This is a genomic window from Psychromonas sp. MB-3u-54, assembly GCF_002836415.1.
Taxonomy (GTDB): domain Bacteria; phylum Pseudomonadota; class Gammaproteobacteria; order Enterobacterales; family Psychromonadaceae; genus Psychromonas.
Genome location: NZ_PJBP01000127.1, coordinates 1 through 42,009 on the forward strand (window position 1 = coordinate 1; position 42,009 = coordinate 42,009).

Annotated in this window: 32 protein-coding genes; 27 read left to right on the top strand and 5 right to left on the bottom strand. The window is 40.8% G+C overall.

Annotation, left to right across the window (positions count from 1 at the left end; all coding sequences use genetic code 11):
• Window positions 1–34 precede the first annotated feature (34 nt).
• The 13 genes from CXF72_RS09340 (at window position 35) to CXF72_RS09400 (ending at window position 20,726) form a co-directional block, all read left to right on the top strand.
• On the top strand, window positions 35–193 hold the full coding sequence (locus tag CXF72_RS09340) for a DUF3012 domain-containing protein (RefSeq protein ID WP_101038701.1): 159 nt from the start codon (window positions 35–37) through the stop codon (window positions 191–193).
• Between the two features lie 55 nt (window positions 194–248).
• Window positions 249–926, top strand: coding sequence for a hypothetical protein (locus CXF72_RS09345; RefSeq protein ID WP_101038702.1), 678 nt, complete (start codon window positions 249–251; stop codon window positions 924–926).
• Between the two features lie 116 nt (window positions 927–1,042).
• A complete protein-coding gene (recC, locus tag CXF72_RS09350) occupies window positions 1,043–4,492 on the top strand; it encodes an exodeoxyribonuclease V subunit gamma (RefSeq protein WP_101038703.1) in 3,450 nt (1,149 codons plus the stop codon).
• 162 nt (window positions 4,493–4,654) lie between these two features.
• Complete coding sequence (gene recB, locus CXF72_RS09355; protein ID WP_101038704.1) at window positions 4,655–8,347, top strand: exodeoxyribonuclease V subunit beta; 3,693 nt, start codon at window positions 4,655–4,657, stop codon at window positions 8,345–8,347.
• Entirely contained in the window at window positions 8,341–10,434 is a 2,094-nt protein-coding gene (gene recD / locus CXF72_RS09360; RefSeq protein WP_101038705.1) for an exodeoxyribonuclease V subunit alpha, read from the top strand. Before recB ends, recD begins: the two co-directional genes overlap by 7 nt.
• A 46-nt stretch (window positions 10,435–10,480) precedes the next feature.
• A complete protein-coding gene (ybaK, locus tag CXF72_RS09365) occupies window positions 10,481–10,948 on the top strand; it encodes a Cys-tRNA(Pro) deacylase (RefSeq protein WP_101038706.1) in 468 nt (155 codons plus the stop codon).
• Window positions 10,949–11,153: 205 nt separating this feature from the next.
• Window positions 11,154–11,750, top strand: a complete 597-nt coding sequence (locus tag CXF72_RS09370; RefSeq protein ID WP_101038730.1) for a MarC family protein — start codon at window positions 11,154–11,156, stop codon at window positions 11,748–11,750.
• A gap of 500 nt (window positions 11,751–12,250) precedes the next feature.
• Window positions 12,251–13,558: a trigger factor gene (gene tig / locus CXF72_RS09375; protein WP_101038707.1), complete on the top strand. Its 1,308-nt coding sequence runs from the start codon at window positions 12,251–12,253 to the stop codon at window positions 13,556–13,558.
• A 171-nt stretch (window positions 13,559–13,729) separates the two neighbouring features.
• Complete coding sequence (gene clpP / locus CXF72_RS09380) at window positions 13,730–14,353, top strand: ATP-dependent Clp endopeptidase proteolytic subunit ClpP (RefSeq protein ID WP_101038708.1); 624 nt, start codon at window positions 13,730–13,732, stop codon at window positions 14,351–14,353.
• Window positions 14,354–14,367: 14 nt separating this feature from the next.
• The gene (gene clpX, locus CXF72_RS09385) at window positions 14,368–15,645 is read left to right on the top strand and encodes an ATP-dependent protease ATP-binding subunit ClpX (protein ID WP_101038709.1); all 1,278 of its coding nucleotides are present in this window, start codon (window positions 14,368–14,370) and stop codon (window positions 15,643–15,645) included.
• Window positions 15,646–15,805: 160 nt separating this feature from the next.
• Window positions 15,806–18,163, top strand: coding sequence for an endopeptidase La (gene lon / locus CXF72_RS09390; RefSeq protein WP_101038710.1), 2,358 nt, complete (start codon window positions 15,806–15,808; stop codon window positions 18,161–18,163).
• A gap of 157 nt (window positions 18,164–18,320) precedes the next feature.
• Window positions 18,321–18,596, top strand: coding sequence for an HU family DNA-binding protein (locus tag CXF72_RS09395; protein WP_011769845.1), 276 nt, complete (start codon window positions 18,321–18,323; stop codon window positions 18,594–18,596).
• A gap of 234 nt (window positions 18,597–18,830) precedes the next feature.
• Window positions 18,831–20,726, top strand: a complete 1,896-nt coding sequence (locus CXF72_RS09400) for a SurA N-terminal domain-containing protein (protein ID WP_101038711.1) — start codon at window positions 18,831–18,833, stop codon at window positions 20,724–20,726.
• 452 nt (window positions 20,727–21,178) lie between these two features.
• Here the strand turns inward: CXF72_RS09400 and efpL are convergent, their stop codons facing one another.
• The 3 genes from efpL to CXF72_RS09415 all read right to left on the bottom strand — a co-directional run bounded on the left by efpL (window position 21,179) and on the right by CXF72_RS09415 (window position 24,686).
• Window positions 21,179–21,751, bottom strand: a complete 573-nt coding sequence (gene efpL, locus CXF72_RS09405; RefSeq protein ID WP_101038712.1) for an elongation factor P-like protein EfpL — start codon at window positions 21,749–21,751, stop codon at window positions 21,179–21,181.
• A gap of 308 nt (window positions 21,752–22,059) precedes the next feature.
• Window positions 22,060–22,389 (bottom strand): TusE/DsrC/DsvC family sulfur relay protein, encoded by a 330-nt coding sequence (locus CXF72_RS09410; protein WP_198552553.1) that lies wholly within the window; start codon window positions 22,387–22,389, stop codon window positions 22,060–22,062.
• Window positions 22,390–22,487: 98 nt separating this feature from the next.
• The gene (locus CXF72_RS09415) at window positions 22,488–24,686 is read right to left on the bottom strand and encodes a YccS/YhfK family putative transporter (protein ID WP_101038714.1); all 2,199 of its coding nucleotides are present in this window, start codon (window positions 24,684–24,686) and stop codon (window positions 22,488–22,490) included.
• Window positions 24,687–24,931: 245 nt separating this feature from the next.
• On the opposite strand from CXF72_RS09415, the gene folD reads away from it, so the two are divergent.
• Together folD and CXF72_RS09425 are read left to right on the top strand one after the other, a co-directional pair.
• On the top strand, window positions 24,932–25,789 hold the full coding sequence (gene folD / locus CXF72_RS09420) for a bifunctional methylenetetrahydrofolate dehydrogenase/methenyltetrahydrofolate cyclohydrolase FolD (protein ID WP_101038715.1): 858 nt from the start codon (window positions 24,932–24,934) through the stop codon (window positions 25,787–25,789).
• 684 nt (window positions 25,790–26,473) lie between these two features.
• Window positions 26,474–27,439, top strand: coding sequence for a porin (locus tag CXF72_RS09425; RefSeq protein ID WP_101038716.1), 966 nt, complete (start codon window positions 26,474–26,476; stop codon window positions 27,437–27,439).
• A gap of 190 nt (window positions 27,440–27,629) precedes the next feature.
• On the opposite strand, the gene CXF72_RS09430 is transcribed toward CXF72_RS09425, so the two are convergent.
• On the bottom strand, window positions 27,630–28,844 hold the full coding sequence (locus tag CXF72_RS09430; RefSeq protein WP_101038717.1) for a pyridoxal phosphate-dependent aminotransferase: 1,215 nt from the start codon (window positions 28,842–28,844) through the stop codon (window positions 27,630–27,632).
• 184 nt (window positions 28,845–29,028) lie between these two features.
• Between CXF72_RS09430 and CXF72_RS09435 the strand changes: the two genes are divergently transcribed.
• The 4 genes from CXF72_RS09435 (at window position 29,029) to CXF72_RS09450 (ending at window position 34,022) form a co-directional block, all read left to right on the top strand.
• Window positions 29,029–29,970, top strand: coding sequence for a LysR family transcriptional regulator (locus CXF72_RS09435; RefSeq protein WP_101038718.1), 942 nt, complete (start codon window positions 29,029–29,031; stop codon window positions 29,968–29,970).
• A gap of 173 nt (window positions 29,971–30,143) precedes the next feature.
• Complete coding sequence (gene moeA / locus CXF72_RS09440; protein WP_101038719.1) at window positions 30,144–31,391, top strand: molybdopterin molybdotransferase MoeA; 1,248 nt, start codon at window positions 30,144–30,146, stop codon at window positions 31,389–31,391.
• Window positions 31,392–31,473: 82 nt separating this feature from the next.
• Complete coding sequence (gene aroG / locus CXF72_RS09445) at window positions 31,474–32,523, top strand: 3-deoxy-7-phosphoheptulonate synthase AroG (RefSeq protein ID WP_101038720.1); 1,050 nt, start codon at window positions 31,474–31,476, stop codon at window positions 32,521–32,523.
• A gap of 80 nt (window positions 32,524–32,603) precedes the next feature.
• Window positions 32,604–34,022, top strand: coding sequence for a cobyric acid synthase (locus CXF72_RS09450; RefSeq protein ID WP_232784932.1), 1,419 nt, complete (start codon window positions 32,604–32,606; stop codon window positions 34,020–34,022).
• Window positions 34,023–34,154: 132 nt separating this feature from the next.
• Here CXF72_RS09450 and pdxH read toward each other — a convergent pair whose 3' ends face one another.
• Entirely contained in the window at window positions 34,155–34,808 is a 654-nt protein-coding gene (gene pdxH / locus CXF72_RS09455) for a pyridoxamine 5'-phosphate oxidase (RefSeq protein WP_101038722.1), read from the bottom strand.
• A gap of 94 nt (window positions 34,809–34,902) precedes the next feature.
• On the opposite strand from pdxH, the gene CXF72_RS09460 reads away from it, so the two are divergent.
• The 8 genes from CXF72_RS09460 (at window position 34,903) to CXF72_RS09490 (ending at window position 41,537) form a co-directional block, all read left to right on the top strand.
• Window positions 34,903–35,499, top strand: coding sequence for an elongation factor P hydroxylase (locus CXF72_RS09460; protein WP_101038723.1), 597 nt, complete (start codon window positions 34,903–34,905; stop codon window positions 35,497–35,499).
• Window positions 35,492–35,893, top strand: coding sequence for an acyl-CoA thioesterase (locus CXF72_RS09465; RefSeq protein ID WP_101038724.1), 402 nt, complete (start codon window positions 35,492–35,494; stop codon window positions 35,891–35,893). The genes CXF72_RS09460 and CXF72_RS09465 overlap by 8 nt, the downstream gene beginning before the upstream one ends.
• A 256-nt stretch (window positions 35,894–36,149) precedes the next feature.
• Window positions 36,150–37,673 (top strand): malate dehydrogenase (quinone), encoded by a 1,524-nt coding sequence (gene mqo, locus CXF72_RS09470; protein WP_269801173.1) that lies wholly within the window; start codon window positions 36,150–36,152, stop codon window positions 37,671–37,673.
• Window positions 37,674–38,119: 446 nt separating this feature from the next.
• On the top strand, window positions 38,120–38,656 hold the full coding sequence (locus CXF72_RS09475) for a hypothetical protein (protein ID WP_101038726.1): 537 nt from the start codon (window positions 38,120–38,122) through the stop codon (window positions 38,654–38,656).
• A gap of 216 nt (window positions 38,657–38,872) precedes the next feature.
• Window positions 38,873–39,049: a hypothetical protein gene (locus tag CXF72_RS19575; RefSeq protein WP_198552552.1), complete on the top strand. Its 177-nt coding sequence runs from the start codon at window positions 38,873–38,875 to the stop codon at window positions 39,047–39,049.
• 390 nt (window positions 39,050–39,439) lie between these two features.
• A complete protein-coding gene (locus tag CXF72_RS09480) occupies window positions 39,440–39,892 on the top strand; it encodes a GAF domain-containing protein (RefSeq protein WP_101038727.1) in 453 nt (150 codons plus the stop codon).
• 183 nt (window positions 39,893–40,075) lie between these two features.
• Window positions 40,076–40,714 (top strand): uridine kinase, encoded by a 639-nt coding sequence (udk, locus tag CXF72_RS09485; RefSeq protein ID WP_101038728.1) that lies wholly within the window; start codon window positions 40,076–40,078, stop codon window positions 40,712–40,714.
• Window positions 40,715–40,832: 118 nt separating this feature from the next.
• On the top strand, window positions 40,833–41,537 hold the full coding sequence (locus tag CXF72_RS09490) for a DUF3581 domain-containing protein (RefSeq protein ID WP_101038729.1): 705 nt from the start codon (window positions 40,833–40,835) through the stop codon (window positions 41,535–41,537).
• Window positions 41,538–42,009: the final 472 nt, after the last annotated feature.

A 42,009-nucleotide genomic window follows, 5' to 3' on the forward strand; every position in this document is an offset into this window, starting at 1 on the left:
TCGCACCTTTAATGTAAGCAGTGGAGAGTGATTAATGAAAAAATTTATGGGTGTTGTATTACTGGGTTTATTTGTTTTGGGTTGCACGCCTGAAGTGGGCAGCGAAGAGTGGTGCCGGTATTTAGAAGAACAACCTAAAGGGGATTGGACGGCAAATGAAGTCAGAGGTTATGCCAAGTATTGTATTTTTTAAAAACGCCAGCCGGTGTTTATAAAGGGCATGTTTTTTAGAATAGGAGTTGTGAGCGATGAATGATATTTTTGAAGTGAGCTCGATTGAATTAATGGCGGGTGGGTTACTGATCTTTTTATTGTCAGTCTGGATTGGAAAAGTTTGGAATAATAAAGTATTAGGTAAAAAAAAGGCTCGGTTTGATGCTTATGTTGACCGTCTTAATGTCAAACATGGACAGAAAGTGGCATCTCTGGAAAATGAGTTGAAAGTTGATCGGCACTCCCTAAAGCTCGCTGGTACTCACCTCATTGAAAAACGTGTCGCAGTGATTGATCAATGTTACAAAACCCTTGCTGATTTTGATCAGGCGATAGGAGAAGTAAAGAGCAGTGATAACACCCTATCACCACAGGAAAGTTATGATTCAGCTCTGCTTAGATTTACTTACTTTGTCTCTTTTTTTGAACGAAATAGAGTGTATTTTTCTGCCGGAACGGCTAAAAAAGTGTCTAAATCACATGCATCCAGTGCAGCAACACTGGATTTAATTAAAGCATTAGTCCATGCAAACCCAACATTGTCAACCGCTATCAATGAACAGCTGCAAAGTCTTTTTAATAAGTTAAACAGTGACGTTAATCGCACCCGGCAGGAGATTGAATCTGAAATGCGCGCTATTTTACAGGTAGATGATGCGAGCGATGATATCGATGCGGATAACGCTCTCTCGTCACTGTCAATGTTCCGCTGAGCGGTGTTTTAATCTTTTTTGTTGCAGCTTTAAAGCTGCTTTTATCAGGGATTGTTTTGTGAAATAATTGGCAATATTTTGCTATTAAAAATATAAATTCAACAGGGAAGAGACTTGTGTTTCGAGTATATCATTCAAATCAACTGGCGCTTTTAAAAGATCTATTGGTGGCTTTAATGCAGGGTTCGAAGCAGACTGACCCTTTTGCAAGCGAAACGATTCTAGTACAAAGCCCGGGCATGGCACAGTGGTTACAATTAGAAATAGCACAATCAACGGGGATCAGTGCAAACATTGATTTTCCTTTACCTGCAAGTTTCATCTGGCAGCAATTTAAACATGTTTTAAAAGATGTCCCGGATAAAAGTCCCTTTAATAAAATGTCGATGACCTGGCAGATCATGCGACTCTTACCCGATTGTTTGAATGATCCTGATTTTGCGGCTTTATTACATTATCTCGAAGATGATCTATACCTGCGTAAGCGTTTCCAATTAAGCCAAAAAATTGCTGATATTTTTGATCAATATTTAGTTTATCGTCCGGAATGGATTGCCGCCTGGGAAAACGCTTCTGAACAGGAAATAAGCCAGTGGCATGCTGACAATAAGCAATCGATCCCTGCGTGGTTAGAGGATCAGCGCTGGCAAGCCAAGTTATGGAAAAAACTAACGCTGACTATTGCCGAGTCCTTTAAAGCGCAGGGCAAAGCCTATCACCGCGCGGGTTTATATAAAGACTTTTTAGACACACTGGCCACTAAGAAAACACTGGATCATCTGCCTAAGCGTATTTTTGTATTCGGTATCTCGGCACTGCCGGAATCTTATCTGCAGGCGTTATTAGGACTTGCTGAACATTGTGATGTACATTTTTTGTTAACTAATCCCTGCCGTTATTATTGGGCCGATATTGTTGATCCTAAATTGTTAGCCAAACGTTTTGCGCAAAGTCGTCAAAAATTAACCGTGAGTGACGGTGAAATAAAAAATTTACCCGACTCCAGCTGGCAAAAAGATGCGTCGCATTTACAGTGGTCACAAAGTAATGATCCCGACAATGAAGTGGGTAATCCTCTTCTGGCTTCTATGGGTAAAATGGGACGTGATTTTCTTTTCCAGTTGTACTCGTTGGAGCAACAGGAAGTGGATGCTTTTGTCGATATTACGCGTGATAGTTTATTGCATCATATTCAAGCGGATGTCTTAGACCTGCAGGATAGCAGTCAGGCATTAAGCAAGGATCCAAGCGAACGCATCAGCCTTGTCCCCGAAGGTAACTCTCTGACCTTACACTTATGCCACAGTGTGATGCGCGAAGTAGAAATATTACACGATAACCTGTTGGCTATGTTTGCGGACGATAATAACCTCACGCCAAAAGATATTATCGTGATGGTGCCTGATATCGATCAATATGCCCCCTACGTGCAGGCGGTTTTTGCCAGCGTTGAACAAAATCGTTATATCCCCTTTAGTATTTCTGATGTCAGCGCTCAGCAGGAAAATCCTATTCTGATCAGTTTCTTACAACTATTGAATCTCAACCAGACACGTTATACCCGGGAAGATATTTTAGCCCTGCTGGAAGTGCCTGCCATATTACAACGTTTTAACTTGAATCAGAATGAGTTTGTATTGTTACAAAAATGGATCAACGAAAGTGGTATTCGTTGGGGATTAGATGAAAAAAGTGCGGCACAATGGGATTTACCCAGACTCTCGCAGAACAGCTGGTTATTTGGTATCAGGCGCATGCTGCTCGGTTACGCCATGAGTGATTCCTTATTTGAAGGTATCTCAGCCTATGATGAAATACAGGGGTTGCAGGGGGATTTATTAGGACGTTTTATCGATTTTATTGATGCTTTATTACAACTGCAAGAGGGTTTAAAGCAGTCTTATAACGCCCATCAATGGCAGGCTTTTGTGTATCAACTGCTGGAAGATTTTTACCAGGAGGATGACGACAACACCGCGGTTTTATCTATTATCCGTAATGAACTGGATAATTTATTAGACCATACCGGGCAGGCTGATTTTACCCAACCTATCTCATTGTTTATCTTAATTGAGCACCTGGAACAGCATCTGTCGGATCAGGGAAGCAGCCCGCGTTTTTTAGCGGGACAAGTCAACTTTTGTACCCTGATGCCGATGCGTTCTATTCCCTTTAAAATTGTCTGCCTGTTAGGCATGAACGATGGTCAATACCCCCGTAATATTGTCCCCATGGGATTTGATTTGATGGCAGGGCACCGTAAGCGGGGCGATCGTTCCCGTCGGGAAGAAGATCGTTACCTCTTTTTAGAGGCACTGCTGTCGGCACAGGAAAAATTTTATATCAGTTATATTGGCCGGGATATCAATGATAACAGTGAGAAAATGCCCAGCGTATTAGTCTCGGAGCTACTCAACTATTGCCAGCAAAGTTTTGTATTAGAAGATAATCAGCAGGATAAAAGCCGTGTTGCAGAAAAAGCGCTCAAGGCATTTATTTCTTTTCACTATCCGATGCAAAGTTTTAGTGAGCGTTATTATCAGGGTGAGGTTAAAACCTACAATCCGAATTGGTGGGCGGCTTTAAGGTTTTCAAAAGATACCGGGCAAGAGAGCGAAGATCGCCCTCTGACACTGGATCAGGCCTTAATTGAAGTACCCTTAGATCAATTGAAACAATTTTTAAAACATCCCTGCAAGGTCTTTTTTAATCAGCGCTTAGATGTCTACTTTGAGTTGGACGACGATCAACAGGAAAATGATGAACCCTTCTCTTTTAATCATTTGCAGCAGTATGTTCTTAAACATGAGCAGTTTGAATACGCCCTGGAGGGTAAATCATTAGACGATCTTTTTATTGAAAAAAGGGCTGCCGGTAAATTACCTTTTGGCGAATTTGCAGCACTGATTTTCACTAAAGATCTCGCGCGAATGGAGAACTTGGCGGATTTAACCGCGAGTTATTTTATCGGTGAGATTGAAACTATTAATATCGATATTCAGTTTGCTGAAAAACGTTTATTAGGTGAGTTAAATGATCATTGTGAAAAAGGATTAGTACGGGTTAAAACTGGAAATATTAAAGGCAAAGATATTTTAACACTGTGGCTGGAGCATCTTTGTTATTGCATCGCCTCCGGCCAAAATCTGAATTCCACTCTGCTTGGCCAGAAAGAAGGGTTCTATTTTGAAGAGCTGCCGGCGGATTATGCCTATAACAGAATAAGTGAACTGCTGGCGTTATATGAAGCGGGTTTGCAGCAACCACTGCCTTTCTTTATCCAGAGCGCTTTTGCCTGGTGCACCCTAGTGCATGCACTGCAGCCCGATTGTTTTGTCTTTGATGATCTGCAGTTTGCAACTATTGCGGAAGCGCAGCAGGCTGCGTTAGCGTGTTTCTCAAATGATCGTGGTTTTTCAGAAGGACAGGATCCTTATATCAGTCGCAGCTATGAAAATCTGGAAGACCATTGGGATGCCTTTCAGCCTTTAGCATTGAAAATATTTATGCCTGTTCTCTCTAATCTCAACACAATTGAATACAGTGAATCGGATGAGGCAGAATAATGGTTATTCCAGAAATATTTATGGCACCCGATAGATTATCCAATCTCAACACAATTGAATACAGTGAATCGGATGAGGCAGAATAATGGTTATTCCAGAAATATTTATGGCGCACGATAGATTATTCAATATCAGCACAATTAAATCGGATGGCGGCGAATAATGGACAAATTAAATAAAATGAAAAGCACTCCAAAAGAACTTGTCGTCCAGCCGCTTAATGCATTAACTTTTCCCCTGTACGGGCAACGTTTAATCGAAGCCTCTGCCGGCACGGGTAAAACCTATACTATTACCAGTTTGTTTATTCGCCTGTTACTGGGTCACGGTGATCAAGCGGCCTTCGAAAACAGCACTGAACAGCATAATGCTCATCAGCGACCTTTGACCGTTGACCAAATTTTAGTGGTCACTTTTACGGAAGCGGCCACAGCCGAATTACGCACCCGTATTAGAGAGCGTATTCAAAATGTTCGTTTACTTTTTATGGAAGGCGAGGGTGATGATCCTTTTACTCGAAGTTTGCTCAAGGAAGTATTAGATCATCAGGTTGCCATTCGCTTACTACGTTTTGCTGAACTGCAAATGGACGAAGCGGCTATCTTTACTATTCATGGTTTCTGCCAGCGAATGCTGATGCAAAATGCCTTTGAGTCGGGCAGTTTATTTCAACAAAATTTATTAGAGGACGATGCGCAACTGTTACGCTTAGCCTGTAATGATTTCTGGCGTACTTTTTTCTATGGTTTATCCACCCCTTTGACCGAGCTTATTTTTAGCTATTGGGAAAATCCTGAGCAGTTACAGAAAGATTTACGGCCTTTTTTATCACGCAGTGATCTGCATTTTTTACCGGAAATTAATGATTTTGATTTTAAAGCCAAGTATGAGCGCAGCATAACTGCCATTGAAACCCTTAAAATAAACTGGCTTAATGAGGAGGCGGACTATGCAGATATTATTACCCATTCTGGGGTTTCTAAACGCAGCTATAGCAAGAAACATCTTCCCAACTGGTTGAAAGAGGTCTCTCAATGGGCGTTAACCTCCAGTGCCGATTTAAGTTTACCTAAAAGCCTAGTTAAATTTTCACAAAAAACATTAGATGAAAAAACGGCCAAGGGCGAGAGCCCAACACATTCGGTCTTTAGTGAGATTGAAGCTTTGTTAGCACTGGATCTTTCCTTAGAAAATACTATTTTGGTCAAAGCCACCCATTGGGTGCAAGCGCATCTGCAAACGAATAAAAATAAACAGATGTTATTGGGTTTTGATGACCTGTTAACACGCTTGGATGCGGCACTGCAAAACGGCAATGAAAATAGTCTCGCCTTGAATATTAGAACGGCTTATCCGATTGCCCTGATCGATGAATTTCAAGATACCGATCCTGTCCAATACCGTATTTTCACCACTGTTTATCAGTCTTTTGAAGGCGATCATTCCGAGACCTTTAATAAGAGTCTGGGTTTATTTATGATAGGCGATCCCAAGCAGGCGATTTACAGCTTTCGCGGCGCTGATATTTTTACCTATATGCAAGCGCGGCAGAATGTCAGTGCGCATTACAGCTTAGATTATAACTATCGTTCCACGCCCGAAATGATTAATGCCAGTAATACCTTTTTTGAATTTTGTCCGGCACCCTTTATTTATAATGATGATATTCCCTTTATTGCGGTGCAGGCACCCGATAAACCACGTAAAAAACTAGTGGTGGACAATAGCGATGATCCGGCTCAAAGCGCATTACAGTTTATCCATCCCGTGGGTGGCGAAAATGTTCAAGGTTTCAAAGATTCGATAACCTATGCCTGTATCAATGAAATCAAAAAAATCCTGTTATTAGCCCAGCAGGACAAAGCTTATCTGGAAGATAAAAAGGGTAACAGAAGCATTGTCAGGGCAAACCATATCGCAGTTTTAGTGCGCACCGGAAAAGAAGCGCAGTTGATCCGCAACGCTTTATTTAATGAAAATATTAACAGTGTTTATTTGTCACTTAAAGAGAGTGTTTACGCCACATCCCATGCAAAGGACTTATTGCGTATTTTACAGGCTTGTTTAAACCCTGAAGATGAGCGTTTATTACGTGCCGCCATCGCCTGTAAACTGTTCTGTCAAACCCCTTATCAGGTGCATCAAATTTTATTGGATACGCGCTTATGGGAAGAGAAAATAGGGCAGTTTATCGAGTACCGCAGACTCTGGAGCCGCGTCGGTGTGTTGGCAATGCTGCATAAATTATTTCATCAGCAGGCAATAAGCGCCTATTTACTTAAAGATACTCAGGGTGAACGTTTATTAACCGACGTATTACATTTAGCGGAATTATTACAAAAAAACAGCGTTGACCATGATGGTGAATTTGCTTTGTTGCGCTGGTTTAGCGAGCAGATAAAACAAGGCAATAGCGGTGAAAGTGAGCAGAAACAACGTTTAGAAAGTGAAAAAGATCTGGTTCAGGTAAGTACCTTACATAAAGCCAAAGGGTTGCAATACGATATTGTATTTATGCCTTTTACGGGATTATATCAAAAACCTCAAGCCTGTTTATATCATGATCCTGAGCAGAATAATGCGCTTATTTTTGATCTGCAAAATGCTAAGAATAATGCCGCCTTAGCTGAAAAAGAGCAGTTAGCCGAGGACCTGCGCTTATTGTATGTCGGTCTGACACGCAGTGTTTACCGTTGTTATATTGGCATTGGCAATTACAAAAAAGGGCGCGAAAAAAACAGCCCGCTGTGCAAAAGCGCGCTGGGTTATATCTGTCTGCAAGGAGGCGGGGACTTGTTAGCCGGTGATACCGAGCAATTAAATAAACAGTTACAAAAAATGACCGATAACAGTCCGAATATAAGCATCCGCTCGACGCCATTGTTGGATGAAACTCATTATCAGGCCAGACAAAGCGAGCAGTCTTTACAAGGGCCCTTGGTGCTCGCAAAGCAGATTGAAAGGAATTGGTGGATCAGCAGTTATTCATCACTGTCACGCTTCCATACTCAGGCAGCTGCAGTGACACCTGCCGTGACGCCTATTGATAATATCAGCAATGAACAGACTGAAGTGTCACCCGTAGTTTTAACCATCCCCGAAAAAACACCCTTTAGTTTTCCCCGCGGGGCTAAGCACGGTACCTTTTTACATGAATTATTTGAGTTAACTAACCTTGAAAATATGGAAACTGAAATGCTCAATGAACTGTTATTTGAGCAACTCTCATTACGCCATTATCCGGATCCTGAATTGTGGGCACCGGTACTCACCACCTGGATAGAGCAGATTCTAGGCCAGAACTTAACGGCTGATCTTAAATTAGGTGATTTGTCTGCAGGGCAGAAAAAAATTGAAATGCAGTTTTTTATTCCAATGCAGGAACTGCAGGCAAATGAGGTTAATAACCTATTGCAAAAATATGATCCGTTATCTGCGCGGGCAGGGGCGTTGCAGTTTCGAACGGTACAGGGGTTTTTAAAAGGTTTTATCGATTTAACATTCGAAAAAAATGGCAAATATTACGTGCTTGATTATAAATCTAATCATCTTGGTGACAGTTTGCAGGATTATAATCAAACTAAAATGGAGCAGGCCTTGATTGAACACCGCTACGATTTTCAATACCAACTTTATACCTTAGCGCTGCATCGTCTGCTTAAATCACGTTTAGCGGATTACGATTATGAAACCCATATCGGCGGGGTTTTTTACACCTTTTTACGGGGTATGCAGGGCGAACAGGACTACGGTGTGTATTTTGTCAAACCCAGTTTCAACCTGATAGACGGGCTTGATAAACTGTTTTCCGGGCAAAAAAACAGTACTAAATCAGCAGCGGAGCCGATATGTTAACACAACTAAAACAATGGAAAGAGCAGAGGCTATTACGTTCAATTGATTACCATTTTGCCGCTTTTATGGCGGAAATGGGAGCGGATAAGTTAACCCAGTTAAGTGCTGCTTTCTGCAGTGAATATCTGGGGCTTGGGCATATCTGTTTACCCGTTGAAGAAATTATTATCCGTTTAAATGATAAATGTGCGTTAAGTGAACTTGATTTGCAGGTTTTTTGCCGGGAGCATGAGCTTGAATGTTTATTGCAGAATAATTTTGAGGCGCATGCGTTATTAAGCAATTCAATCTGTGTGGGGGAGAATGCACCACTGTGTTTACAGTTTAATGCCTTGTACCTTGCCCGTTATGCCCAGTTTGAGCAGCTGATAGCGGATAAATTGTTGGATCAACCCGAGCTGTCTTTGGACGCCGATATCAAGGTGGAATTAGATGCTTTATTTGCCACCAATTATACCTATTTATGGCAGGCCTGGTGTCTTGATTCAACGCAGTCCATGCCTTTATTATGTGAAAAATATCTTGATCTTCTGCCCGGTTCGACAGTTGACTGGGCAGGGGTTGAACAGTTATTCAGTCAGGCACAAAATGCGCAGGATTTACAACCGCTTGCGTCCCTAATTCCAGAAAATAAACGCTGTAACTGGCAAAAGGTCAGTGCTGCATTGGCCTTGACGACGGCGCGCTGTGTTATCTCGGGAGGGCCCGGCACGGGTAAAACCACCACTGTGACTAAACTGCTCGCTTTGCTGCTGAAATTTCAACCAACAATGCTGATAAAACTGGTTGCCCCAACGGGAAAAGCGGCTGCGCGTTTAACCGAATCCATTACCCATGCGTTAGTGGAATTGAATATTGAGCCGGGGCTTAAAGACAAAATGCCCAAGGTGGCCACCACCATTCACCGCTTGTTAGGGGTAAAAGCCAACAGTAATCATTTTCGTTTTAACCAGGATGAAAAATTAAATGTCGATCTGCTGGTGGTGGATGAAGCTTCCATGGTCGACCTGCCGCTGATGGCAAAATTATTAATGGCGTTACCGGATCATGCCCGCCTGATATTATTGGGCGATAAAGACCAGCTGGCATCGGTTGAAGCGGGGGCTGTTTTAGGGGACATTTGCCACTTTATTGAATCGGGATACAGTACTGATAAAGCGCAGCTGCTGGCAGATTTAACCGGTTATACGTCCTTAACCAAGGCCGCTCCGCGATCACCTAATATGGCGGATAATTTATGTTTGCTGCGTAAAAGTTACCGTTTTGACCAATACTCGGGGATCGGCTATTTAGCCAAGGCGATTAATAGCGGCCGCGCAAACAGCAAACAGGTGATGGCGTTATGTCATGATTATGATGATTTGCAGCACTATCCGAATACTGAGCCGGGTAAAAAAGAGCTCGCTGCCCTGATATTGGAAGGTTATCGGCCCTATTTGCAAAACCTGTCGACCATCACCGCAGACAATCGAAATCTTGCGGGACAACTTTTAAAGCAGTTTAACCAATTTAAAATATTGTGTGCGACACGGGAAGGGGACTGGGGGGTAAAAAGCTTAAATACACTCTGCGAAACTGTTTTAGAAAAAGCGGGCCTGTTAACCACAGGACAAAGGGACAACGATCCGCAGCATGCCTATGTCTATTGGTATGTCGGTCGTCCGGTCATGATAACCCAAAACAATTATCATTTGGGTTTATATAATGGTGATATTGGCCTGTGTTTATTGGATGAATCTTTGCAGTTACGTGTTTATTTTCAGATGCCCGATGCCTCCGTTGCCGATTTTCAGCCAAGCCGTTTGCCCAACCATGAAACTGTTTTTGCCATGACGGTACATAAAAGCCAGGGATCTGAATTTGAGCATACGGTATTAGCGTTACCCGAAAATCACGTCTCAGTGGTCAGCCGGGAACTCATTTATACCGCTATTACCCGCGCAAAAAAACAGTTGACGCTGTTTGCCGATTTATCCCTAATGGCCAGTGCGATGCGCCATAAAACAAAACGTTTTAGCCGTTTAGTTGAACGCTTAAAAAGCGCGCCCGTGACACTGGCAGAAAAAGTTAAACAGAGAATAAAATAGCTTACGTGCAGATCAGCAAAAAACTTGCCTTATGAGGGGGAAAGAAATGACGCCAGCCGTTGAACTTCTTAACAAACACAACATAGAATTTAAAATTCATCAATACCCGCATGACAAAAACTGTGAGTCCTATGGGCTGGAAGCCGCGCAGAAAATGGGGGTTGATGCGCAGCAGGTGTTTAAAACGTTAGTGGTTAATGTTGATAATGAAAATCTGCTGGTGTGCATTTTACCCGTAACAAAAATGCTCAACTTGAAAAAAGTGGCTAAAATATATGGTGCTAAAAAAGTACTATTAGCAGATAAACAAGCGGTACTGCGATCAACGGGTTATGTGCTTGGTGGTGTGAGTCCCCTGGGACAGAAAAAACGTTTAAAAACCGTCTTGGATAGTAGTGCCTTAGCGTTGCAGTGCCTTTATGTGAGTGCGGGGAACAGAGGACTGGATGTAGCGTTAAACCCAACTGATTTAATCCGCCTGACCAACGCACTTAACGCTGATATTTGTCAATAACCCTTATATTATTCTTATAACCCCGCACTTTTGGAATATTCTTTAATGTTAAAATTAATCAACTGGTTTTGGAAGTGTCTCAAGGCCAGCATAAAAAATCACCAAGCATCAATTTTTTAGATTAATTAAGTTGGGCATTTTTTGCCCGAATATATTAATGGTTGTGTTAGCATTGGTTTTTTTTGAAAACTATAGTGAGATTGGCATGTTGGAAACGTTTTTTACCCTGTATTTAAAGATGTTTTTTATGATGACCCCCTTTTTTGTGTTGTCCATTTTCTTAAGCTTAAGTAAAAAGCTCAGCAAACCTGCTAAAAATACGGTTATTTTAAGGTCCTCAATCGCAATCACTGTTGCCGGTTTAACTTTTTTATTATTTGGTAAATATATTTTTAGCCTGTTTGGTATTACCTTAGATGCTTTTAAAATCGGCGCAGGAACGGTGCTCTTTTTAAGCGCGTTAGAGATGATTAAGGGCGGAGAAATACCTGAAAACACGATGAAAAAAGGCAGTGATTTTGCGATTGTGCCGCTTGCTCTCCCAAGCGCCATCGGGCCAGGTCTGATTGGTGTTTTAATGGTTATAGGTGCCGAGATGTCCGGTTTGCTGGAGATAGCTCTGGCTATTTTATCATTACTTGCTGCCGTTATTTCACTGGCTGGCATTTTACTGCTTTCAAATAAACTGCAGGATTTAATCGGCGAGCAAGGGCTGGAAATTATACCAAAAATCACCGGGTTATTTGTTTCCGCCATTGGCGCTCAAATCATTTTCTCCGGCATTCAGGGCTTCCTGTTGTAGTCATAATCCATTATCACTAGGCTGTTTAATCCGTAAAACAGAAGATAAAATGAATGGATTTGATATCAAGGGTTGATTTTTAATGTTCGCACCCATACATCCTTTATTAGTTGTCACTATTTTAGATTAGATTTATGTTTTACGAGCATTATCGATGCTCACTAAACAGAAAAATATTATTCTGTTTGTGCGGTGTTATTTAATTGAAGCAATTGTAAACTATCTGTTTTTCTACTTTGCAGATTGGTTGTTTTATAAACTATGCTGTGCTTACAATTTTTCATTTGTTGTAAAACTCGACTAAAGCATAAACAGTGTCTATAATGGTGGGTCTTAAATTTCATCATTGAAATTAAAATCAATAATTTTACTAAGGTGTTATTTTAATATATGTTGTTGTTTAAAAACGATAATTCCTTAGAAGTTTAACTCATCATCATCGACGATGAGCTGAACTGGCTAACTTAATTTATTAACGTCAAAAAGATAAAGGAAATAAAATGCAAGTTTCTGTTGAATCAACACAAGGTCTAGAGCGCAAGCTTACTGTCACTATTGCTGCTGCAGCATTTGATAAAGAGTATGATAGCCGCGTTCATCATTTAGCTAAAACACAACGTGTTGATGGTTTCCGCCCGGGTAAAGTACCAACTTCTGTTGTCACTAAACGTTTTGGCGCGGGTATTTTCCAAGAAGTTGCTGGTGAATTAATGCAGCGCAACTTTTCTGAAGCCGTTATGACTGAAAAACTTAACCTGGCAGCCCGCCCTAATTTTGAACCTCATACGCGTGAAAAAGGTCAAGACTTTACTTTTACGGCAACATTTGAAGTTTACCCAGAAGTAACACTGAGCCCATTAGAAGCATTATCCATTGAGAAAGAGACTGCGGAAGTCACGGAATCTGATCTCGATAAAATGATTGAGACGCTACGTAAACAACATGCTGAATGGAATGCGGTTGAACGCGAAGCTGCAAATGATGATCAAGTGACACTTGATTTCGAAGGGTCTATTGATGGTGAAGTATTCGAAGGCGGAAAAGCTGAAGGATTCGACATTGTATTAGGCGGCGGAAAAATGATCCCTGGTTTTGAATCGGGTATTGTTGGCCATGCAGCCGGCAGTGAGTTTACTATCGATGTAAACTTCCCAGAAGATTACCATGCAGAACAACTTAAAGGTAAAGCGGTACAGTTTGCGATTAAACTGACTAAAGTTGAAGAGCAAATTCTACCAGAAATTACGCCTGAATTTGTACAAAAATTTGGTGTGGAAAACGGTGAGTTAGAGACATTAAAGCATGATATAAAACAAAATATGGTGCGTGAACTTGGTCAGGCACTTAAAAACAGCGCTAAAGATAAAGTATTAAATGCACTTGTTGAAAACAATGAAATTGAAATACCTAAGGCGTTAGTTGAAGACGAAATAGTTGTTTTACGTAAGCAGGCGATGGAACGTTACGGTAAGGAAATGGATCCTGAAAACTTACCTGAGTTACCTGCTGAATTGTTTAAAGAACAAGCAGAAAAACGCGTTAAAGTAGGTTTTCTGTTGGGTGAAGTAATCAACGTTAATGAATTAACCGTTGATCAAGAAAAAGTGACTGCATTAATTGCATCTGCCGCATCAGCTTATGATAATCCTGCAGAAGTTATTGAGTACTACAAAAATAACAAAGAAATGATGCAAAACATGGAAAATGTTGCATTAGAAGAGCAAGCAGTTGATTTTATCATTGAAAAAGCTAAAGTAACGGAAGTGAACAAATCGTTCGACGAAGTTATGAACAAAGAAGTTGCTTAATAGAGTCCTATTACTCAATTTTTATACCCGTTATACAGCGCAGAAATGAAACTATTTTAATTTTTCAGGCGTTCGGGTATTAGCTTTCAATGGCTCGAGTGATTTCACTCGGGCCATTTTACATTCAGTGTATTAGCAATTTTATTTAATTTATTAGGGTAGAAGTTGAACATGTCAAATCCATTTGCTGGAAATACCGATCCAATTAGTAACGCGCTTATTCCTATGGTTGTGGAACAAACAGCAAAGGGAGAGCGTTCTTATGATATTTATTCACGTTTATTAAAAGAGCGTGTTATCTTTTTGACCGGTCCCGTTGAAGATCACGTAGCGAATGTTATTGCTGCGCAGTTATTATTTTTAGAATCAGAAAGCCCTGAAAAAGACATCTTTATTTATATCAACTCACCGGGCGGATCGATCAGCGCCGGTATGGCAATATACGATACGATGCAGTTTATAAAACCGGATGTGAGTACTGTTTGTATGGGCATGGCTGCGAGTATGGGCGCCTTTTTACTCGCCAGCGGTGCACCGGGTAAGCGTCATTGCCTACCTAATGCAAAAGTGATGATTCATCAACCATTAGGCGGATTCCAGGGTCAAGCTTCTGATTTTGAAATTCATGCTAAAGAAATACTTGCGACCAAACATCGTATGAATGAATTATTAGCCTTTCATACGGGTAAAGATATTGACATAATTGCGCAAGATACAGATCGTGATAATTTTATGCGCGCAAATGAAGCAGTAGAATACGGCATTGTTGATTCAGTGTTAACGCATAGAAAATAAGTAAAGGAAAAAAAATGCCAAATAAAAACGATAGCTTACTTTATTGTTCTTTTTGTGGAAAAAGTCAGCATGAAGTAAAAAAACTGATTGCCGGTCCTTCTGTTTATATTTGTAATGAATGTGTTGATCTTTGTGATGATATTATCAAAGAAGAGATTGCAGAAATAAGCAGTGCAAGCGAATCTACAAAGAGCGACAAAAAATTACCAACACCGCATGAAATTCGTGCAAATTTGGACGATTATGTTATTGGTCAAAACACGGCAAAAAAAGTCTTGTCAGTTGCGGTATATAACCATTACAAGCGTTTAAAGCATGGTGCTATTTCCGATGGTGTTGAGCTCAGTAAAAGTAATATTCTTCTGATTGGTCCAACGGGTAGTGGTAAAACGCTGCTGGCAGAAACCATGGCGCGATTATTAGACGTACCTTTTGCGATGGCCGATGCAACCACACTTACTGAAGCGGGTTATGTAGGTGAAGATGTTGAAAACATTATTCAAAAGCTGTTACAAAAATGTGATTACGATCCTGAAAGAGCGCAACACGGTATTATCTACATCGACGAAATTGATAAGATAACCCGTAAATCAGAAAATCCGTCTATCACACGTGATGTTTCGGGCGAAGGCGTACAACAGGCGTTATTAAAACTGATTGAAGGTACGGTTGCTTCTATTCCGCCTCAGGGTGGCCGGAAACATCCAAATCAAGAGTTTATCCAAGTCGACACCTCCAAGATACTGTTTATTTGTGGTGGCGCATTCTCTGGCTTAGACAGCGTTATTGAACAACGTGTTGATACGGGCACGGGCATTGGTTTTGGTGCAACCGTAAGAGATAAAGATTCAAAAGCGACTATTAGTGAAACCTTTCAAAAAGTGTTGCCTCAGGATTTAATTAAATACGGCCTCATTCCCGAGTTTATTGGGCGGTTACCTGTTGTTGCAACATTAACAGAATTAGATGAACAAGCATTAGTTGAAATATTAACGGCACCGAAAAATGCAATCACTAAACAATATGCTGCGTTATTTGGATTAGAAAACGTCGAGCTTGAGTTTAGAGAAAACGCATTGATCGCCATGGCGCAAAAAGCGATGGGCCGAAAAACCGGTGCACGTGGACTGCGTTCAATTGTTGAAGAAGTATTGTTAGATACTATGTATGACTTACCTTCGGTAAAAAATGTCAGCAAAGTGGTTATTGATGAAAATGTAATTGCTGGTCAGGCAAAACCCTTACTGATTTATTCGGAAGAGCAAGAACGATTAGCATCGTCTGATAAATAAGCAATCAAACCAATAATTATTAAGAAAGAGAGCCTTGTGCTCTCTTTTTTCATTTATTACCTTGAAAAAAAAACTCCAATCCCCAGTATACTTTATTACGCTTTTTAAAATTTATTTGTTGTCGATAAGAAGAAATAAATAAATATTTCCAGGGGATATTATGAAAACTGAATCAGAGCTGCAATTAACCCTGCCGGTATTACCCCTACGTGATGTAGTGGTTTACCCGCATATGGTTGTTCCACTTTTTGTTGGTAGAAAAAAATCTATCAGCTGTTTAGAAGCTGCCATGGAGCAGGGTAAAAAAGTATTATTAGTGGCGCAAACCGAAGCTTCATTAGATGATCCAAAATTAGAAGATCTTTATACCATCGGGACAGTTGCAAATATTCTGCAATTATTAAAACTACCTGACGGTACCGTTAAAGTGTTAGTTGAAGGTGTGCAACGTGCGCAATTGATTAATAACATTGAAAATAAAGATTATTTTTTTGCTAAAGTTGAGCTACTGGAAAGCGAAGCCATTGATGAAAAAGAAGAAGAGGCTTTATTACGCAGTGTAATGGGGCAATTTGAATCTTATATCAAGCTTAATAAAAAAATCCCACCCGAGGTGCTAGCGTCAGTCAATGGTATTGATGATCCTGAACGTTTAGCCGATACCATCGCTGCACATATGCCGTTAAGTCTGGAAGATAAACAAACTGCTTTAGAGTTAAACTCTATCACTGAGCGTTTGGAATATCTGATGGCGATGATGGAAAATGAAGAAGATATTCTGAAAGTTGAAAAACGTATTCGTTCGCGTGTTAAAAAGCAGATGGAGCGGAGTCAGCGTGACTACTATCTTAATGAACAGATGAAAGCGATTCAAAAAGAGCTGGGCGAGTCAGAAGAGGGCGGTAATGATCATGACCAGCTTGCTGAAAAAGTAGAACAAGCGGGTATGTCTGAAGAAGCTTATGAAAAGGCAACGTCCGAGCTTAAAAAATTAAAAATGATGTCACCAATGTCATCTGAAGCCAGTGTTATTCGAACTTACATTGAAAGCTTAGTGAATGTTCCCTGGAAAAAACGCACGCCGATGAAAAAGAATCTGGCCAAAGCAGAGGAAATATTAGAGGCAGATCATTATGGTTTAGAAAAAGTAAAAGAACGTATTTTAGAATACCTCGCAGTGCAAACGCGGATTAATAAATTAAAGGGCCCCATTTTATGTTTAGTGGGTCCTCCCGGTGTCGGTAAAACGTCATTAGGTCAGTCAATTGCACGCTCTACCGGCCGTAAGTACGTACGCATGGCATTAGGTGGGGTTCGAGATGAAGCGGAGATTCGCGGGCATCGTCGTACCTATATAGGCTCTCTGCCGGGTAAAATAATTCAAAAAATGAGTAAAGTGGGGGTTAAAAATCCTCTGTTTTTATTAGATGAAATAGATAAAATGGCCTCTGACCTGCGTGGTGATCCTGCTTCCGCTTTACTTGAAGTGTTAGATCCCGAGCAAAATAATACTTTTAACGACCATTATTTAGAAGTTGATTATGATTTGTCCGATGTCATGTTTGTGGCGACTTCAAATTCAATGAACATTCCCGGGCCTCTGCTCGACCGAATGGAAGTCATTCGTTTGTCGGGTTATACCGAAGACGAAAAATTGAATATTGCTCAGCAGCATCTGACCGGTAAACAAATCAAACGTAATGGTTTGAAAGAGGATGAAATTAATATTGATGACAGTGCTATTATCGGGATTGTTCGTTATTACACAAGAGAAGCTGGCGTACGTTCATTAGAGCGCGAAATATCAAAAATTTGCCGTAAGGTGGTTAAACAGATACTGCTTGATAAGAAGATCAAAAAAGTGGACGTGACCATTGATAACTTAAAAGATTATCTTGGAGTGCGAGTATTTGATTTTGGTAAAGCGGATTCGACCAATCAAGTAGGACAAGTGACTGGACTTGCCTGGACTGAGGTAGGGGGCGAACTGTTAACCATTGAAGCGACCTCCGTGCCGGGTAAAGGTAAATTAACCTATACCGGGTCCTTGGGTGATGTAATGAAAGAGTCTATTCAAGCTGCGATGACGGTAGTGCGTGCTAAAGCTGAAGAATGGCGAATCAATGCTGATTTTCATGAGAAGCGCGATATCCATGTGCATGTACCTGAAGGTGCTACGCCTAAAGATGGTCCAAGTGCGGGCGCTGCTATGTGTACCGTGCTGATTTCCAGCCTAACGGGGATTCCTGTTCGAGCGGACGTTGCGATGACCGGTGAAATTACGCTACGTGGAGAAGTCTTACCAATTGGCGGCTTGAAAGAAAAATTATTGGCGGCGCGACGTGGCGGCATTAAAACAGTATTAATTCCTTTTGAGAACACCCGTGATTTGGAAGAGATTCCTGATAACATTAAAGGCGAACTCGAAATTAAACCCGTTCGTTGGATTGATGAAGTGTTGGAAATTGCGCTGCAGGATAGTATAAAAGGTTTTTCTGTGGAAAAATCACCGAAATAGGTGATAAACTGCAGAAAATAGAGGGCTGCGAGTGAGTTTTCTATAAATTTACTTGCGCCCAATTAAATAGCAACGTAGCCTTACAAAAATAGAATTGAACCCGTGTTAATTAAGTATTTAATTATGGACATTAAAATAATAAAGATGGAGATGTAAAATGAACAAAGGACAACTGATCGATAATATCGCGGAAAGTGCAGATATTTCTAAAGCAGCAGCGGGTCGTGCACTAGATGCTTTCATCGAGAGTGTGACAGGCGCATTAGTTGAAGGCGATAATGTTTCACTTATTGGTTTTGGTGCTTTCTCCGTTAAAGAGCGTGCTGCACGTACAGGCCGTAATCCACAAACCAACGAGCCGATCCAAATCGCGGCTGCTAAAGTACCTGCATTCAAAGCTGGTAAATCATTAAAAGATGCAATCAACGCTTAATCTGTTGTTTGATAAATACTATAGCCCGTTTATTTACAGAAATGTGATACAACAGTTATACATAAAGCGCATCCGATGATGCGCTTTTTTATTTAATATCGATTCGATTAAAAAGTATCTTTTTAGGGTTTAAATTCGAAGCGCTTTAGTTGCTCATGCGGCGATTAACGGCAGAATGTTATCAATAAAGTTGCCATTAAAAATTGGTATAAATTTTTAAGAGAAGACAAAGTTATGTTAGATAAAATGCGCGAAGGCGCACAAGGTGCCACGGCTAAAATTATAATCGTTGTTATCATTTTATCATTCGCCTTAGCCGGGGTGAGTAGTTATTTAGGCGGTAGCGGTATTTCTGTTGCTGTTAACGTAAATGGTGAAGAAATCAGTAAGGCGACCGTTGATCAAGCTTATCAAAATGAGCGCTCTCGTTTAGAGCAGCAATATGGCGAGCAGTTTGAACTGTTGGCATCAACACCTAATTTCAACCAAAAAATCAGACAGCAAGCGATGCAAACGGTCATTTCTGAGCGTCTTCTGACCCAAGCCATTAAGGACATGGGGTTGCGTATTGGTGATGAACAAGTTAAACAAGAAATTCGTAAAATGGCAGAGTTTAAAGTTGATGGAAACTTTAATAACGAACAATACTTATCATTATTAAGAAGAGCGAGTTATACACCGGCACAATTTAGTGAAAGTGTAAAACAGGATCTTGCACGTCGTCAGTTGCTGACTATGGTACTCGGTAGTGAATTTATCTTACCGATGGAAGTGCAGCAAGCTAACCGCTTACAAGCTCAAAAACGAGTGGCAAGTGTGCTAACGGTTAAAGCGAGTGATTTTGCTGATAACGATTCCATCAGTGAACAGGAAATATCCACTTATTACGAGAATAACAGTCAGTTTTTTCAAACAGCTGAGCAAGTCAGTGTCGATTATGTTGTCTTAGATGGTTCATTGTTAGCTGACCGAGTAACGTTAAGCCCTGATCAGCTGGAAAAATATTATGACATGCACGCATCTGATTATCAGCGCAGTGAAAAGCGCAAAGTTGCGCATATCTTACTGCTCGGAGACAACAGTGCAGCCGAAGAAAAAGCGCAAGCTATTTTGTCTGAACTTGAAAAGGGGGCTGATTTTGCACAGCTTGCCGCTGAAAAATCTGAGGATAGCTATTCTGCTGAAAATAATGGTGAATTGGACTGGTTTGAACGTGGTGTAATGGATCCTGCCTTTGATGATGCTGCCTTTGAGCTCACCCAAGAAGCGCCTTTGTCGAGTATTGTGAAATCACAATTTGGTTATCACATCATCAAATTAGTTGATATTCAAGAAAGTAAAACATTACCCCTGTCTGAGGTGACAACGCAAGTTGAGAAAGCCGCCAAACAGCAAGAAATGAATAATCTTTATTATGAACTGCATCAAAGCTTAAGTGAAGCCGCCTTTGAAAGACCTGATAATTTAGATGAAGCTGCCAGAGTGATTGACGCAGATATTCAACATACAGACCTATTTTCAGCTGCAGAGGCGCCCGAACTGCTTGCGAATAATGCGGTTTTGAAAATCGTATTTGACAGCGTATTTCGTGAAGACAGAATGAATTCGGAGCTTATTGAGCTTGCTGAAAATAAAGTCATTGTTGTTCATATTAAGGATTACCAAGCGGCGGCATTACAACCACTTGCTGACGTTTCTGAGCAGATTATAGCGCAGCTACAGGCACAGAAAGCGCATAAAAATACAGAAGAGTTTGTTAAATCGTTAATGGTTAAGTTAAATGCTCAACAGTCGATTGAAACTATATTGACTGAGAAAAACTTGGCATTCAGTGACCCGTTAACCTTTACACGTAATGACAGTGAGCTTGATTATCGTGTGATGCAGGCGGTCTTTAAATTAGCCAAACCCGCTGCACAGCAAGCGACTTACGATTGGGTGACAACAAGCACAGATGATTATGCATTAATTGAGCTAACGTCCGTTGAAGAACTTGATCCTGAGTTGAAAAACGCTGATCAGATACAAAAACTTGAACAGAGGTTGGAACGCTTATTTTCGGAATCAACCTATCAAGCCTTATCAATGGTGTTGATGGCCAATGCAGAGATTAAATATCCGGCTGAATAACTGGATTATTTGCTAAATGCTAAAGATTAAAAAGGCGACTAAATATAGTCGCCTTTTTAATGCCAGAAATAGCAGCAGATTGTAACTAATACCAAACTCATAGCTCGTAGGGTGCATTCTATGCACCGGAAAAACGATAATCGGTGCGTGGAGCGCACCCTACGGGCCACAATCAACGTATTGATCCCATTCATTTTTAATGTTTATATATGCACTTTACCAATAATACCAAACGCATTATAACGTGATCCTATTTACTGTTAAAATTTATCCTAACGGCTTTGTGAGCGTCAATTTTTCCTTTGAAGCCAGTGATCATAAACTGAATGCTTTTGGTATAAACCGGGTGAAGTTGGAATAACAGCGGAGCTTTTTAAAAAAGGAGCTTAAAAAAAAGGGAACTTATTATAAAGCTCCCTTTTTAATCAATTTAATTTCTATTATTTCAATGGTTATTTATCAGCACGGCCCATAAATTTATGTTCAGCCGTGTTCACTTTGATTTTATCGCCCGTAGAGATATGCTCAGGAACTTGCACTGTCAGACCGGTTGAGAGTACTGCGGGTTTGGTACGGGCTGTGGCGGAGCCACCCTTAATAGAGGGCGATGTTTCTGCTATTTCCAGTTCAACACTGGAAGGCAGTTCCAGCGCGACGGGCGCGCCGTCAACTAAAACCACCTGAATACCTTGGGTATCTTCATTAATCAACAGTATTTCGTCTGCGATGCTGTCTTTATCGAGGTTGTAGGGTGTGTAATCTTCGTTATCCATAAACACATACTGTTCACCATCAATATAAGAAAACATCACATTACGGCGGATTAAATCAGCTAACGGCAACATCTCGTTATCTTTGAATGTTTGATCAATTTTTGAGCCGGAAACAACGTCGTACATACGCATCCGGTATAAACTACCGCCGGCACGTCCCTGCGGCACAGAGCGTTCAATATCTCTAATAATATAAACATTGTTGTTGTATTCAACTGCGGTATTTTTTTTAATGTCGCTTGCCTTTGGCATGGGTTAATCCTTATTAATAATGATTGTTGTTTGTTAAGTTTGATTAAATCTAAAATAGTTATTCTTTATACCAAAGGAATTAATGAAGTGATCAAGTATTGCACAGGAAAAATTAACACTAACAAGGCGTGAGTTGCATTCGATCGTTGTTCTCCTTCACAAAATTGTATGGAACAATTTTGAACAGCTTTAGCTGACCACAAAGTGTTGAAGAACAGGATGTTCTGAATAAAACTCACAACGCTGTTAGAGTAGATTTTAACCAGCAAGACTGATCACCTTTTTAGTTCTTTTGGTATTACTACCCATTAAATGCAGCGGGCGGGTTTTGGCAATCCGGCGATTTTAGTCGCTTGTTTAGCCGGTCCCTTAGGGAAAAGACGGTATAAATAACGACTGCTTATCTTCTCTTTTCCGTATTCTTTTTCCATCGCTTTAACGAGAGTGCGCATCGCTGGTGAGGTATTATACTCGAGATAAAAATCACGCACAAAAAAAACGACTTGCCAGTGCTGATCAGTCATATTCAGTGATTCTGACTGGGCAATAAAAGCCGCTAGTTCCTGAGTCCATAAGCTTGTATTCAGTAAGTAACCCTGCGCATCTGTTGGGTATTCTTGCCCGTTAAATAACAAAATATTTATCCTTTTTCTCTTGCAAATATCCTATAAAATGGAGTTTACCTGTTGTAAAAGCCCTTGTATATCATCTGTGCTCAAACATAATTCGAATAGTGTTAGCCTTTCTTTTTACCGTCAAAATTAATCTGCTGCAGAATCAACTGAATGTCTATTGCGGTAAATGCAATTAAACGTAATTGCTCAATAATTAATAACGTTTCGCCGGAAAAAGGGGTCTCAAAATTTTCCAGTTCTTCAATCGTTTTAACAATTTGTTTGGTATCAATCTCTTGAGGACGGCAAGCTAAAAAAAGTTGTTTGCTGGTACGCTTGACTAAGTTTTGTATTTTAATGTTTTTTTCAAAATCACTGATCTTATGGCGGTGAGAAGCCAGTGCCGCGATATAAGAGACCAAGGCATCACAACGATTGACCAGAGCATAAACTTCCTGATTTAATTGTTGTTTTGAGTGAGGTTCAAACAACATACTTTGCCAGGCACTGGCCAATAGCGCATCACTTTGAAAAGTGTTAAAACGTGTGATCCGGTAATTTAAGTTTTCACTTCGACCATGCTGGTACTGATCCGTTACCTGTTTGAAGTAACGGCTACTTAAGGTTAAAAGTTGGTTAACGAGTATTGGAAAGCGTTGGAACTGCCAATCGGGGAAAATAAAACTGGTTGCCAGTACGCTCAATAAACAACCTAGCAGGGTCTCGCCGATGCGATAGGGTAAAACTTCCATTCCCGTGCCGTTTAATAAATTGAATATAAACATCACAAAGAGGGTCATAAACACGATCGATAAACCATAGTTAGTACGTACATAGGTAAAAAAGAAAAAAGCCATTAATACCAGTAAGACAGCCTGCGGGATTGTTCCTTCAACTAACATTAGGATTGGATAACCTAACAGGACGCCAAATAGGGTGCCTATACTGCGCAATACCAATCGCTTCCGTGTTTCACTGAAACTGGGTTGGCAAACAAAGACAACCGTCAGTAAAATCCAGAAACCGTGGTTAAGTTGCAAACTGTTCTGCAGAAAAAACGCGACTAATAAAGCGATACTGATTCTCAGCGCATGTTTAAAAGTAGGGTTGGTTGCCGTCATTGCTGCCAGCAGTTGTTTGTAAGCTGGCTGTGTCGGCGGAGATTCGGCTTCGATAGGCACTATTGTCATTTCATTCTGTCCGGTTTGCTGCGTTTGTAACAATAAGGTATTTATGCCATCTAAATTTTCATAAATACCCTTCAGCCCCTGCAGCGCTTTTTTATTATCAATAATCGCCGGGTTTTGCTTAAGCAGGCATAATTGATCGGCCAGCGCTTTAAGGGTCCATTTTAAGCGGCGACTGTGCAGATAGTTTTTTTTATCGGAGATAGCCATGCCAATTTTATAATACTCCTCACCTAATTGTAATAAAAGCTGATGGTAACCTTCTAATATTTGACTTTCCCGAAAGCTTTTTTCCAATTGGCTGTATAAATACTGGCTTGCGCTAATACGTTCATGGATTTGTTCTGCAATAAAATAGTTATAATTAAGTTTATCAAGCTCCGGTTGCTGCCGGTTGAACTGAAAACGAGATTGAATAATTCGTTTGCATTGATCAAAGCGAGCCATAATGGCAATGTTGCGAATCGCTAATTGTTGACGTACGGCAAATATTCCGGCTTTACTGGTGCCCTCTTTTTCGTTAAATAAAGCAGATTTTTGCTTTTGATAACGGCTTAATGCGAAGAACAATTGTGCCAGTTGCTCCCTTAACGAGCGATAAGGGCTATAAAAATTCCAGAACAGAGAAAACAGGCCGTACCATAATGCACCCAGACTTAATAGAATGGGTTGCTCATACCAGCTGATCTCGGCCTGATAGCCTATCATGGTATAAATGGCAATTAAAATAGCACCAAATCCAATCCTATTATAATGGTTGCCTAATACGGCAAGCATCATAAAAGCAAAACTTGAGGTAAATAAACCCAGAGCAAAAGCAATCGGATAGGGCATTAATAACTCAACGCAGGACGATGCAAAAAGGAAGCATAATGCGATGGTAAAAACAAATTTACGCTTGTTTTTACTGTTATCATCGGTTTCAACCACGCCGCTGGCCATCACCCCTAAACACAGGGAAACTGAAATATGGAGAATGTCCTGTGTAAAAAAAGGAACTGAATCTAACATAAGCACCGGAATAAATGCCATCGACATGGCAATTAATACGCGTAAACCGGCATGCACATTTGAATCTGAAATTAGCTTACGCAATAAGCCGTTAAAACTGAATATTGAATTTGACGGTTGCATAGATCTCTATCTGATAAATAAAGCGACTAAGGGGGGGGTGAGCCAAGGATCCTACCGATAAGATTCGAAATAGAAAGGATATTATCTGAAATAAAAACAATAACCCCCAATTACTTGAAGAGACAGGCATCAGCATCTTCAAATAGTTTGGCTATATAGTGAAACTGGTCAGGATTTATGTGACATCATTCGATTGTTTTGCGACAATACGCGCATATTAAACATTATAAATAGAGAATTGTTCAATGACTGCACAAATCATAGATGGTAAGGCAATTGCAACCACGATCACAGAGCGAGTAGCAAAGGGCGTTAAACTTCGAATAGCCGAAGGATTACGTGCGCCGGGGCTGGCCGTTATTTTGGTAGGAGGTGACCCTGCATCGCAAATATATGTCGCCAGCAAACGCCGTACCTGTGAAGCTGTGGGCATTAACTCCAAGGCTTTTGATCTTCCTGAAACAACCACTCAGGATGAATTATTAGCCTTAGTAGATAAGCTTAATGATGATCCCTGCATTGATGGAATACTAGTGCAGTTTCCATTGCCCGAGGGGCTTGATCAAACCTTAGTCATTGAACGTATTAAACCCGACAAAGATGTTGATGGTTTTCATCCCTATAATGTCGGGCGGTTAGCTCAGCGTATACCATTGCTGCGCTCCTGCACACCCCGCGGTATTATCAGTATGCTCGACTATATCGGCACTGAGCTGCACGGTAAACACGCGGTGGTAGTCGGTGCATCTAACATTGTAGGGCGGCCGATGACTCTGGAACTATTATTAGCCGGTTGTACAACCACCACTTGCCATCGTTTTACCTCGGATTTGGAACATCATGTCAAACAGGCGGATATTCTGGTCGTGGCACGGGGTAAAGCTAATTTTATTCCGGGAGAGTGGATTAAAGAGGGGGCTATTGTCTTTGATGTTGGCATCAACCGTCTGGAAAATGGCAGTCTTGCTGGTGATGTTGACTTTGCTGTCGCGAAAGAACGTGCCGCATGGATTTCTCCGGTACCTGGCGGAGTCGGACCAATGACGGTTGCAACCCTGATTGAAAATACGCTGTTTGCCTGTAATGAATTTCACAGCAAATAAAAAATGAAAATTTGCTAACGAGTGTTATACCCATGTTACTTCAATATGCCTTGCTGACTTTGCATCTTGAAGTATCATGGGTATATACCAAAACATTACTGACATCGTTAGCAACTGCGCAGATAATCCATTATTAACCGTCATCACTATTACCCTGCCGATTAAAAACTTACTTTTTTTAAGCTTAATACTCACCTCTGGTCAATCACGGTTTTCTTGTGTTTATTAGTTTTTATATTATGAAGTATTTATCTTTAAGAAAAGCAATAAAGCGCAGTGATTGTCGCTTTTATCGCCTCAATAAAGTGCGCTGCACTTTATCTTGAAGTGTGATGTAGATCGATTTTCTGGTATTGTTCATCAGCAGCGTTATAAACATAAAGGCTGATAAATCGGCAGTGGCTGAGATCGAAATTGATCGTTAATATTTTTTTTGAAACTTTATTACCTATTGATTTAATTGGTTTAATTCGTGATTCCGAGGGGGGCTTGTTTTTTATATAAAGATAAGAAAGTGAAGATTACAGTGTGTTACATAAATTGCAAAAAGTTCAATTCATTATTGCAAAATTTTTAAAGCTTGCTAATGTTATAGCGTGCAGTGCAGATATGCTGTTAAATAAAATTTTTATTGTATATATATGCGTTTAATAATAAAAACCTAACTAAAATAAGGAAATAAAAATGAAAAAAGCAATTTTACCAGCAATGATCGCTGCCCTACTGGCCACTTCTGCGCAAGCTGCCACTGTCTATGATGCAGACGGCACAACAGCAGACGTTTACGGTCGTATGCAGTTCAACATTACTGACGACGGCACTGGCGCAACAGACGGCGTAGGCTCTGCGCGTCTGGGCTTTAAAGCAGCATCGCCTATTAATTCTCATGTTAATGCAATCGCTAAAGGTGAATGGCAGATTGCGTCTGAAACATCTAATAATGACACATTTAAGGTGCGTGAGCTGTATGCCGGTTTTGATGGTGAAATGGGGTCGCTGGTTTTCGGCCAAACATTTACTGCATTCTACCAAACTGCTGGTGTGACCGATTACTTTAACAGTAATGGTTTTAAAGCAATATATAACAACATTGACCCTTACCGTCAAGAAGGGCAAGCTGTCTACTCAGGTGAATTTTCCGGTGTTTCTGTTGGCGCTTCAACTCAGTTCCAAAAAGTGGGTTACACAGAAGATGATGATGGAAATTCAACAAGCGACCTTGATAATGGTTATGCTCTAAGCTTAGGTTATGACATCGCCGATGTTACGGTTAGCGCTGGTTACCTGTTAGAGCAGTTTGATACTCTCGAAGACAAGAAAAACTATGCGCTTTCAGCGACCTATGCAATGAATGATCTCTACCTTGCAGCTGTTTATGCTATGTCTGAACAAGAGGTTGTTGGCGACGATGATAATGACTTCACAGCTTATGATTTGCTTGCCAGTTACGCCCTGGCTAATGATGTTCAACTTCTCGCCGGTTATGGTTTCGAAGAAAATACCGTCACAAACGAAGATACTGTTGATGAAGTGACTTTATCCGCGCAATATTTGTTCAATAACCAGCTAAAAACATGGATTGAATACAAAGCAGATATGATAACTGATGCAGATGACGCTGTAACAGTTGCATTACAATACAACTTCTAAGCGGCATTAACTTAAACTTAAGTTAATAGTTGTTAATAGTTATAAATCCGATCTTTTGATCGGATTTTTTATGCTTGAAGGTTTTTTATGTATAAAGATAAGAACAATCAGCTGATATAAGTCATTGCCATAGAAACTAAAATGGCGACTGTGGGGCGCCATTTTAGTTCCTATTCACCCGTATTCAGTTTTACTGGCGATAGCTTTGCAGAAAACGCCCTATTTTAGTGATTGCCGTAGTGAGTTCGTCAACACGCGGCAAACAAACAATACGGAAATGATCCGGTGAGTGCCAGTTAAAGCCGGTTCCCTGCACAATTAATATTTTTTCTTCCATCAACAAGTCCATGGCAAAACGCTGATCGTCTTTAATATTAAATTGCTTTTGATCCAGTTTAGGGAAAAGGTATAAAGCCCCTTTAGGTTTAGTACAGCTTAACCCGGGAATATCATTAATTAATTTCCATGCACTTTGCGTTTGTTCATATAAACGCCCGCCCGGAACGGTTAGCTCATTAATACTTTGATATCCGCCCAGGGAGGTCTGGATTGCATGCTGCATCGGCACATTGGCGCATAAACGCATACTGGCGAGCATCTCTAACCCATTAATATAATCACGCGCCTGCTTTTTTGCGCCGCTTATCATCATCCAACCGACGCGAAAACCGCAAACCCGATAGGCTTTAGACAGTCCGTCAAAGGTCACAATTAAAATATCGTCAGCCAGGGTGGCCAGTGGAATATGCACCGCATCATCGTAAACAATCTTTGAATAGATTTCGTCGGAAAAGACAATTAAATTGTGGACCCGGGCAAGTTCTATAATCTGCTCTAATAATTCTCTGCTGTAAACCGCGCCGGTCGGATTATTGGGATTGATAATAACAATCCCTTTAGTTTTGACCGTGATTTTAGATTTAATATCCTCGATATCGGGATACCAATCTGACTGTTCATCACAAATGTAATGGACCGCTTTCCCGCCGGATAAATTTGTTGCGGCTGTCCATAGTGGATAATCCGGTGCCGGCACTAACAGCTCATCACCATTATTTAACAAACCCTGCATCGCCATGACAATTAACTCACTGACCCCGTTGCCGATATAAATATCATGGGTATCAAGTGACAGTAAACCTTTCGCCTGATAATGCTGCATCACCGATTTTCGTGCAGAAAAAAGGCCTTTACTGTCACAATAACCCTGACTTTGCGGCAGGTTTTTTATCACATCCATCATCACTTCTTCAGGCGCATCAAAGCCAAACTGGGCAGGATTACCGATATTTAGTTTTAAAATACGTTGTCCTTCTTCCTCGAGTTTATGCGCTTGTTTAAGGACGGGTCCGCGAATGTCATAACAGACATTATCTAATTTAGTGGACTTTTGAATGGTATACATGAGCACCTCTTAATGCATAAATTTTAGTAGGTAAAGACAAGTTATTTTTAACTATTAAACGTACCTGATATTGAAGAGACTGTGAAGCAAATAACAGAGACAATGCAATATTCATGCTTTTATTATGAATTTTTTTCAAGTATTGTTGTAATAATTGTAATTTTCTTTGAAAGGGGCTTTCGCTGTGATTGAAATCAAACACTTAAAAACCCTGACAACATTAAACGCGACGGGCAGTTTAATTGAGACTGCCCGGCAATTGCACCTGACCCAATCGGCAATATCACATCAGCTAAAAGAGTTAGAAGGGCGGCTTAATTGCGCTTTATTTATCCGTAAATCCAGACCGATTCGTTTTACTGTTTCCGGTTTGCGTTTATTAGATTTAGCCGAGCAGGTTTTACCGCAAATTAATAATGCCGAAAGAGATGTTGCGCGTTTTTGTTCAGGGAATGCTGGTCGTTTACACATGGCCATTGAGTGCCACTCCTGTTTTCAATGGTTGATGCCGGCGATTGATAAATTTCGTGATAGTTGGCCGGAAGTGGAATTAGATTTTTGCAGTGGTTTTAGTTTTCTACCTTTACCCGCCTTAAAAAGGGGGGATTTGGATCTTGTTGTGACCTCGGATCCGCAACCTATTGAGGGGATTAGTTACATTCCTCTGTTTTGTTATCAGCCGATGCTGGCCTTAAGCCGCCATCATAGATTGGCGCATAAAAGTTATATTGAAGCTGAGGATCTGAGTCAGGAGACGTTAATCACTTACCCCGTCGAGAAAGAACGTTTAGATATTTTTAACCTGTTTTTAACCCCCGAAGGGGTCTCCCCGGCAAAAATCCGTCATGCTGATCTTACCTTGATGATGCTGCAGTTAGTTGCCAGCGGCAGAGGCGTGGCAGGGTTACCTAACTGGGCTTTATTTGAATATCTGCAAAAAGATTATGTGGTTGCACGGCGCTTAGGTAAAGAAGGAATATGGAATACCTTGTATGCCGCAGTACGCGAAGAGCAACAAGGGATGGCCTATTTACAGGATTTTATTAAAACGGCAATAAGTTGTTGTTTCAAAGATTTAAAAGGGATCAAAGTTGCCAGTACAGAAGCACCGTATTTTGAAAACTAAATGATCCTGAATGTTATTAGAAGTAATACCTGTTGTTTCAAAGATCTAAAAGGGATCAAAGTGACCAGTACGGAAGCCCCGTTGTTTGAAAAATAAAAAGGTTATAAATTATTCAAGATGATCCTGAATATCCTTAGAAGTGATCATTATTATCAATAATATGGAGTGAATAAATGGGATGTTGTGACGTACAAGGATTAATGCCTTTTGAGCTGGCATTGGATAAAATGCAGGCCGCATTAGGCAATGTTTGTCAGGAAATTTCGCAGCCACTGGCACAAGCATTGGGTTACGCATTAGCGCAGGAGATAAAATCACCCTTAAATGTTCCCTCTTTTAATAATTCGGCAATGGATGGTTATGCCGTTAATCGCGCTGATTTAATTAACTGCTCAGCAGAAAAGCCAGTCACATTAAAGCAAGTTGGCCAGTCTTTTGCCGGTGCCCCCTATCGCGGTCAGCTAACCTCTGGTGACTGTATTCGCATTATGACCGGTGCAGTGATGCCCGATTGTGCCGACAGCGTGGTCATGCAGGAGCGTACTACGGCCAAAGATGGCTTAATTAGTTTTACGCAGTGCCCCAAATTGGCCGATAATGTCCGCTTAGCGGGCGAAGATATTAAACTCGGTCAACGGGTGCTTTGCCAAGGCCATAAATTAACCCCGCGTGATATCCCTTTAATTGCCTCGCTGGGATTCGCTGATATCCGTGTTTTTAGCAAACTTAAAGTCGCGGTTATCTCCTCGGGAGACGAACTGAAAAACGTAGGTGAAACACTGGCTGAAGGTGATATTTATGACAGTAATCGTTATGGGATCATCGCGCTATTATCCCGCCTGAATGTGGACATTATTGATTTTGGTATTGTCAAAGACGATAAAAACCGGCTCCGCGAGGCCTTTACCAACGCTGATCAGCAAGCCGATGTGGTGATTAGCAGCGGCGGAGTTTCAGTGGGTGAAGCGGATTTTATTAAAGATATTTTATTAGAATTAGGCAGCATAAATTTTTGGAAATTAGCAATTAAACCGGGTAAACCTTTTGCTTTTGGAAAATTACCATCGAGTGTGTTTTTCGGCTTGCCAGGTAATCCTGTTTCCGCTATGGTCACTCTTTACCAGCTTGCTGTACCCGCGATGGCGACCTTAAGTGGTTTAAATCCTCAGCCTGCCATTCGTTTTAGCGCGATTGCGCAAGAAAAATTTAAAAAATCCCCCGGACGAACCGATTTTCAACGTGCAGTATATTCTGTTAATGACAATGGACAGTTAGTTGTACAATCAACTGGGCATCAAGGTTCGGGCGTTTTTAGTTCAATGAGCCAATCAAATTGTTTTATCGTACTGGAGCAGGATCGCGGTGATGTTAGTGCGGGTGAAACCGTTATTATTGAGCCGTTCAATGCTTTGATGGACTAAACCGTCGCAGAGACTAACAACATTATTATACAAAAAAATACATTTAACTTTTAAGCACAAAAAGTGCGCTATGGGAACTGCAATGATTAATACCGATGATATACATATTAAAGCGATAAAAGAGCTATTACCACCTATTGCATTATTAGAAAAATTTCCGAGAACAGCTGCAATCAGCGCAACGGTTAGCAATTCACGCGCAGCAATTCATAATATTTTAACTGATCAGGATGATCGTGTTTTAGTGATTATTGGTCCATGTTCAATTCATGATACCAAAGCGGCCCTTGAGTACGCTAAGAAATTGGCGCCGCTGCGTGAAAAATATAAAGATTCATTAGAAATTGTAATGCGTGTTTATTTTGAGAAACCACGTACCACGGTCGGTTGGAAAGGGCTGATTAATGATCCGGAATTAAAAGGCACCTTCAATATTAATAAAGGATTACGCACAGCACGTAAATTATTATTAGATATTAACCAGATGGGGCTACCCGCTGCGACTGAATTTTTAGACATGATAACCCCGCAATATGTTGCTGATTTAATGACTTGGGGGGCAATTGGTGCACGTACTACTGAATCACAAGTTCACCGTGAATTAGCATCGGGCCTATCTTGCCCGGTTGGATTCAAGAATGGCACCGACGGTACCATCAAAGTCGCCGTAGACGCTATCGGCGCGGCTAATGCCCCGCATCACTTCCTGTCGGTCAACAAGTTTGGTCACAGTGCCATTGTTGAAACCAAAGGTAATCCCGATTGTCATATTATTTTACGCGGCGGTAAAACGCCCAATTATAGTGCTCAGCATGTTGCTGCTATTAAATCTGATCTGCAAAAATCAGGTTTAGCACAAAAAATAATGGTCGATTTTAGTCACGGAAATTCAGAGAAAAAATTCGAAAATCAACTGAAAGTTTGCACTAATGTGAGTGAACAAATTGCAGCGGGTGATAAAGCGATTACCGGTGTGATGGTTGAAAGTCATCTTGTCGAAGGTCGTCAAGACTTAATCGATGGTGCCTGTGAAACCTACGGTCAAAGTATCACCGATGCTTGTATCGGTTGGGCGGATACCGAAAAACTATTAGCCGAGCTTGCCGAGGCAGTTATTACCCGTCGTGGTTAATAGCAGTCTAGGTTAACGGCTTTATTAAGCACTGTTCAGGCAGTGCTTTTTTTTATTCAAAATCTACGTATCGGTACAATATGAAGACTAAAAAGCAACAACTCCTTAATAAAAAGAAACCTATTATGATTTTAGGTTGTACCAGTGATGCCGGTAAATCGCTTATTGTAACGGCGATTTGCCGCCTGCTGGCTAATCGCGGGATAAAGGTTGCCCCTTTTAAAGCGCAGAATATGAGTAACAATGCGGCCATTACGGAAGAGGGGTTGGAGATGGGCCGTGCACAATATCTTCAGGCACTGGCAGCTAAAGCGACCCCCAGCGTATTAATGAATCCGGTGTTATTAAAACCCAGTGCGGAGACCTTTAGTCAGGTGATTGTTAATGGGATAGTCAACAATAAAATCAGTCAGTTACCCTGGATGGGCCGTAAATCCCTGCTCTGGAAAGAGGTCCAATATGCACTGCACAGATTACAGGATGATTATGAGCAGGTGATTATTGAAGGAGCAGGCAGTCCCGCCGAAATTAATTTAAGGGCGGGCGATATTGTCAATATGTCCGTTGCGCTTGAATGTCAGGCAGACGTTTATTTGGTCTCAGATATTGACCGCGGTGGATCCTTTGCGCACCTGCTCGGGACTTGGGCATGTTTAGCGCCCGAGGAGCAGAAGTTAATTAAAGGATTTGTGCTTAACAAATTTCGCGGTGATCCGCTTTTGCTGGGTAATGCGATGGACTGGTTAGAAGAAAAAACCGGTATTCCTACGGTGGCAAATTTACCCTATTATCGCCATCAGTTACCCGAAGAGGATAGCTTCAGGCTGGGGAGTCAATGGCAACGCGGTAAAATTAATGTTGCCCTTATTTATTACCCTTACGCTGCTAATCTGGATGAGTTTGACCCGTTATTATACCAAGACGATGTTAATCTGGTACCCGTTCATCAAAACAGGGACTTAACCCTCTTCGACGCCTTGATTTTACCGGGCAGTAAAAACAGTGGTGCCAGTTTGACCTTTTTAAACACCACTGGTCTTGATAAAAGTATTCAGGAGTTCCAAAGGACGGGGAAATTGATTATGGGAATTTGTGGCGGATTACAGATTCTCGGAAAAACTATTTTAGATCCGCTTAATATTGAAGATGGCAATAAGCAAGGCTTAGGGTTAATCGCGCTGCAAACTGAGATTTGCGCCGATAAATCGACTCGACAAATAACCCTTAATTGGCTAGAAAAGCGCATTAAGGGTTATGAAATACACCATGGTAAAACCATCACCGATGCTGCGCTTGGTCATTTTATCGCGGCGAACACCGGTTGGCAGCAGGATAATGTTTATACTACTTATATTCATGGTTTATTTGAAAATAAAGTTTTTTATAACTGGTTTATGAGACAAATTGGCGGACTCGAAAATGGCTTTGAATGGGCGGAACATTTGGATAATGAACTGGATAAATTAGCAGACATGTTTGCCCAACATGGATGGTTGTAGGTAAAGCTGTCAGCTTTCTAGCTTTCTAGCTTTCTAGCTTTCGAGCTTTCAGCCGTCAGCCGATAGCCGATAGCCGATAGCCGATAGCCGTCAGCTTTCAGCCGTCAGCCGTCAGCTTTCAGCCGTCAGTTTTTAGGGGTTTAAGCGTTTCACTGTCCAGTTTTTTTCCGTTGGTTGATATACAAATCTGTCATGCAAACGATCCGCTTTGCCCTGCCAAAACTCGATGCTTTCAGGAATAACCCGATAGCCTCCCCAAAATTCGGGTAATGGAATTTCTTTCCCGGAAAATTTTTCTTCAAAATATTTTACTCTTTCTACTAAGGTCTGCCGATCATCAAGCTCCTGGCTTTGATGTGAGGCCCAGGCTCCAATGCGGCTGCCGCGGCCACGACTTTGAAAATAGGCATTTGATTGCGCGCTGCTGATTCGTTCAACTCTCCCCTCAATACGGACTTGACGTTGCAGTATATTCCAGTGAAATAAGAGTGCTGCAAAGGGATTTGCTTCGAGATCACGGGCTTTACGGCTGTCATAATTGGTAAAAAAGACAAAACCTTCAGAATCGACTTCTTTTAATAATACCATGCGGGAAGAGGGGCGCCCTGAAGGCGTACAAGTTGAAATGGACATAGATTCAGGCAGGATAATACCGGTATCTTGCGCTTTTTTTAACCAGCCATTAAAAAATAAAATGGGGTCATTCGTTTCTTTTAATGCTTCATTTTCGATTAATACACCTTGACCCAGGGTGAAAGCACAACGAATTTTACTGATAAGTGACATAATATCTTCTTATTTAAATTGGAATTTTAAGGGTATACCCAAGCTGCTTCCTAAGTGTATAATTTGTTATAAATTTTGTCGAATAATTCAACCTATGCTATTGAGAAATGTTGTGCCAGTTTCATTTAATTATCAAGATCTCATCACGCTCTTTAATAACACCTTTGGCGATAGGTTTAATACCGTATTAATCGCGGGTGAAGATGAGCCAGTCTACTTACCCGCAGACGTTCAAAACAGGCAACACAGAATCGAATTTGCACATGGTTTTTATGCCAGCGCATTACATGAAATCGCACACTGGTTAGTGGCAGGTGAGCAGCGCCGTTTATTGGTTGACTACGGTTATTGGTATGAACCCGATGGTCGTGATGCCAAACTTCAGGCCGAGTTTGAAAAAGTTGAGATAACACCGCAGGCAATTGAATGGGTATTGGCGGCAAGTTGCGGTTTTAAATTTGATGTCAGCGTGGATAATCTCGGTGGCATTAGCATTGACCGATTAAGTTTTAAACATAAAGTACATAATAGGGTGATGGGTTATTTAAAAGATGGATTGTCCGAGCGGGCGATGTTGCTTATTAATGCTTTTCAGGATTTCTATCATACACCGGTTTTATCACCTGAATTGTTTAATTATCAGGGACTCGGGACTGCAGATGCAAATAATATTGGAACCGCTCATGAATAAAACTTATCATCATCCGGTGCAGATTTATTACGAAGATACCGACCATTCAGGGGTGGTGTATCACCCTAATTTTCTGAAGTATTTTGAACGGGCCCGTGAGCACGTGATTGATAGCAATCTGCTGGATAAATTGTGGCGTGAAAATGGGCTTGGTTTTGCAGTCTATAAAGCCAACATGACCTTTCAAGACGGCGTTGAGTTTGCTGAAATTTGCGATATTCGCACCTGTTACCAAATTGACGGCAAGTATAAAACCTTATGGAGACAAGAGGTGTGGCGACCTGGCGCGACTAAAGCGGCTGTTATTGGCGATATCGAAATGGTTTGTCTGGATAAGAATAAACGTTTACAACCCCTACCAGAAAGTATCTTGAGAACGCTGCTTAGTGAATAATCTCAAGTTTCATCGGATCTATCATTGCGGCATAAAAACCTGATTTTCGATATGACTGAGCAGCCCAAATAATTACAATTTTCCCATTCTTTTTATTACCTTTTTGTCACTTTATTTCGCCCCTAAGCTGAAGGCGGCTTACAAATATATCGCTAATTTTTTCGACTAAAAAAATACAAGCGTTCAATATTCTTTAAATATAGCATGGACACACAGAGTCTATTTGCATAACATAGGAGCAACATATCAGCAACATTTGAAACTAAAAAACATGACCAATACACACACTATAATTGAAAAAGATGTAGATATACTGTTGGTTGGCTCGGGTATTATGAGCGCGACCTTAGGCATTTTATTAAAACAGTTAGACCCTAGTCTGAAAATAGCCATGATCGAGCGTTTACCCGATGTAGCGACTGAAAGCAGTGACGGTTGGAATAATGCCGGGACAGGACACGCGGCTTACTGTGAACTCAATTATACACCGGAAATGAGTGATGGCAGCATTGATACCAGAAAAGCCTTTTTTATCAATACCGCTTTTGAAGAGTCGTTACAGTTTTGGTCTTATTTAGTTGATCAAAAAGTATTACCCCGTCCGACGCACTTTATTAATCAGGCACCCCATCATAGTTTTGTGAGTGGCGATAAAGACGTTGAGTTTTTGCGTAAACGTTATCAAACCTTAAGCGCGCACCCTCTATTTTCTGCGATGCAATACAGTGAAGATCCTGACGTTTTGAAAAAATGGATGCCATTGGTTATGCAGGGCCGGGATCCGGAGACGAAGGTCGCGGGTACCAGAGTGCGTTATGGCTCCGATGTCAATTTCGGTGCGTTAACACGTGACATGCTGACCGGCCTGCAGGAAATGGGCGATTTTGAAATTCTGGTGCAGCACTGTGTTACTCACATTGATAAGCAAAAAGATAATCGCTGGAAAGTGAGGGCTAAAAATAAAACCGGAGGGGCTCATCGTTACTTTAATGCCCGATTTGTTTTTCTTGGTGCAGGAGGGGGCTCTTTACCGCTGCTGCAGGCCTCTGGTATTCCTGAGGGGCATGGTTATGGTGGTTTCCCTATCAGTGGGCAATGGTTGGTCTGTACTGTGCCTGAAGTGGTTGAAAAGCACCATGCCAAAGTGTATGGAAAATCACCCGTAGGTGCACCACCTATGTCAGTACCACATTTGGATACCCGTATAATAGATGGCAAGAAGGCTTTGTTATTTGGTCCCTTTGCCGGATTTACAACCAAGTTTCTTAAAAAAGGCTCTTTCTGGGATTTGCCAGCTTCTGTCAATCCATTGAATCTATTCCCTATGTTATCCGTGGGATTACACGGTTTCGATTTACTTCGTTATCTTATTTCCGAAGTGTTACAAACGCACAAATCCAGAGTAAAAGCGTTACAACAATTTTATCCCGAGGCAAAAGCCGCAGATTGGTTTTTGTCCATTGCGGGTCAGCGTGTGCAGATAATTAAAAAAGGCACGGAGCGCGTGGGAAAATTAGAATTTGGAACGGAAGTTATTCACTCTGCAGATGGATCGCTGGTGGCTTTATTAGGCGCATCACCCGGTGCATCAACCGCAGTGAAAACGATGTTGGACATTATTGAAGAGTGCTTTCCCGAGGAAATAAAAAGCAAAGCATGGCAAGAGCAGATGAAAAAAATGATTCCATCTTATGGGCAATCTCTGCTTAATAATACTGATTTGTTAGCCGAGGTGAGAAATCATACGCTGACAAGTCTAGAATTGGATATTTTGCCTTAGGCCCCAAGCACATGAAAATGCAAAGTCAGCATTTTTCCTTAATGCCAAAATGATAAAATGATAAATGATGCGCTGCGCTGTTATAAAACGTAGATTTAGCATAACCAGATCATCATTTATCATCTTGCTGCTAGCTGTATTGACTGATTATATAAGCAGTGAAGGGATGTTTTTCAGTTCCTTTTTCATCCCATGTGCTTAGTAGATTCACTGAACATCATGCTAACAATTATCTTTCGATTAATATTAACTTTTAGGGTGAAAGGTGTAATAGCACTTCGATTACCCATGCACACATAACTGATTGCTTTTTAGCATGCTATTTTGTATCAACAACGCAGTCGACGTAGCGCTTGACGTGCTCGCGGGGGGTGAATAAGATGGGATACCAAGGGTTAAACTAATAAGCAGCTTTAGCCATGTTTAAATAACAGAAAGTGAAAGTGATGAAAAAAGATAAAGTTCTCTCTCCAATTAAACGGATGCAGCAAGATGTAAAAAACGGTGACAGTAAACACAAGGCATTTGCCCGATATCTGTCTGCTGGTGGACAGCCTGAGCCCGGATCAATGGCATTAGCGATGATTCCCGATAAAGCGGCCGTTAAGCAATACGGCTGGATGAATATATTAATTTTGCTTATGTATTGGCTGCCTGTCGGTTCTTTATATGCGGTCGGTGCTTTTATGCAAGGAAACTTCTATTTAGGGCATCTGCTGGTGCCAATGATAGTGACTTATTTTGTGTTAAAGAAAAGTGCAATCAGTTACTATTTTTTTATCTATCTGAGTGCAAAAGTCATCTACGAGGCTTTTAATTCAAGCTCCGATAATAACTTGTTTTTGTCATTAGTGACTGTCTATTGCACTGTATTGATTGTTTTCACTATTAAAACTAAATTAACATTATTTTCATACCAGAGTTTTTTTCAGCAGAAGAAAAAACCAGACGGCACCTTTGTTTTTACATCGGAACCGAAATAGATGCCCTCGCTTTATTAAGCAGAAAATGTTGTCGTTGATAAAGAGAGCCAAATCACTTAAAGAGGAAGGCTTTGCCTCTTTAAGTAGCTTGGCTACTTACCATCAAAATCATCCTCCTTCTAAAACAAAAAAATTTCACAAAGAAATTGTATTTATCCTTTTGTTCGGTAATTCTGGACTAGAATTATAGGTGGGTAATAGGAAAAGGAGAAAATTATGCACTTTCACAATTCTGCCGGTCAGGTGATGAGGCTTGCTGATAATTTAACACTGAAAGAACTATACGATATGGGGATTGAGCTGACTATTTCAGAAAAAGTTGATCCTGAGCATGAACTCTGGTTGTCTGATGAAGAGGTAGATGCGCTTGACGCAGAAAAAAAAGATGCTTAATCTCTTGGTGCCGTTAAATCCTCCGCTTAATACCGGAGGATTTTTTTTGCTGCTTTAACCTTTAACCTTTAACCTTTAACCTTTAACCTTTAATATTAATGAATGTCGATTCCTAGAGCCTTCTTGCTGCATTATTTACTTGCTGCATGAATAATCAGCAGTGAAAATTTAGGCTGGAGATTGTTCCTCATTTGTACAGATACAGTGCATAATTGAGGTAACAATATTTATTATGAACGGGGGAGGGAATAATATTTAGATCAGCAGGCAACTATTTGCAACGGCAAGCCGCTCGTGTATTATCGCGCTCATTACCCTGTTTTGGACATCGGTTCAAGCCTTTTTTAATAGCAAAGTAGCCATCATTCACTCAAACCATAAAGATAGAATATGATATTTAAAGATTATAAATTATTAAGCCAACAAGCCGTTGCATTAATTGCTGACGAAACGGATTTAACGGCAAATCTTGCCAATCTCAGCGCATTACTCAATATGAGCTTGGATAATATTAATTGGGTCGGATTTTACCTGTTAAGGGATAACCAATTAGTTTTAGGTCCTTTCCAAGGTCAGCCCGCCTGCATTCGTATCCCCTTAAATACAGGCGTGTGCGGTAAGGCGTTTTCTACCAATACGATTCAAAGAGTGGCCGATGTACAGCAATTTGCAGGGCATATTGCCTGTGATGCAAACAGCCAATCTGAAATCGTCTTACCTGTCAGTATACAGGGAGTACCCGCGCTGCTATTAGATATAGATAGCCCGATTAAAAACAGGTTCACACAAAACGATCAGGACGGATTAGCCTACTTGGTTGAACAAATACAACTGCACCTGTGATTTTGATCTTGCAGGCGAAGCAATAACACTTTTTTTTGTGTTATTGGCACAATAAACACACTGAAAGTGGATAAATAATGACGAGTTGCAATATAACTTAATCTTAACTGGTGTTGTTGTTCCTCAGGTATAAAATGTCGCCCTGTTTGTTATTTTTTATTTATTGACGTGAGGTTTATTAAGTTGGATTCAAAAAATTGTGTTGTTATTGCAATCGCAGGCGCTTCTGCATCGGGTAAAAGTTTAATCGCAAATACTATTTATCGCGAGTTGTGTGAAGAGATGGGAACCGATCAAATAGGCATTATTTCCGAAGATTCCTATTATCGGGAACAAAGCCATCTTGAATTAGAGCAGCGCAAGTTGACTAATTATGATCATCCTAAGGCATTTGAGCATGAGTTATTGTGTTCTCATCTTAAAATGCTAAAAGATAACCATTCCGTTAATATTCCTGTTTACAGTTATACCGAGCATACCCGTACGCTGCAATCAGAGACAATGACCTCCAAAAAAGTGATCATTTTAGAAGGTATATTATTACTCACTAATGCAGCTTTACGGGAGCAGATAGATGTCAGTATTTTTATTGATACGCCCCTCGATATCTGTCTTATGCGCCGTCTGGTTCGGGATATGGCCGAGCGAGAAAGAAGTATGGACTCTGTTTTATTACAATATACAAAAACAGTCCGTCCGATGTTTTTACAGTTTATTGAACCCTCTAAACAACATGCTGATATTATTGTGCCTCGCGGCGGCAAAAACCGGATTGCAAAGGATCTTCTCAAAACCAGAATAAAGTACCTATTGGACAAATAAATACGCCATTATTTAAGGTCATATTTGCCCGGAGGGTTTAACCGACAGATTAAGTGCTTCGACCGGCATTATTTCTCCATTTTTGTATTTTAACCAACCTTTTATCTAAGAGAACATAATGTTATTAGAATCTTACTACACTAAATACGACAATATAATACGTATTACTGCTGAGCAGGCAAGCGACTTCGCGAAACAGGAATGCCATGATTTTAACCCGCTTCATGATCCTGATAATAAGCGTTTCTGCGTACCGGGTGACCTTCTCTTTGCTTTGGCTTTATCTGAATACGGGGTCAGTGAGTCGATGAGCTTTACCTTTACTAACATGGTGGGTGCGAAGATGGGCATCCTTTTTCCGAAAGCGGACAGTGAGCATATTATTATCACTAATGAGCTGGGGAAAAGTGTGTTAGAAATTAAAAAACAGGGCAATACCAGCCACGATCCCGTATTAATCGAATCTTTAATCAAAAACTATGTGGTTTTTTCAGGGCAAAATTTTCCCACTCTGTTGATGCCGCTTATGAAAAAGCATAATGTGATGTTCAATCCTGCTCGTCCGTTGGTTATGTACAACAGCATGAGCTTCGAGTTTGAATCTTTATCTCTGAATAATCCACTGCATGTGGAGTTATCAGATTCTTATTTTGAAGTAGAGACAAAGCGCGCCGATAATTTCCTAAATTTTGATATTTTTGACGGGCAGAAAGTGATTGGCAAAGGCATCAAGAAGCTTATTGTTGCCGGTTTAAAACCCTATGATCATGAGCGTATTAGCGCTTTCTCACTGGCTTATGAAAGCAGACGTTCTGCATTTTAATAATATGCTGGCACTCGACTGTAGAGGTCAAGAAATTGTAATTAATTTTTTAATTACAATTTCCCACTAGCTATACACATGTTACTTCAAGATGCTTTGTCAGGCGCAAGGTCTTCGATCAGAGCAAGACGCAACATGACCTTTCGAGCGATTAACTGCGTTAATCCTCTAGCGGTAGATGTAAATGCAAGCATTTACATCTTAAATGGTTATTCCCTTTTCGATGGGTGCAACGAGCGCTAGTTTTCGAGCTTGCGCGCCGTAGGGCAAGGCGAACAACGACGATCTTCGTTGTTAGAAAGCGTCGATTTAGAATAACTAGATCATCAACCTTCTGCCTAGAATTTCATCATTTATCGTCTTGCTGATTCTTGCATCTTCAAATAATTTGGTTATGTACTTCAATTTTATGCCTCGCATCTCAGCACAATTTTTATTGCTGACTTTGCATCTTGAAGTATCATGGGTATAT

Bases quoted from the DNA above. Each gene is read 5' to 3' on its own strand.
- CXF72_RS09340 (WP_101038701.1), top strand. From the start codon at position 35: ATGAAAAAATTTATGGGTGTTGTATTACTGGGTTTATTTGTTTTGGGT.
- CXF72_RS09345 (WP_101038702.1), top strand. From the start codon at position 249: ATGAATGATATTTTTGAAGTGAGCTCGATTGAATTAATGGCGGGTGGG.
- recB (WP_101038704.1), top strand. From the start codon at position 4,655: ATGGACAAATTAAATAAAATGAAAAGCACTCCAAAAGAACTTGTCGTC.
- recD (WP_101038705.1), top strand. From the start codon at position 8,341: ATGTTAACACAACTAAAACAATGGAAAGAGCAGAGGCTATTACGTTCA.
- ybaK (WP_101038706.1), top strand. From the start codon at position 10,481: ATGACGCCAGCCGTTGAACTTCTTAACAAACACAACATAGAATTTAAA.
- CXF72_RS09370 (WP_101038730.1), top strand. From the start codon at position 11,154: ATGTTGGAAACGTTTTTTACCCTGTATTTAAAGATGTTTTTTATGATG.
- tig (WP_101038707.1), top strand. From the start codon at position 12,251: ATGCAAGTTTCTGTTGAATCAACACAAGGTCTAGAGCGCAAGCTTACT.
- clpP (WP_101038708.1), top strand. From the start codon at position 13,730: ATGTCAAATCCATTTGCTGGAAATACCGATCCAATTAGTAACGCGCTT.
- clpX (WP_101038709.1), top strand. From the start codon at position 14,368: ATGCCAAATAAAAACGATAGCTTACTTTATTGTTCTTTTTGTGGAAAA.
- lon (WP_101038710.1), top strand. From the start codon at position 15,806: ATGAAAACTGAATCAGAGCTGCAATTAACCCTGCCGGTATTACCCCTA.
- CXF72_RS09395 (WP_011769845.1), top strand. From the start codon at position 18,321: ATGAACAAAGGACAACTGATCGATAATATCGCGGAAAGTGCAGATATT.
- CXF72_RS09400 (WP_101038711.1), top strand. From the start codon at position 18,831: ATGTTAGATAAAATGCGCGAAGGCGCACAAGGTGCCACGGCTAAAATT.
- efpL (WP_101038712.1), bottom strand. From the start codon at position 21,751: ATGCCAAAGGCAAGCGACATTAAAAAAAATACCGCAGTTGAATACAAC.
- CXF72_RS09415 (WP_101038714.1), bottom strand. From the start codon at position 24,686: ATGCAACCGTCAAATTCAATATTCAGTTTTAACGGCTTATTGCGTAAG.
- folD (WP_101038715.1), top strand. From the start codon at position 24,932: ATGACTGCACAAATCATAGATGGTAAGGCAATTGCAACCACGATCACA.
- CXF72_RS09425 (WP_101038716.1), top strand. From the start codon at position 26,474: ATGAAAAAAGCAATTTTACCAGCAATGATCGCTGCCCTACTGGCCACT.
- CXF72_RS09430 (WP_101038717.1), bottom strand. From the start codon at position 28,844: ATGTATACCATTCAAAAGTCCACTAAATTAGATAATGTCTGTTATGAC.
- moeA (WP_101038719.1), top strand. From the start codon at position 30,144: ATGGGATGTTGTGACGTACAAGGATTAATGCCTTTTGAGCTGGCATTG.
- aroG (WP_101038720.1), top strand. From the start codon at position 31,474: ATGATTAATACCGATGATATACATATTAAAGCGATAAAAGAGCTATTA.
- CXF72_RS09450 (WP_232784932.1), top strand. From the start codon at position 32,604: ATGAAGACTAAAAAGCAACAACTCCTTAATAAAAAGAAACCTATTATG.
- pdxH (WP_101038722.1), bottom strand. From the start codon at position 34,808: ATGTCACTTATCAGTAAAATTCGTTGTGCTTTCACCCTGGGTCAAGGT.
- CXF72_RS09460 (WP_101038723.1), top strand. From the start codon at position 34,903: ATGCTATTGAGAAATGTTGTGCCAGTTTCATTTAATTATCAAGATCTC.
- CXF72_RS09465 (WP_101038724.1), top strand. From the start codon at position 35,492: ATGAATAAAACTTATCATCATCCGGTGCAGATTTATTACGAAGATACC.
- CXF72_RS09475 (WP_101038726.1), top strand. From the start codon at position 38,120: ATGAAAAAAGATAAAGTTCTCTCTCCAATTAAACGGATGCAGCAAGAT.
- CXF72_RS19575 (WP_198552552.1), top strand. From the start codon at position 38,873: ATGCACTTTCACAATTCTGCCGGTCAGGTGATGAGGCTTGCTGATAAT.
- CXF72_RS09480 (WP_101038727.1), top strand. From the start codon at position 39,440: ATGATATTTAAAGATTATAAATTATTAAGCCAACAAGCCGTTGCATTA.
- CXF72_RS09490 (WP_101038729.1), top strand. From the start codon at position 40,833: ATGTTATTAGAATCTTACTACACTAAATACGACAATATAATACGTATT.